The sequence below is a fragment of the Campylobacter concisus genome, assembly GCF_902460705.1.
GTDB classification, from domain to species: Bacteria; Campylobacterota; Campylobacteria; order Campylobacterales; family Campylobacteraceae; genus Campylobacter_A; species Campylobacter_A concisus_Z.
Window position 1 is genome coordinate 1 of the sequence record NZ_CABPUP010000003.1, and the last position, 56948, is coordinate 56948.

At 37.7% G+C, this 56948-nt stretch carries 62 protein-coding genes (1 of these 62 running past the window's edge); 39 read left to right on the forward strand and 23 right to left on the reverse strand.

What is annotated here, in order from left to right; genetic code table 11:
* Positions 1-560: 560 nt before the first annotated feature.
* From rpsR to F3G75_RS04990, 6 genes are all read right to left on the reverse strand, one after another.
* On the reverse strand, positions 561-821 hold the full coding sequence (rpsR, locus tag F3G75_RS04965) for a 30S ribosomal protein S18 (protein ID WP_021091467.1): 261 nt from the start codon (positions 819-821) through the stop codon (positions 561-563).
* Positions 822-836: 15 nt separating this feature from the next.
* Positions 837-1394, reverse strand: a complete 558-nt coding sequence (locus tag F3G75_RS04970) for a single-stranded DNA-binding protein (protein ID WP_149716783.1) — start codon at positions 1392-1394, stop codon at positions 837-839.
* A 13-nt stretch (positions 1395-1407) separates the two neighbouring features.
* Positions 1408-1827: a 30S ribosomal protein S6 gene (rpsF, locus tag F3G75_RS04975; protein WP_021091458.1), complete on the reverse strand. Its 420-nt coding sequence runs from the start codon at positions 1825-1827 to the stop codon at positions 1408-1410.
* A 77-nt stretch (positions 1828-1904) separates the two neighbouring features.
* Positions 1905-2903, reverse strand: coding sequence for a DNA polymerase III subunit delta (holA, locus tag F3G75_RS04980; protein WP_149716784.1), 999 nt, complete (start codon positions 2901-2903; stop codon positions 1905-1907).
* Positions 2896-4815, reverse strand: a complete 1920-nt coding sequence (locus tag F3G75_RS04985; RefSeq protein ID WP_149716785.1) for an RNB domain-containing ribonuclease — start codon at positions 4813-4815, stop codon at positions 2896-2898. The genes holA and F3G75_RS04985 overlap by 8 nt, the downstream gene beginning before the upstream one ends.
* On the reverse strand, positions 4812-5630 hold the full coding sequence (locus F3G75_RS04990) for an HDOD domain-containing protein (RefSeq protein WP_021091523.1): 819 nt from the start codon (positions 5628-5630) through the stop codon (positions 4812-4814). The genes F3G75_RS04985 and F3G75_RS04990 overlap by 4 nt, the downstream gene beginning before the upstream one ends.
* Before the next feature lie 142 nt (positions 5631-5772).
* Here F3G75_RS04990 and ilvC point away from each other — a divergent pair, with 142 nt between their 5' ends.
* Genes ilvC through ruvX form a run of 4 tightly spaced genes read left to right on the forward strand, consistent with a single transcriptional unit; the run spans position 5773 to position 9337 of the window.
* Positions 5773-6795 (forward strand): ketol-acid reductoisomerase, encoded by a 1023-nt coding sequence (gene ilvC, locus F3G75_RS04995; RefSeq protein WP_149716786.1) that lies wholly within the window; start codon positions 5773-5775, stop codon positions 6793-6795.
* Between the two features lie 3 nt (positions 6796-6798).
* The gene (locus F3G75_RS05000) at positions 6799-8190 is read left to right on the forward strand and encodes a divergent polysaccharide deacetylase family protein (RefSeq protein WP_149716787.1); all 1392 of its coding nucleotides are present in this window, start codon (positions 6799-6801) and stop codon (positions 8188-8190) included.
* Positions 8187-8957: a DNA-processing protein DprA gene (locus tag F3G75_RS05005; protein ID WP_149716788.1), complete on the forward strand. Its 771-nt coding sequence runs from the start codon at positions 8187-8189 to the stop codon at positions 8955-8957. The genes F3G75_RS05000 and F3G75_RS05005 overlap by 4 nt, the downstream gene beginning before the upstream one ends.
* Entirely contained in the window at positions 8954-9337 is a 384-nt protein-coding gene (gene ruvX / locus F3G75_RS05010; protein ID WP_149716789.1) for a Holliday junction resolvase RuvX, read from the forward strand. Before F3G75_RS05005 ends, ruvX begins: the two co-directional genes overlap by 4 nt.
* Before the next feature lie 21 nt (positions 9338-9358).
* On the opposite strand, the gene F3G75_RS05015 is transcribed toward ruvX, so the two are convergent.
* From F3G75_RS05015 to F3G75_RS05045, 6 genes are all read right to left on the reverse strand, one after another.
* Positions 9359-10159, reverse strand: a complete 801-nt coding sequence (locus F3G75_RS05015; protein WP_149716790.1) for a hypothetical protein — start codon at positions 10157-10159, stop codon at positions 9359-9361.
* Positions 10156-11178 carry a tRNA preQ1(34) S-adenosylmethionine ribosyltransferase-isomerase QueA gene (gene queA / locus F3G75_RS05020; protein ID WP_149716791.1) on the reverse strand — a complete coding sequence of 341 codons (1023 nt, stop codon included), beginning with the start codon at positions 11176-11178 and terminating at the stop codon, positions 10156-10158. Before queA ends, F3G75_RS05015 begins: the two co-directional genes overlap by 4 nt.
* Positions 11171-11929, reverse strand: a complete 759-nt coding sequence (tatC, locus tag F3G75_RS05025) for a twin-arginine translocase subunit TatC (RefSeq protein ID WP_149716792.1) — start codon at positions 11927-11929, stop codon at positions 11171-11173. Before tatC ends, queA begins: the two co-directional genes overlap by 8 nt.
* Complete coding sequence (tatB, locus tag F3G75_RS05030) at positions 11929-12327, reverse strand: Sec-independent protein translocase protein TatB (protein WP_149716793.1); 399 nt, start codon at positions 12325-12327, stop codon at positions 11929-11931. The genes tatC and tatB overlap by 1 nt, the downstream gene beginning before the upstream one ends.
* Before the next feature lie 67 nt (positions 12328-12394).
* Positions 12395-13441, reverse strand: a complete 1047-nt coding sequence (gene hemW / locus F3G75_RS05040) for a radical SAM family heme chaperone HemW (RefSeq protein ID WP_149716794.1) — start codon at positions 13439-13441, stop codon at positions 12395-12397.
* A gap of 53 nt (positions 13442-13494) precedes the next feature.
* Positions 13495-14379, reverse strand: coding sequence for a helix-turn-helix domain-containing protein (locus F3G75_RS05045; RefSeq protein WP_149716795.1), 885 nt, complete (start codon positions 14377-14379; stop codon positions 13495-13497).
* A 106-nt stretch (positions 14380-14485) separates the two neighbouring features.
* Here F3G75_RS05045 and F3G75_RS05050 point away from each other — a divergent pair, with 106 nt between their 5' ends.
* From F3G75_RS05050 to cmoA, 12 genes are all read left to right on the forward strand, one after another.
* Positions 14486-16432, forward strand: a complete 1947-nt coding sequence (locus tag F3G75_RS05050; RefSeq protein WP_149716796.1) for a TonB-dependent receptor domain-containing protein — start codon at positions 14486-14488, stop codon at positions 16430-16432.
* Position 16433: 1 nt separating this feature from the next.
* Complete coding sequence (locus F3G75_RS05055; RefSeq protein WP_149716797.1) at positions 16434-17531, forward strand: PepSY-associated TM helix domain-containing protein; 1098 nt, start codon at positions 16434-16436, stop codon at positions 17529-17531.
* A 63-nt stretch (positions 17532-17594) separates the two neighbouring features.
* The gene (locus tag F3G75_RS05060; protein ID WP_021091471.1) at positions 17595-18059 is read left to right on the forward strand and encodes an RNA pyrophosphohydrolase; all 465 of its coding nucleotides are present in this window, start codon (positions 17595-17597) and stop codon (positions 18057-18059) included.
* Positions 18059-19261, forward strand: coding sequence for an aspartate kinase (locus F3G75_RS05065; RefSeq protein ID WP_021091541.1), 1203 nt, complete (start codon positions 18059-18061; stop codon positions 19259-19261). The genes F3G75_RS05060 and F3G75_RS05065 overlap by 1 nt, the downstream gene beginning before the upstream one ends.
* Positions 19261-19803 (forward strand): HobA family DNA replication regulator, encoded by a 543-nt coding sequence (locus F3G75_RS05070; RefSeq protein WP_021091525.1) that lies wholly within the window; start codon positions 19261-19263, stop codon positions 19801-19803. Before F3G75_RS05065 ends, F3G75_RS05070 begins: the two co-directional genes overlap by 1 nt.
* Positions 19804-20424 carry a DNA polymerase III subunit delta' gene (locus tag F3G75_RS05075; protein ID WP_084109374.1) on the forward strand — a complete coding sequence of 207 codons (621 nt, stop codon included), beginning with the start codon at positions 19804-19806 and terminating at the stop codon, positions 20422-20424.
* Positions 20421-21560: a dihydropteroate synthase gene (gene folP, locus F3G75_RS05080; RefSeq protein ID WP_084109373.1), complete on the forward strand. Its 1140-nt coding sequence runs from the start codon at positions 20421-20423 to the stop codon at positions 21558-21560. Before F3G75_RS05075 ends, folP begins: the two co-directional genes overlap by 4 nt.
* 63 nt (positions 21561-21623) lie before the next feature.
* A complete protein-coding gene (gene ybiA / locus F3G75_RS05085) occupies positions 21624-21968 on the forward strand; it encodes a riboflavin biosynthesis intermediates N-glycosidase (protein WP_223154366.1) in 345 nt (114 codons plus the stop codon).
* Between the two features lie 41 nt (positions 21969-22009).
* Positions 22010-23953: an NAD-dependent DNA ligase LigA gene (gene ligA, locus F3G75_RS05090; RefSeq protein WP_149716798.1), complete on the forward strand. Its 1944-nt coding sequence runs from the start codon at positions 22010-22012 to the stop codon at positions 23951-23953.
* A complete protein-coding gene (gene tlyA, locus F3G75_RS05095) occupies positions 23943-24656 on the forward strand; it encodes a 23S rRNA (cytidine-2'-O)-methyltransferase TlyA (protein ID WP_084109371.1) in 714 nt (237 codons plus the stop codon). Before ligA ends, tlyA begins: the two co-directional genes overlap by 11 nt.
* A complete protein-coding gene (locus F3G75_RS05100; protein WP_002939474.1) occupies positions 24622-25515 on the forward strand; it encodes a bifunctional riboflavin kinase/FAD synthetase in 894 nt (297 codons plus the stop codon). The genes tlyA and F3G75_RS05100 overlap by 35 nt, the downstream gene beginning before the upstream one ends.
* The gene (gene cmoA, locus F3G75_RS05105; protein WP_149716799.1) at positions 25512-26216 is read left to right on the forward strand and encodes a carboxy-S-adenosyl-L-methionine synthase CmoA; all 705 of its coding nucleotides are present in this window, start codon (positions 25512-25514) and stop codon (positions 26214-26216) included. Before F3G75_RS05100 ends, cmoA begins: the two co-directional genes overlap by 4 nt.
* Positions 26217-26280: 64 nt before the next feature.
* Here cmoA and F3G75_RS05110 read toward each other — a convergent pair whose 3' ends face one another.
* Positions 26281-28560 carry a molybdopterin oxidoreductase family protein gene (locus tag F3G75_RS05110; protein ID WP_316350918.1) on the reverse strand — a complete coding sequence of 760 codons (2280 nt, stop codon included), beginning with the start codon at positions 28558-28560 and terminating at the stop codon, positions 26281-26283.
* 393 nt (positions 28561-28953) lie between these two features.
* Positions 28954-29226, reverse strand: coding sequence for a 30S ribosomal protein S15 (rpsO, locus tag F3G75_RS05115; protein ID WP_004317763.1), 273 nt, complete (start codon positions 29224-29226; stop codon positions 28954-28956).
* Between the two features lie 146 nt (positions 29227-29372).
* Between rpsO and F3G75_RS05120 the strand changes: the two genes are divergently transcribed.
* The 7 genes from F3G75_RS05120 to F3G75_RS05150 are packed head-to-tail and all read left to right on the forward strand — an operon-like array spanning position 29373 to position 35880.
* Positions 29373-29777: an RrF2 family transcriptional regulator gene (locus F3G75_RS05120; RefSeq protein WP_149716801.1), complete on the forward strand. Its 405-nt coding sequence runs from the start codon at positions 29373-29375 to the stop codon at positions 29775-29777.
* Between the two features lie 2 nt (positions 29778-29779).
* Positions 29780-31975, forward strand: coding sequence for a flagellar biosynthesis protein FlhA (gene flhA / locus F3G75_RS05125; RefSeq protein WP_149716802.1), 2196 nt, complete (start codon positions 29780-29782; stop codon positions 31973-31975).
* 9 nt (positions 31976-31984) lie between these two features.
* A complete protein-coding gene (locus tag F3G75_RS05130) occupies positions 31985-33010 on the forward strand; it encodes a DHH family phosphoesterase (protein WP_149716803.1) in 1026 nt (341 codons plus the stop codon).
* Entirely contained in the window at positions 33007-33234 is a 228-nt protein-coding gene (locus tag F3G75_RS05135) for a hypothetical protein (RefSeq protein WP_002942640.1), read from the forward strand. The genes F3G75_RS05130 and F3G75_RS05135 overlap by 4 nt, the downstream gene beginning before the upstream one ends.
* A gap of 9 nt (positions 33235-33243) precedes the next feature.
* Complete coding sequence (locus F3G75_RS05140) at positions 33244-33654, forward strand: tetratricopeptide repeat protein (protein ID WP_149716804.1); 411 nt, start codon at positions 33244-33246, stop codon at positions 33652-33654.
* A 16-nt stretch (positions 33655-33670) separates the two neighbouring features.
* Positions 33671-34600: an aspartate carbamoyltransferase catalytic subunit gene (locus tag F3G75_RS05145; RefSeq protein ID WP_149706800.1), complete on the forward strand. Its 930-nt coding sequence runs from the start codon at positions 33671-33673 to the stop codon at positions 34598-34600.
* Positions 34601-34602: 2 nt separating this feature from the next.
* Complete coding sequence (locus F3G75_RS05150) at positions 34603-35880, forward strand: dihydroorotase (RefSeq protein ID WP_149716805.1); 1278 nt, start codon at positions 34603-34605, stop codon at positions 35878-35880.
* 82 nt (positions 35881-35962) lie between these two features.
* Here F3G75_RS05150 and F3G75_RS05155 read toward each other — a convergent pair whose 3' ends face one another.
* Genes F3G75_RS05155 through F3G75_RS05170 form a run of 4 tightly spaced genes read right to left on the reverse strand, consistent with a single transcriptional unit; the run spans position 35963 to position 38919 of the window.
* Positions 35963-37252 (reverse strand): M28 family peptidase, encoded by a 1290-nt coding sequence (locus F3G75_RS05155; RefSeq protein WP_149716806.1) that lies wholly within the window; start codon positions 37250-37252, stop codon positions 35963-35965.
* A 17-nt stretch (positions 37253-37269) separates the two neighbouring features.
* The gene (locus F3G75_RS05160) at positions 37270-37527 is read right to left on the reverse strand and encodes a heavy-metal-associated domain-containing protein (RefSeq protein ID WP_149716807.1); all 258 of its coding nucleotides are present in this window, start codon (positions 37525-37527) and stop codon (positions 37270-37272) included.
* Entirely contained in the window at positions 37520-37843 is a 324-nt protein-coding gene (locus tag F3G75_RS05165; RefSeq protein WP_107770143.1) for an aryl sulfotransferase, read from the reverse strand. Before F3G75_RS05165 ends, F3G75_RS05160 begins: the two co-directional genes overlap by 8 nt.
* On the reverse strand, positions 37840-38919 hold the full coding sequence (locus tag F3G75_RS05170; protein WP_149716808.1) for a transglutaminase-like domain-containing protein: 1080 nt from the start codon (positions 38917-38919) through the stop codon (positions 37840-37842). The genes F3G75_RS05165 and F3G75_RS05170 overlap by 4 nt, the downstream gene beginning before the upstream one ends.
* A 91-nt stretch (positions 38920-39010) precedes the next feature.
* On the opposite strand from F3G75_RS05170, the gene F3G75_RS09300 reads away from it, so the two are divergent.
* The 4 genes from F3G75_RS09300 to F3G75_RS05185 all read left to right on the forward strand — a co-directional run bounded on the left by F3G75_RS09300 (position 39011) and on the right by F3G75_RS05185 (position 42029).
* Positions 39011-39178, forward strand: coding sequence for a hypothetical protein (locus F3G75_RS09300; protein ID WP_002942642.1), 168 nt, complete (start codon positions 39011-39013; stop codon positions 39176-39178).
* A gap of 1 nt (position 39179) precedes the next feature.
* Positions 39180-40049, forward strand: coding sequence for a tRNA 5-methoxyuridine(34)/uridine 5-oxyacetic acid(34) synthase CmoB (cmoB, locus tag F3G75_RS05175; RefSeq protein ID WP_262481483.1), 870 nt, complete (start codon positions 39180-39182; stop codon positions 40047-40049).
* A gap of 8 nt (positions 40050-40057) precedes the next feature.
* Positions 40058-40591 carry a PaaI family thioesterase gene (locus F3G75_RS05180; RefSeq protein ID WP_149716810.1) on the forward strand — a complete coding sequence of 178 codons (534 nt, stop codon included), beginning with the start codon at positions 40058-40060 and terminating at the stop codon, positions 40589-40591.
* A 187-nt stretch (positions 40592-40778) separates the two neighbouring features.
* Entirely contained in the window at positions 40779-42029 is a 1251-nt protein-coding gene (locus F3G75_RS05185) for a porin (RefSeq protein ID WP_149716811.1), read from the forward strand.
* 178 nt (positions 42030-42207) lie between these two features.
* Here F3G75_RS05185 and F3G75_RS05190 read toward each other — a convergent pair whose 3' ends face one another.
* Complete coding sequence (locus F3G75_RS05190; RefSeq protein ID WP_149716812.1) at positions 42208-42810, reverse strand: MBL fold metallo-hydrolase; 603 nt, start codon at positions 42808-42810, stop codon at positions 42208-42210.
* Positions 42811-42930: 120 nt separating this feature from the next.
* Between F3G75_RS05190 and F3G75_RS05195 the strand changes: the two genes are divergently transcribed.
* Genes F3G75_RS05195 through kdsB form a run of 6 tightly spaced genes read left to right on the forward strand, consistent with a single transcriptional unit; the run spans position 42931 to position 48256 of the window.
* Positions 42931-43668, forward strand: coding sequence for an NAD+ synthase (locus F3G75_RS05195; RefSeq protein ID WP_103580590.1), 738 nt, complete (start codon positions 42931-42933; stop codon positions 43666-43668).
* Positions 43669-43678: 10 nt separating this feature from the next.
* Entirely contained in the window at positions 43679-44809 is a 1131-nt protein-coding gene (locus F3G75_RS05200) for a DegT/DnrJ/EryC1/StrS family aminotransferase (RefSeq protein ID WP_103589556.1), read from the forward strand.
* Positions 44802-45722 (forward strand): tetraacyldisaccharide 4'-kinase, encoded by a 921-nt coding sequence (locus tag F3G75_RS05205; protein ID WP_149716813.1) that lies wholly within the window; start codon positions 44802-44804, stop codon positions 45720-45722. Before F3G75_RS05200 ends, F3G75_RS05205 begins: the two co-directional genes overlap by 8 nt.
* A 50-nt stretch (positions 45723-45772) precedes the next feature.
* Positions 45773-46117 carry a divalent-cation tolerance protein CutA gene (gene cutA / locus F3G75_RS09615; RefSeq protein WP_149716814.1) on the forward strand — a complete coding sequence of 115 codons (345 nt, stop codon included), beginning with the start codon at positions 45773-45775 and terminating at the stop codon, positions 46115-46117.
* Positions 46083-47546 (forward strand): threonine synthase, encoded by a 1464-nt coding sequence (thrC, locus tag F3G75_RS05215; protein ID WP_149716815.1) that lies wholly within the window; start codon positions 46083-46085, stop codon positions 47544-47546. The genes cutA and thrC overlap by 35 nt, the downstream gene beginning before the upstream one ends.
* Positions 47543-48256, forward strand: a complete 714-nt coding sequence (gene kdsB / locus F3G75_RS05220; protein WP_149716816.1) for a 3-deoxy-manno-octulosonate cytidylyltransferase — start codon at positions 47543-47545, stop codon at positions 48254-48256. The genes thrC and kdsB overlap by 4 nt, the downstream gene beginning before the upstream one ends.
* 104 nt (positions 48257-48360) lie before the next feature.
* Here kdsB and F3G75_RS09305 read toward each other — a convergent pair whose 3' ends face one another.
* Together F3G75_RS09305 and F3G75_RS05225 are read right to left on the reverse strand one after the other, a co-directional pair.
* Entirely contained in the window at positions 48361-48534 is a 174-nt protein-coding gene (locus F3G75_RS09305; RefSeq protein WP_180382092.1) for a hypothetical protein, read from the reverse strand.
* Positions 48535-48780 (reverse strand): helix-turn-helix domain-containing protein, encoded by a 246-nt coding sequence (locus F3G75_RS05225; RefSeq protein ID WP_149716817.1) that lies wholly within the window; start codon positions 48778-48780, stop codon positions 48535-48537.
* Positions 48781-49125: 345 nt separating this feature from the next.
* Between F3G75_RS05225 and F3G75_RS05230 the strand changes: the two genes are divergently transcribed.
* The 4 genes from F3G75_RS05230 (at position 49126) to F3G75_RS05245 (ending at position 52926) form a co-directional block, all read left to right on the forward strand.
* A complete protein-coding gene (locus F3G75_RS05230) occupies positions 49126-49920 on the forward strand; it encodes an HrcA family transcriptional regulator (protein ID WP_149716818.1) in 795 nt (264 codons plus the stop codon).
* Entirely contained in the window at positions 49917-50459 is a 543-nt protein-coding gene (gene grpE, locus F3G75_RS05235) for a nucleotide exchange factor GrpE (protein ID WP_107953211.1), read from the forward strand. Before F3G75_RS05230 ends, grpE begins: the two co-directional genes overlap by 4 nt.
* Before the next feature lie 35 nt (positions 50460-50494).
* Complete coding sequence (gene dnaK / locus F3G75_RS05240; protein ID WP_149716819.1) at positions 50495-52369, forward strand: molecular chaperone DnaK; 1875 nt, start codon at positions 50495-50497, stop codon at positions 52367-52369.
* A gap of 125 nt (positions 52370-52494) precedes the next feature.
* Positions 52495-52926, forward strand: a complete 432-nt coding sequence (locus tag F3G75_RS05245) for a trehalose-6-phosphate synthase (RefSeq protein WP_149716820.1) — start codon at positions 52495-52497, stop codon at positions 52924-52926.
* A 51-nt stretch (positions 52927-52977) separates the two neighbouring features.
* On the opposite strand, the gene ppk2 is transcribed toward F3G75_RS05245, so the two are convergent.
* Positions 52978-53787, reverse strand: coding sequence for a polyphosphate kinase 2 (ppk2, locus tag F3G75_RS05250; protein ID WP_021091543.1), 810 nt, complete (start codon positions 53785-53787; stop codon positions 52978-52980).
* A gap of 105 nt (positions 53788-53892) precedes the next feature.
* Between ppk2 and dsbD the strand changes: the two genes are divergently transcribed.
* Positions 53893-55623 carry a protein-disulfide reductase DsbD gene (gene dsbD / locus F3G75_RS05255; RefSeq protein WP_149716821.1) on the forward strand — a complete coding sequence of 577 codons (1731 nt, stop codon included), beginning with the start codon at positions 53893-53895 and terminating at the stop codon, positions 55621-55623.
* Here the strand turns inward: dsbD and nth are convergent.
* Positions 55616-56248 carry an endonuclease III gene (gene nth, locus F3G75_RS05260; RefSeq protein WP_149716822.1) on the reverse strand — a complete coding sequence of 211 codons (633 nt, stop codon included), beginning with the start codon at positions 56246-56248 and terminating at the stop codon, positions 55616-55618. The genes dsbD and nth overlap by 8 nt on opposite strands.
* 95 nt (positions 56249-56343) lie before the next feature.
* Here nth and F3G75_RS05265 point away from each other — a divergent pair, with 95 nt between their 5' ends.
* Positions 56344-56948, forward strand: partial view of a peptidylprolyl isomerase gene (locus F3G75_RS05265; protein ID WP_149716823.1) — the 5' portion only. The gene runs 214 nt beyond the window's last position; the window shows 605 of its 819 coding nt (coding positions 1-605); the start codon lies at positions 56344-56346; its stop codon lies off the right edge, out of view.

The following is a 56948-nucleotide window of genomic DNA, read 5'->3' on the forward strand; positions in this document are numbered from 1 at the left end:
TTAAAAAAGAATTGAGATTATACAAAAAACATTATTACATGTCAAGAAAAGGATGCTTAAAATTTGTTTTTAGTTAACATTGTTGCATGGTTAGGTTGGTTTGGTATCAGTTGATTTGAAAAATACATGATAAATACCACTCGCAAGATATATGAACACCAAATGGATGAATATTGGATTTATTGAATAAAGTTTATTTACATTTAAGTACCTTGTCTTTTAGTATTATGTGGACAGCTATTGCTATATGATAGATGATGTATAGTTCGTACTAGAAATTGTGAATAATATGGATCAACGATATTGATTGTATATATGACTAAATAAATTATTTTGAACTAATAAATTGATGCTATAGAGTTATTTAAAGACAGCATATATTTTTGAGATATCCACCTGAATAAATCTAATTGCCTCGTGTAAGTTAAACCAAAATTATAGATAGTACTTGAAAAATATTTTAAACTGTAGTCAATAAATAAAAATATATAAGAACATAAATCTAGGATATTTAAGATTAGGATTAAACCCCATTAATAGGGGTTTAATAAGTTAAATAATTATAGTCCATCAAAAGGATTTGAAACTACATCTTTGCGATCTACTATGTAAGGTATAATAGCTGCATGACGAGCTCTTTTGATCGCTTTTTCTACCATTTCTTGATGTCTTTTTGATGTGCCAGTTAAACGTCTTGGCATGATTTTAAATCTCTCTGATAAACAATACTTTAAAAGAGAAGTATCTTTATAATCTATAAAATCAATTTTTGCTTCTGTAAATTTGCAATATTTACGTGAATATTTTCTTTTTTCTGCCATTTTCTATCCTTTAAATTAAAACGGTATTTCGTTGTCGCCATCAAAATTATCGGCGTCAATGTTTATATCAGGGATTTTCTCCTCATAGTGCTCTTCTTGTATTTTTTTATTTTGTGGTTGCATTTGCTGTTTTTGCGGTGCTGAATTTTGATATCCACCATTACCATAGCTATTATTTGAACCATTATTTCGTTGTTGCGAGTATGAACTATTTTGATTAAATCCACCTTGACTTTGTCCATTAGCTCCGCTATTTCCGCCAAGCATCTCCATATTTTCAACTACGATTGAGTGCTTTGAACGGTTTTGTCCATTGTTGTCAGTCCATTGATCAAATTTTAATCTTCCTTCAACTAGAAGTTTGGAGCCTTTGCTTAAATATTGATTTGCTATCTCAGCTGATTTGCCAAAGAACGATATGTCAATAAAGCATGTCTCTTCACGTTTTTCGCCGTTAGTATTAAATTTTCTAGTAACAGCAATACCGGAATTTCCTATAGCAGATCCACTAGTAGTGTATCTTAGCTCGATATCTCTTGTTAAATTTCCAACCAGTACTACTTTATTGAACATTTTTGATCCTTGATTATTCTTCTGTAAAAGTTTGCTCGTCTACTTTTTCAACTCTTGGCTCACGCGGTGCTCTTGGCTCGCGAGGCTCTTTTTTTATGGTTTGTTTGATACCTTTGCAAAGTCTTTCCCAAGCTGCGATTTCGCGTTTATTTTCATATTTAACGCTTAAAAATCTTATGATATCTTCAGTGATCCTTACATTTCTCGTAAGCTCTGCAAGAAGTGCTGGTGGAGCTTTGTAATAGATAACAAAATATGTTCCACGCTCATATTTTTTGATGGTATAAGCTAGTTTTCTAGTGCCCATCTCAACGACAGTAGCGATTTCGCCGCCATTTTTTGTTATAACTTCTTTTACGAAGTCAACTTTAGCTTTAACTTCCTCTTCCGTTAATGTCGGCTTAAGAATAAATAAAAGCTCGTAATGTTTCATTTCTTCTCCTTATGGATATTTAGCTCACTTTGTGAGCAAGGATTTTGCTTTAAGCAAGGGTGGATTTTAGCTTAAAGTTACTTAATATTTGCTGTTGATATGAGATGTTGTAAATTTAAAATGGTTGATAATACAAAAATTTCTTTATCCATTTTTGTGTTTGTTTTTAGCTCTAGCTCGGCTAAATTTAGCGTTTTAAATATCTCTAAATAGGCATTTAAATTTAGTTTTAAGCTATTTGCTTTTAATAAATTTGCGACATTTACAGGCGGTTGATAACCAATTGCCTCATCTAAATTTAATCGGCCATTTATCTTGATGTAAGAGTAAATTTTAAATAGCCTAAAAAATGCTTTGTAAAGTGAGTTTAGAAGTAAAATTTCATTAAAATTTGGATCTTCTAGATAGGTAAAAAAGTCGTTTTTTATATCTTTTAGGGCCATAAATTTGTTAAAAAAATCATCAAAATTTATCCCGCCAAGTCCAAAAACTAGCCTTTTTACATCATCTTGTTCGATGTGTGTGTTTAGGCTCTTTAGCTTTGTTAGCTCGCTTGCTGCAAGGTATAAATTTTCATTATGCGTAAAGTAAAGCTCATAAAGTGCGTTTTTGGTTATGTTTAGGCCTATTTTAGCTGAGCTTTTAGCTAGTAAATTTATTACTTCATCTGGAGTTGAGGGCTTGAAAAATCTAGCAAAATTTGTCCCAAAAGCCTTTTGCATATCAAAAACTAGTTTCATATCGGACTCATAAAGCTCAAATAAAAAGTAATTATCTTGGCTTTTTGAACAAAGCGAGATGAGCTCCTTTAGCTCTTTTGCCGGGATCTTTTTGTCGCTTTTTATATAAAGAATATTTTTACCACCAAAAAGCGACTGCTCGTTTAGGTGAGAGCTTGCCTGAGCGTAGTTGTACTCGTCAAAATAAAGGCTTAATAAATTCGCATCTTCGCTTGTATAAAAGCTCAAAATTTCCTTGCCAAAAAGCTCGATCTGAAACTCATCCGCTCCAAAAAGCAAGAAGTAGTTGCTTAAATTTGTATTTGCTAAATTTAGCTCCAAATCTTTTCTATACATCGATCTTTCTTACCACTTTTGCAAAAATTTTAGCGCTCGCGATATCAGCCTCTGTGATCTTTACAACGAGCTTTTGAAGTAAATTTGCGCTGTATCCAGTTATAAAAATTCTAGCTCCAACAAAATAATCATCAAGCTTAGCAACCAAGACATTTTGGTTTTCGCTCACGTAGCAGAGCACCTCTTTGCCAATGTTTGCTGCTGCCCAGCGTGCAAATTTCCTATCCATAAAGTCGTAGGCTACCTTGTCGGCTTCTCTTTCAAGCTCGCTTAAATTTGCGCAGGTGCTTTGGATGTTTAAAAGCAAGAAGTTGTAAAGCTTCTCATCTTTTAAAATTTTAGCCTTTAAAAGCCTGTGTAAAATAAGGTCAGAGTAGCGTCTAATAGGGCTTGTAAAGTGTGTGTATCTATCAAATCCAAGCCCAAAGTGGCCTAAATTTTCACTTGAGTACTCAGCTTTTTTTTGAGACTTGATGATGAGTTTATCTATCTCCTCGCGGTTGCCTAGTTCATCGGCCTTTGCTTGGATTTTTCTTATCAAATTTGCAAGGTCGTTTTCATAAGTAAAGTCAAGCCCCAAAAGCTGCAGGTCTTCAAGTAAGGTGTCTATCTTTTTAAAATCAGGCGATGCGTGGTTTCTAAAAACGCCCTTTGTGATGAGCTTTGCGGCAGCTTTGTTTGCCAAAAGCATGCAGTCCTCAACAAGTCTATGTGAGTCGGAGTCGCTTTCAAACCTAGTTTGCGAAATTTGACCCTCGTCATCAAGGCTCATTCTAAGCTCTTTTGTCCTAAAGTCAAATGCGTGCAAAAGTCTTTTTTTGCGAAGCTTTGTGGTGAGTTTAAAAAGTGGCTTGACCCATGAAATTTCGCACTCTCTTTTTCCTTCTAAAATTTCATCGATCTCATCGTAGTTAAAGCGCCTTTTTGAAAAGATAATCGCTTCAAAAAGCTCCTCTTTTTTTACCTCGTTGTTTGTATCAAGTGAAATTTTAAAACAAAATGCAAGGCGAGGAACATTTGGCTTTAGCGAGCAGATATTTTCACTAAGCGCGCGCGGCAACATCGGTACTGAGATGTGCGGAAAGTAGATAGAAAAGCCTCTTTTTTTAGCCTCGCTGTCAATAGCGCTATATGCGGTCACATACTCGCTTACATCAGCGATTGCGACGTAAATTTCTCGCTTTTTTTCATCAAAATATATGGCATCATCAAAGTCTTTGGCATCGACTGGATCGATCGTGCAAAACTCTAAATTTCTTAGATCAACTCTGTTTGGATACATGCTAGCATCGACTTCATCACCAAAAGCCTTTGCTTCAAGCTCGCAAGCCTCGCTAAATTTATCATTTTTATTATAAATAGCAAGCGAAATTTTCTCATCACTTAGCGGATCTTCTAAATTTCCTAAAACCTCGACTATTTCGTTGTTTAGATTGTTTATCTTTAGTAGCGTCCCAAGCGGGAGCATCTTTAGGCTTTTTTGTGTCGCTTTTAAGGTAGTGCTTAGTCCAGTTTTTAAATTTACACCTAAAATGGCCGCTCCAAAGCGTTTTGTATAGACCACGCTTGTCTCATTGGCAAGCTTTAGGCTCATTACTATTTTAGCGCTTTGGCGTTTTTTCTTAAGCGGCAAAAGCTTTGCTAACACGATATCGCCAAGGTGAGAGTTGTTTAAATTTTTATTTTCTACGATTATGTCTTGCTTGAAGCGTTTATCAAATGGCATGATAAAGCCAGTTGCGTTTTGGCTGATGTCTAGCTTGCCACAGACGTAGCCGTTGTTTAGGTAAAATTTATCTTTATATGAGCTTACAGCACCAAGATTTAAGAGATTTCGTAAAATCTCTTTATCTTCGTTTGAAACTTCTTTCTCCTTGATGCCAACTAGAAGTGATGTTAGAAATTCTTTCACAAATTATCTTTGACTTTAGCGACAGCCATTAAAAACGTATCATGTCCAAAGCCGTATTCGTCAAGAAGAGGTAGAGTATTTTGTATGCTTATATCATCAAGTTGATTAAAGATATTTACAGCTGTTTTTATCACTTTTAGGGCTTTTGCATAGTCTTTTATATGATCTGGTGCCTCTTCTGGATTATTTGAATAGAGTATCGAGCTGCTAAGCTCTGTCTCAAGGTTCCATTGTTCAAAAATTTTAGCCGTAACTTCTTCATTTGACATATCTAAAATTTCTGTTTCAAATAGGGCAAGATCAATTGGGCTAGATATATTTTTAAGTTTTTCTCTAAATTCGACATCTTGCTTATTTTCGGCTAATTCGTGAGCAAGAACTATCTTGCCAATCTCAAGCATAAATGAAGCCGGAGAGAGAATTTCTAGACTTTTAGGATTAACTTTAGAATGCCAATTGTACATCAGTGCATTTTGTATTATCGAGATATTTAAAAAATCTTGTGTAGTAATGCCATAAGGCTCTAAATTTATAGAAAAGCTCTTTTTAATCGTACTTGAAAGCGCAAAACCTCGAATAGTAGCCATACCAAAAAGAGAAATAGCTCTTGCGATGGTTGTGATCTCTTGAGAAAACCCATAAAGTGGAGAGTTTGCTGAACGCAAGATATTTGCTGTTAGCATCGGATCCTTTTCGACCACTTTTGTAAGATCACTTATTGAGCTATTTTCGTCCGCATGTAAGCGTTGAATTTGTATAACTGTGTCATCTAATGGTGGAAGTGCTTTGATTTTTTTAAAAACTGATTCATTCATTGAGTTATCTCTTTTTTTGAAATTTCAGCGTATTTTATCAAAATAAATTATCATAAAACTTAAAAAGAGTTTCTGTATATTTCAGCCGAATTTTTGCTGGCTAAAGTTATAATTTTGCCAAATTTTAATAATAGGAGTAACAATGGCTATAAATGTTTATTATGATAAAGACTGTGATTTAAGCCTTATTCAAAGTAAAAAAGTAGCAATCATCGGCTTTGGCTCACAAGGTCACGCACATGCTGAAAATTTAAGAGATAACGGTGTAAGCGTTGTGATTGGCCTTTCAAAAGGTGGCAAAAGCTGGGCAAAAGCTGAGGCAAAAGGCTTTGAGGTAAGAACCGTAAGCGAAGCTACAAAGGGTGCCGATGTGGTTATGATTTTAACTCCAGATGAGCTTCAAGCTGAAATTTATAAAAATGAGATCGAGCCAAATTTAAAAGATCACGCTGCCATCGCGTTTGGACATGGATTTAATGTGCATTTTGGTCAGATAAAAGCTCCAGCAAATATAGATGTCATTATGATCGCTCCAAAAGCCCCAGGCCACACAGTTAGAAGTGAATTTGTAAGAGGTGGTGGCATACCTGATCTTATCGCTGTTGAGCAAAATGCAAGCGGAAAGGCAAAAGAGATCGCTCTAAGCTATGCTTGCGGTATAGGTGGCGGTAGAACTGGCATCATTGAGACAACATTTAAAGATGAAACTGAAACAGATTTATTTGGTGAGCAAGCTGTGCTTTGCGGTGGTCTTTGCGCTCTAGTAAATGCTGGCTTTGATACGCTTGTAGAGGCTGGATATGAGCCTGAGATGGCCTATTTTGAATGCTTACATGAGCTAAAATTAATCGTTGATTTGATGTATCAAGGTGGCATGGCCGATATGCGCTACTCTATCTCAAATACCGCTGAATACGGTGATTACGTAAGTGGTGTAAGAGTGGTTGGCGAAGAGAGCAGAAAAGCCATGAAAGAAGTTTTGAAAGAAATTCAAAATGGTAAATTTGCAAAAGACTTTATCCTAGAGAGAAAAGCAGGATATGTTAGAATGAACGCTGAACGCGGTATAGCTGAGAGAAGTTTGCTAAATCAAACTGGCAAAAAACTTCGCGCGATGATGCCTTGGATAACTAACGGCAAACTTATAGATCAAAATAAAAACTAAGCCTTGAGCGAAAAAAAGACTACAAAGAAGCGACCTACAAAAAAGAGTGCAGGTCGCTCTCACAATAAAACCTATCTTGGTATCGGCATTATCGCGGCTATTTTGATAATAGCACTTAGCGTAGCTCTTAGTATAAAAAATAATGGTGCAGAACAGATAAGCAAAACAAATGAGCCAAAGATAGAGAAACAAATTTCTAAAAAAGCTGAGCCAAAGGTTGCTAGTAAAGAGAAAAAACAAGAATACGAGAAGAGAAAATACCCTTTAAAATTTGATGAAGATGAAAATTTAAGTAAAATTTTTACCGATACTAAGTATAAAAGTGAGCTTGCTTTAAATTCAAAAGTTGAGCCAAAAGAGCAAAAGAAGATAGCTGGAGTAAAGAGTGAAGCCAAAAAAGAAGAGATAAAAAAAGAGCAAAACGATACTAAAAATTTACTCGCAAGTTATAAAAATACAGAACCTAGCGTAATAGAAAATGAACAAAAGATAGAGCTATTTTATAGCTCAAAAATCGAACAAAAAACCGAGTTAAAATCTCAAAATTTTGAAGTAAAAGTCGATCAAAATAAAAGCGCTGAAATAGAAAAAAAAGAAAAATTCAAAAGCGAGAACACAAAAGTCGAGCCAGCTAAAAAAGCTGAAAATTTAACTACCAAAAAGATAGAAAAAACAAAATACGAAGAAAAGAATATAAAAAAAGATAGCTTTGAAGCGGTACCTTTTACGCCAAACGCCAGCATAAAAGGGCGCGCAAAGCTCGTTATCGTAATAGATGATGTGGCAACATTTGAACATGCAAGCATGATAAAGTCGCTTGGCCTAAAAATCACGCCGTCTATTTTTCCGGCGACAAAGACTCATCCAGATACGCCAAATATCGCAAGAACATTTGAGTTTTATATGATACATCTTCCGATGCAAGCAAGACACTTTGATAGCCCAGAAATAGGTACTTTGACTACAAATGAAAGCTATGAAAGCATACTTGCTAAGATAAAAAAGATACGCAAAGACTTCCCGCGTGCAAAATATACAAACAACCACACAGGATCGCGCTTTACAAGCGATTTTGATGCTATGGATAAGGCTTATAGGGCGCTGATAGAGCAGGGTTTTGTCTTTGTTGATAGCAAAACTATCGCCCAAACCGCAGTCGCAAGAGCTGCAAAAAAACATAATCAGCCATACATTTCAAGAGATATATTTTTAGACGACGATCCATCGGCTAGTGCTGTTAGGCGTGAGCTTGTGGCTGCTGTAAATTTGGCCAAAAAAAGAGGCTACGCGATCGCCATTGGACATCCAAAGAAAAATACGATCGCAGTGATAAAAGAGAGCAAAAATAATCTTTTAAAAGATGTTGATGTGGTTTATTTAAAAGATATTTTATGAGACTTGACTTTATCCCAGAGTCATTAAAAAGACTAAAAAATCCACCAAAACAGCTAAATTTTATCGGAGATACTTCGCTTTTATCCTTACCAAAGATCGCAGTTGTTGGCTCAAGAAAGGCAAGTGTTTATACAAAAGAGTGTGTTACGGCACTTTGTACAGCACTAAAAAGTGCAAACGTCTGTGTGGTAAGTGGCGGAGCAATCGGCGTTGATATCGCAGCTCATAAAGCTGCTATACCACGAACGATTGGCATTTTTGCGAGCGGACTTGACACCATCTATCCAAGCCAAAATAAAGCGGCGATAAATGAAATTTACACCAAAGCCTTGGCTCTTAGTGAGTATGACGAAGGCGATCCACCACTTGCTTATAGATTTTTAGAGCGAAACCGTATAGTTGTTGGGCTTTGCGAAGCTTTAGTCGTCGCTCAAGCTGATCTTAAAAGTGGCTCTATGCAAAGTGCAAGGCTTGCAAATGAGCTTAAAATTCCAGTTTATGTACTGCCACAACGCATGGGCGAAAGCGATGGGACAAATTTTTTGCTTGCAAATAAAAAAGCTGAGATTATTGATGACTATCATAAATTTGCTTCACTTTTTGGCGAGATAAAAGAGCAAGAAAAGACTAGTGACGAGATTTTAAAATTTTGTAAAAATGGTATAAGCCTTGATGAAGTTTTGGCAAAATTTGGCGATATCATCTATGAGTATGAGCTTGAGGGGCTAGTTGAAATTTCAAATCTAAGAGTAAAGAGCGTGCTATGAGAGAGAAATTTATAGCCATTGATGTTGGACTAAAGCGAATAGGGCTTGCCTTTGGTTTTGGCGAGGTCGTGACGCCGCTTGAGCCAGTGCTTAGAAAAAATAGAAACCAAGCCGCAAGAGATGTGAGCCAAAAGGTAAATGAATATGCCCCAGATACGCTCGTAGTGGGTGTGCCAATCGGTGGTAGTAGCGAAGATGAGATGAGAAGACGCATCGAGCATTTTGTCTCACTTCTTGATGTAAAGGCAAATATTGTCTATCAAGATGAGGCCTTTAGCAGCAGTGAAGCTAGTGAAATTTACACAAATACAAGACGAGATGGTAGGCTAGATAGCATTTCGGCCACTATTATTTTAAAAAGATATCTTGGGATAAATTAAAATTAAAAAGTAAAAATCGGTCTATTTTTCGATCGAATTTTTAAAAGCTAGTTGAAAGCTATCTGTGCTAAAGGGCTGCTTTAATACTGTGACATGATTTGGCAGATCGTTAGCTGACTCATCGCTTTTACAAATGGCTACAATACGAAAATTTTTAATATTTTTAAACTCAAGTATATCTTCTAGCATCGCTTCATTTTTTAAAATTTTACTATCAATAAAAATAACAAATGGGGTAAAAATAGAATCTTTTATATGTCTCATTAGGTTGCTAATGTCGTTTTTGCCGATAACCTTTAGACCTAAAAAATTTATCTGAGCACTAATGGTGTCAAACAAAGCATCGTCATCGCAAGCAACTAAGATATTTGTATTTGTTTGATTTTTGATATTTATTTGTCTTTGGATGGCTCTATCGCCTGTTAGTGCTGCACTAAAAGATATTAAAAATTCTCCATCATTATGAGAGATTATAGATTCGTTTGCTTTTTTTAGATAGTCATTTATCTTGCTGAGATAGTAGTGGCTTGGCCTCATTACGCTATGGCTAGATTTTATCTTAATGTCAAAATGTACAGATTTGGGACTATAATTTTTAAGTTGAAAGAGAATGTAAATGTCTGCATATTCGGTAGAGTAAAGGAAAAATTTGCAAATATTTTCAAGTGTTTTTATGAGATTTGTAGCATCAAATTTTAAAAACCTTGGATAACTTGGATCGTAGCTAAAAATGATGGAATTTTTAGTGTCTTGTGCGTCTTGGTATATGGCACTAAGAAAAATTTCCATTCTGTTTATGATATCGATAGGTTTATCTTTCATATTATCAACATCCCGTCGCCGTATGAGTAAAATCTATACTTTTCATCAACTGCCGTTTTATAAATTCTCATCGTATCTTCAAGCCCTATGAAGCTAGTAACTAGCATTATTAGAGTTGATTTTGGTAGATGAAAATTTGTAAGAAGGTAGTTTTGCCTGATAGGCTTATTGTTTAGGTTTAAAAATAGCTTGCAAAAGCCGCTTGCTTGCTTGCTTCTTGCAAATTCTTCAATACATCTAGTAACCGTCGTGCCAACGCCAAGGATTGGCTTATTAGAATTTATAATCTCTTGAGCTTGCTCGCTTAGCTCGTAAAATTCTGAGTGCATTTTATGGTCATTTATATTTTGGCACTCCACGCCTTTAAACGTCCCAGCGCCAACATGAAGCGTAATATAGGCGACTTCATGCTTTGCTTTTATCTGCTCTAGCATTTGTTCATTTATGTGAAGGCTAGCTGTTGGAGCTGCCACTGCGCCGCTATTTTTAGCAAATATGCTTTGATACCAGCTCTCATCATCCTTGGTATCAGCCCTTTTAATGTATGGCGGAAGTGGAACATGACCAATCTTTTCAAGCTCACTAAAAAGGCGAACGTTATCAAGCAAAACGCCATTTTGCGTAAAATTTACCACTCTTGTGCCATCATCATTTAGCTCAAGCACATTTACTTTTAGGTTATCAGGAAAATTTAAAATGCTACCAGAGCTTACTTTGCCTCTTATATAGACACTAAATTTATTCTCGCCTATGGGCTGGTTTAGCATCACTTCGCAAGCCCCGCCGCTTTCTTTTTGTCCTAAAATGCGAGCTTTGATAACTTTTGTGTTATTAAAAATGACCGCTGCGTCCTCTGGAATAAGGCTGGAGAGATCTTTAAATTTGTAGTGTTTTATCTCTTTTGTATTTTTAAAATAGACAAGCAATCTTGCCTCTTCTTTTGGCAAAACTGGCTCTTTTGCGATGAGCTCTTCAGGCAAAAAATAATCATAACTTGAGACGTCGTTTATATTACTCATCGCTTGCTACGTCGCTGTCTTGTTCTTCTTTTTCGTCTTCATCGTCGCTCTTGTTAGCTCTTTTAGCGACGATTATTGAAATTCCATAAAGTCCGATTAGTGGTAGTGCCATTAAGACTTGACTTATCACATCAGGTGGTGTAACGATAGCTGCAAAGATAAAGATGATAACAACAGCATATCTGAAGTAATCTTTTAGCATCTTGTCATCAACAAGTCCGATCTTTGCTAAGAAAAATGTAATTACTGGTAGCTCAAATGAAATTCCAAAGCCAATTAGTAGTTTTGCAAAAAAGCCAACATATTCGCCAATGCTTGGTAAAGCCGTAAAGAGTTGGCCACCAAAATTTACCAAAAATGTAAAGCCAAGTGGAATCACCACGTAGTAACAAAATGCTGCCCCGCACGCAAACATAAATGAAGCTGAGATGACAAATGGGATCACATATTTTTTTTCATTGTCATAAAGCCCAGGAGCGACAAATAGCCAAAACTGCCAAAAAATGATAGGTAGCGCGATCACGACACCAGCAAAAAATGCAACTTTCATTGCTGTAAAAAATGGCTCTTGAATTTGAGTAAATATGATATTTGAGCCAGCTGGCAATACCTGTTTTAGCGGTTCGCTCATCCATGCAAGCAGTGGGTTCCAAAACGTAAAGCAGATGCCAAAACAGACAAAAACGCTTACTATGCTTATAAAAAGTCTCTTTCTAAGTTCGATTAAATGGGGTCTTAGCTCTTCAAACATTACGCCTCTTTTTTATCGTTTAAGATCGCATCTTTAACTAAATTTGTTGGATTTTGTATATTTTCTACCGTTTTTTTCGTGTCGCTTACGACGTTTTGTATGCTTTCAGTAACGTCGCTTGCGCTTTTCTTGATCTCGTCAAGCTCTTCAAAAGTAAGCTTTTTACGCACACTTTGCGCACTTTGAGTTATGCTCTCTTTGTATTTTTGAGCATCTTCTTTTAGCTCAGCTATCTTCATTTCTTGATCAAATGTTGATTTTGCGTCGTTTATGCCTTTTTTAAACATTTTTAGAAATTTTGCAATCTGAACCATCGCGCTTGGCAGCTTGTCAGGACCTAAAACTAACACTGCAATAATGGCGATAACTAAGATTTCAGAAAAACTCATTCCAAACATTTTTGCCTCTATTAAATTTTATTTAAGCTTTGTATTTTATCTTGACTTTGCTCAAAATTTTATAAATTTAGCCCTCGATAAAGAGTGCGATTTCGTCGCTTAGTAAGAAATTTGGATTGTAAAATTTGCCATTTTTAAAGAGCAGTTTTTCATTTTTTACAAGCAGATTTGCTCTTTTTTTCTGAGCCTCACTTAAGCGTCCAGCCTCCACGCCAACTATGCTTCTAAGCCCTAAAAATATATGCTCTCTTACTAACTCGCTCTCGTTTAAAATTTCTTTTTCTCTGTAAGTTGGTTGTGAGATGTAGGCATCTATGCTATTTTTAGCGTAGTATCTCGTGCCATCCACGAAGCCCACGCTAAAAGCACCTACGCCAAGGTAGTTTTTGCCTTGCCAGTAGCCAAGATTGTGCTTACAAATTTGCCCGAAATTTGAAATTTCATACTGCTTAAAGCCAGCTCGCTTGATCTGCTCTATCATAAATTTAGCCAAAGTGTCGCTATCTTTTTTATAACTTTTTTTACCAGCAAATGGAGTATTTTCTTCAAGAGTGAGCGAGTAGGCGCTTAGATGCGTGATAGCAAGACTTTTTAAATTTTCAACCTCAGCCAAAAGGCGCTTTTTAGTATCAAATTTAGTGTCGTAGATAAGGTCTAAATTTATATTGCTAAAGCCAGCTTTTCCAGCATTTTCTACAGCTTTAAAAATTTGCTCTCTACTATGAATACGACCAAGAAATTTAAGCTTATCTTCAAAAAAACTTTGAGCACCAAAGCTTATGCGATTTGCACCTAAATTTTTTACATGCTTTAGCCAAGCAAGGCTTGCTGAGTTTGGATTTGCCTCGAGAGTGATCTCGGTTTCTCGCGCGCAAAGAGGCACTAAAATGCTAAAAATTTCATCATAAAATTTAGCATTTACCGCGCTTGGTGTGCCGCCACCAAAAAATACGCTTGAAATTTCTTTTACATTTTGGCTTTTTAGCTGAAAATTTAGATCAAGAACTAGCGCTTGAAAATAAGCTTTAGTCTTATTAAATTCGTCATCACTTGACCCAAAAGCACAATAAGGACACTTGCTTTCGCAAAATGGCACATGGATATAAACTTGCAAATTTCTCTCTTTTAAATTTTGAGGATTATAAGAAATTTGGCATTTATAGTAGTTTAAAAGTAGCTTTTGGTCTTTAAGAGTTTGCTTGGTAAAAAGCCAAAATTTATCTTAAAAATTTTTGCAAAATGTGCAGTATTTGTATAGCCTACGATATTTGCAGCTTCTTTTATGCTGATATCGTTTTGCTCTAAAAGAGTAAAAGCTAGCTTTAAACGCTCTTTTGCTAAGAGCTGGTAGATCGTATCTTTGAAAAATAGCTTAAAATTTTTCTTTAGCCAAAAGTCATTTGTGCCACAAAGATGGGCTAGCTCTTTGATACTTGGAGGATTTTGCATACGACTTAGCAAGATCATTTTAGCCTTTAAAAGAGTCTTTTCTTCATCTCTACTAAGTGAAATTTCGCGCTCTTTTTGTATTTTGCTTTTATAAATAAGCTCTAAAATTTTTGACTCGGTAAAAATTTCCCTCAGCGTGCCTTCATATAAATTTGTCGTCTCAAGTTCATTTAAAACGCAAATTTGAGCTAAATCTTTTTTATATTTCAAAAGCTCAAATTTATCATCAAATCTAAGTCCAGCAAATATCTCAAGCTTATTTGCATAACTTTCATCAAAAAGTAGTGTTTTTGTCTTATAAAATTTATTTTGATACTCAAAGATGCCTTTAAAATCGTCATTAACAAGCCCAATGCAAAATTCATCTTTGTTTAAAATATACTCTTTTCTATCAAGCTTAAAGCAAAGATCGTTTTTAGCCTCATTAAACATTAAAAATAGGTATTTTTTAGACTTTTGACGATCTATTTTTATCCTGCCATTACATAAAATTTCACTTTTTAGATAGCTAATACCGCTGCTTTGCTTGAAAAACTCTACGCTTATTTGTTTTTCCTTTTGAGATATCTTCTTCGTTCCATATTTTTTGTCTAAATTTATCATTTTATCCCTCAAGCGTTAAATTTAATCCCTTTAGCGTTACGTATGATATTGATAACGATTATTTAATTTTAGTAAAATGTGCATTAAATTTTTATAAGGAGTTTTTGTGAAAAGGGCATTAAAAATTTCTATTTGTGCGGCAATTTTTATAAATTTACCGCTTTTTGCAAATGAAGATAAGGTTCTACCAGAAGTTAAAGTAGTGAGTGCAACAGGGTTTGAGCAAAATATCAAAGACGCACCAGCAACGCTTAGTGTTATAACCAAAGAGGCATTAGAAAAGAAAAATCACAAAGATATCGAGAGCATGACCAAAGATATCCCAAGTCTTTTTGGGACAAGTCCCGCAGCGGCAAATAGACGAGGAATTTCTATACGTGGATTCTCTCCAAGATTTACTAAAATTCTAGTAAATGGCATGCCAGTACCAGGCGATAACGCCTATAAAGGACTTAGAAGTGTTGGAGGCTCATATAGTTTCGTCCCACCAGCAAGTGCGATAAGCCGTATTGAAGTGATACGTGGACCTATGAGCTCGCTTTATGGAAGCGATGCACTTGGTGGAGTTATAAATATCATTACAGATGAGTTTAGTAATGAATTTGGTGCAAATCTTGGCTCAAGCTATAAATTTGCAAGAAATAAAAATATAAGTGGCGAGCTTTACAATAGCCTTTATTTGCACTCTGGACTAATTGATGATGTTTTAAGTGTTTCTGTTTATGGTAAAAATTTAAATAAATCAGAAGATAAAATTTCTTATGGAATCAGAGAGCAAAAGGATAGAAATTTTGGTACAAAACTATTTTTTAAGCCAAATGAAAATAATGATCTTATACTTGAGCTTGCAAGAAGCGATGTGAAATATAAAAGAACTAAAGGCAAAACACTATCAACTGGTACTAACTCGGTTGCTAGCGAGAGAATAGAGGGAGATATGATAAATTTAAGCCACGAAGCAAGGCTTGATAATATCTTGCTTCAAAGCTATTTATCTTATGGCAAGATAAAAGAGACAGCTCAACAAAATTTGACGTTAAAGACTCTAAACTTTGATACAAAAGGCTCATATTTTACTGATAATAATGCCTTTACATTAGGACTAAACGCTAAAAAAGAAAAGCTTGACGAAAAGGCTACCACAGCAGATGCGGCAAATGTAAAAAGGTATGATGTTTCACTTTACGGCGAAGATGATTATCATCTTACAAAAGATTTTATCTTAAGTACTGGTATTCGTTATAACTACGATGAACACTATGGCTCGCACGTTTCACCAAGAATTTATGGCATCTATAGCTTAAACGACTTTTTCGCCTTAAAGGGTGGAGTTAGCACAGGTTATGCGACACCTGATATCAAGCAACGCACACAAGATCTTGCGTTGCCATTTGCTGGAGGACGCGGAGCACAGCTTGGTAGAAGCAGCCTTAAGCCAGAGACAAGCGTAAGTTATGAATTTGGTGGCGTTTATAATAATAATGAAGGTTTTGAAACGTCTTTAACTGGCTTTTACACAAGTTTTAAAGATATGTTAAGCTATAACCCTATCTGCTCAAGAGGCAGTGTTTGCAGACACAAAGGCAAAATTTATCCAAATGGTATTTGGGAGAGTATAAATATCGGCAAGGCTGAAATTTACGGAGTTGAGCTAACAAATGAGTGGCAGGTGACAAATACTCTTAGACTAAATCAAAGCTATGTTTATACAAAATCAAAACAAAAAGATGGACCAGAAGCTGGTAAAACCTTAAACAACTATCCGCTTCATACATTTAAATTTGGAGCGAACTACGAGCTAAATAGATGGCTAAATTTCTGGTCACAGATAAATTACTATGGTAGAACTAAAAACTCTTTTAACTATGCTAATGATATGAGAGCTTACGTTATCGCAGATCTTGGCATAAACTACAATGTAACTAAAAATTTCAGCCTAAACCTAAGCGTTTATAATCTCTTTAACGAGTTTTTTACGACAAGATCAAACAGATATGATATCTTAATAGCCGATGGGCAAAAGATCGAGCTTGGCTTTAATTTGAAGTTTTAAAATGTTTAAAATTTGGCGGAAATTTCACTTAATTTTAGCTCTTATATTTGCTTTGCCACTTTTGATAATCTCAATTAGTGGAGCAATTATTTCGTATCACGATGAGATAATTGAGGCTTTTAGCAAAGATGAGATAGACATAGCAACTAATAAAAGTGCTTTAAAAATAGATGAAATTTTAAAGGTCTTTAGTAAGACTAGGCCAAATTTTAACCTTAGTTATATAAAGATAAAAGGCGAGGCAAATAGAGCTTATGTAGTAAGCGGCACAAGCGAGAATAGCGAGTTTAAGTCATTCTTTGTAGATCCCTATACGGGCGAGATAGTCTCTGAAAATAGTGTGGAAAAATTTATAGGGCTAGCTTTAAATTTACATAAAAATCTAGGACTAGCTCTATTTAAAAATGAAAATTTATCTAAATTTGCAAGTGAGCTAGTGGCGATTTCGACGCTTGCACTACTTGTGATTTTAATAACTGGAGTGCTGATACATTTTTGGAGATTTAGAAGCAAATTTATTAGCGCCTTTAAGCTAAATCTAAAGGCAAAGAAATTTGCATTTTTATATTCACTGCATGGATTTTTAGGGCTTTATTTGGGGGTCATTTTGCTTATTATCTGTGTTAGCGGCCTATGCTTTTCTTATGAGAGCTTTGCTAAGGTTATAAATCAAATTTGTGGCGAAGAGAAGGTATTTAAAAAGCCAAATTTTACTAGCAAAAATGGCTTTAGCCTAAATGATGAGCAAAAGGTAGAAAATCTTAAAAAAGCTTATGAAATTTTTACTTTAAAATTTGGAAATGAGTTTGATGCTTTAAATTTTATCCTCAATAAAGACGGCGTAAAATTTATGATCTTTTACTTGCCAAAAGGCGCTAGTGAGAATGATGGCGTTAGGCTTGTAGTCGATACGGCAAGTGGAGAAATTTTAAAAAATACCATGCCAAAATCTTTTGAAATTTATAAATTTATGCTTGATCTGCACGCTGGATATACATTCGGAGAGGCTGGAAAATTTATCTTTTTTATGGCTTCTTGTGGAGTTGGCGTGCTACTTTTTAGCGGCTGTGTGATTTACTACAAACGTCGTAAAAAGTAGTCTTATTTATCTATCTCTTAACTCTTTTTAGTTATTATCCCAAATAAAATTTTTGGAAAAATCATGCAAAAAAAATACAGACCAAATGTGGCAGCTGTTATTTTGTCTAGCTTGTATCCATTTAAATGTGAAATTTTAGTCGCAAAAAGGGTGGATATGGATGATATTTGGCAGTTTCCTCAAGGCGGAATAGATGAAGGTGAGAGTCCAAAGCAGGCCTTAAAAAGGGAGCTTAAAGAAGAGATCGGAACTGATAAAATCGATATCTTAGATGAGTATCCGCAGTGGCTAAGCTACGACTTTCCAGCAAACGCGGCAAAGAAATTTTATCCATTTGACGGACAGACGCAAAAATATTTTTTGGTTAGACTTAAAAATGGTGCCAGCATAAATTTAAAGACAGAGCATCCAGAGTTTAGCGAGTATAAATTTGTAGATTTTGGTAGAAGTTTAGAGGGAATAAATCACTTTAAAAAGCCTATTTATGAAAAGGTTTTGAGTTATTTTAAAGAGAAAGGATATTTTTGATGTTGATCGTTCAAAAATTTGGCGGAACTAGCGTAGGAACACTTGAACGCATCGAAGCTGTGGCAAATAGGGTCATTGAGACAAAAAATAGCGGTGCAGACGTAGTTGTGGTAGTTTCTGCGATGAGCGGAGTTACAAATCAATTGGTTGAATATAGTGAGTATTTTTCAAAACATCCAGATGGTGTCGCCACTGATATGCTTTTAAGCTCTGGAGAGCAAGTAACGACCGCGCTTTTAACGATCGCACTTAATGCAAAAGGCTATGCGTGTGTGGGTATGACAGGTGCGATGGCAGGCATAATTACTGATGATATTCATACAAAAGCAAGGATCGAAAGGATAGAGACTGCTAGGCTAAAAGCCGAGCTAAAAGCCGGCAAAATCGTAGTTGTGGCTGGCTTTCAAGGTATAGATGAAAAAGGTAATATCACAACCCTTGGTAGAGGTGGTAGCGACCTTAGTGCAGTTGCATTAGCGGGAGCACTTGATGCTGATCTATGCGAAATTTTTACCGATGTTGATGGCGTTTATACGACTGATCCAAGGATAGAAAAAAAGGCAAAAAAACTTGAGAAGATAAGCTATGATGAGATGCTAGAGCTCGCTTCTGCTGGCGCAAAGGTACTACAAAATCGCTCAGTCGAGCTGGCAAAAAAACTAAATGTAAAACTCATTACAAGAAGTAGCTTTAATCACAACGAAGGTACATTAATAGCAAAGGAAGATGACAATATGGAAGCAGTTTTAGTAAGCGGAATAGCACTAGATAAAAATCAAGCAAGAGTAACACTAAGGGGCGTAGTTGATAAACCTGGCATCGCAGCAGAAATTTTTACAGCTTTAGCTCATGAAAACATAAACGTAGATATGATAATCCAAAACGTAGGACATGACGGCACTACAAATTTAGGCTTTACAGTGCCACAAAATGAGCTTGAACTAGCAAAAGAAACTATGCAAAAGCTCTCAGCTGCAAAACATATAGAATTTGATGATGCGATCGTGAAAGTTTCAGTTATTGGCGTCGGCATGAAGAGCCATAGTGGCGTAGCATGTTTAGCATTTGAAACGCTTGCAAAAGAGGGTATAAATATCCAAATGATCTCAACAAGTGAGATAAAAATTTCAATGATCGTTGATCAAAAATATGGCGAGCTAGCGGTTCGCGTACTTCATGATGCTTATAAGCTAGATAAATAATGCAAGATTTTATTCAGTGGACGTTAAAGGCTATTAGGGACGAAGGCCCTTTGATGAGCTGGATGGAGGAAAGGCGTGTCGAATGGACGCCTTTGCTCGCATCTAGGCTTAAATTTTTACTTGAAGGAAGGGCTTTTATAACTATAAGCGATGAAGAGCGAAGATGGTTTGAAATTTATCTTTTAAAAAAGATGAACCATTCAAAAAGCATAAGGCCATTTTTGCCATTTTTTAGCCTAAGATCGCTTTATCCATCGCTTGATGAGATAGAGACAAATGAACAAAAGCAGCTTCTAAAAGATATGCTAAGTCTTGCTTTTCCAAATGGTTACTTGTTTTTTTATATCGGAAAGAGCCTTGATAGATATGCGAATTTAGCCAAAAGTGATGAGGATAGTTATATGTGGCTATTTGACGAGCAGGCGCAAAACAGTTTTACTCTTAGCTCAAGCGATGAAAATTTAGACATTAAACTAATAAGTCTTTGCAAAATTTTTGATAAAAGCATCGATGCGGCGCTCTTTGCAAAGGTGATACTCTAAATGCTTAATAAAATCGTCGTTACAAGCGATTTTGAAAGTTTAAAAGCCAAGCTTGAAAGCGAGTTTGGCATTAATAATTTAAGATTTTTTATAAGTGATGATTTTTTGCTAGAAAATGCAAAGGAGGTCATCGCAGAAGCTTACATTGCTGAAAAAGATGAAAAAATTTTAGTAATACAAGCTAATTCTTTTAGGACAGAGGCTCAAAATGCACTTTTAAAGATCATCGAAGAGCCTCCAAGAAATATCAAATTTATAATAGTAACACAGAGTAAAAATTTACTTCTACCAACGATTAGATCAAGAATGCTCATAGAAAATAATCTCACAAAAAAACCAAAAATAACCCTTGATCTAAATTTAAAATCGCTTAGCTTAAAAGAGCTAACAAGCTTTATCGATCAAAAGATCGCAGACGAACAAGCACAGAAATTTGGCAAAAACGAGTTAAAAGAGCTTGTTGGTGTTATCGTGACAAAGGCGGTTGATAGTGGGTATAAATTTAGTGGCGATGAGATGGATTATTTTTTCTCTCTTATCAAGCTTGCGGATCTAAATGCCAAGTCTCACGCCGTGCTAACGCCACTACTGCTTACTATATTTCAAAAAGGACGACGTTGAAATTTTACAAGATAAATAACAAAAGTGACTTTGATGAAATTTGCAAAGCCATCTCGCCAAGCCCTGCTGGTGCGAAGCTCATGCATGAAAAGAGCGAGATAAATTTTATATTTATAGATGAGATAAAAACCCCAGCAGCAAATATCCTAAAGCAAGATGCACTTAGTGTTGGAGCCGAGCTTGTGACGCATAAAGATACGATTTTGGGTCGTGATAGTCTAAATAAAGCCTTGCTAATGGCGACAGATGCACAACTTGGGCAGCTAGCTAAAAAAGAGAAGTTGCAAGACTTTGGGCTTAAAAATTTAGCAGCCTTTTTAGAGACAAAATTTATAAAGCCCACAAAGCCTCTTATAATGGGCGTTGCAAATATAAACACAGATAGCTTCAACGAACAAAGCCGCATAAATACGCAAAATGGCATAGCGAAAATCGAAGCCATGATCGAAGCAGGTGCTGACTACATCGACCTTGGCGGCGTTAGTTCAAGGCCAGGGAGCGAGTATTGCGGACGCGAGGAGGAGTTTAGGCGCATAAAAGATATTGTGGATGAAATTTACAAGCTAAATTTACATGAAAAGGCGAAATTTAGCCTTGATAGCTTTGATGAGTATTGCTTAGAATTTGCGCTAAATCACGGCTTTAAGATGATAAATGACATCACGGCAAACGCAAATTTAGCCCCGCTTGCTGCAAGATACGATGCCCAGTTTTGCATGATGCACATGCAAGGCGATCCAGCTACCATGCAGATTGCGCCAAAGTATAACGACCTAATTGGCGAAATTTCAGACTTTTTTGAGCAAAAGATTGTCTCAGCAATGGAGCTTGGCGCTAAAAAGATAGTGCTTGATGTGGGTATCGGTTTTGGTAAGACGGCTGAGCAAAATTTATTGCTTATTAAGCATTTGGAGCATTTTTTGAAATTTGGCTGCCCGCTGCTAGTTGGTGCTAGCCGCAAATCAGTCATAAACCACTACTATAAAAGCGAAGTCAAAGACCGCTTGCCAGGCTCGCTTTATCTGCACTTAAAAGCCTTTGAAAACGGCGCGCAGATCATAAGGACGCACGATGTGGCCGAGCACAAGCAGCTTTTTAATATGCACGAGGCGATGAGCCAAGCCACGCTTTGGTAGAGTTTATGCCTAAAAGCTGAGTGTATGGTGATAGAGAAATTTTGCAGCAAATGAGCCGCTTATATAAAGGCGCTTGGCAGGCAGGTGCGAGGCTTTGACGCTAAGGTCTGGGACGAGGTCAAATTTGGCGTCGTGCTAAATGCGAGCTATCTAAAATTTAGCCAAAATGCACCTTTGCGAGACTTTTTGCTATCAACTGGGAGTAAAGTTTTGGTTGAGGCAAGCCCTGTTGATAAAATTTGTGGCATAGGTTTGGCCGCAAGCGATGAAAATATGCAAAATCCTATGAAGTGGCGAGGGCAAAATTTACTTGGCTTTGCGCTGATGAGAGCGAGAGATGAGATAGCAAAGGTCTATAAAAATGTCCATTTACTTGACGCTAAAGAGCTAAATTTAGATCATTTATAAAGTATGTTTAAGATAAAATGCGGTGTAAATTTGGAGCAAAAATGACAAAACAAGAGTACGAAAAAGCGGTAGATACGCTAAATGCATGGGCAAAGGCCTACTACGACGAGGATGAGCCACTTGCAAGTGACGAGGAGTATGACGCGCTATATCACGCGGTGCTTGATTATGAGCAGGCAAATCCAAGCGAAATTTCTATCTTTTCACCTACAAAACGCGTGGGCGGCACCGTAAAAGAGGGCTTTAGCAAGGCTAATCACATCAAACGCATGTGGAGCATGGAAGATATTTTTGATCTAGCCGAGCTTGATGCGTGGCTAAAGCGTGGCGAGAAAGAAAATCTAACCTTTGTCGCTGAGCCAAAATTTGATGGAGTGAGCTTAAATTTGCTTTACGAAAATGGCGTTTTGGCTAGGGCGATAACTAGGGGTGACGGCGTTACTGGTGAGGATGTGACGCAAAATGCAAAGACGATAAATTCTGTTTTAAAGAGTATTGATTACAAAGGGCTAATTGAAATCAGGGGCGAGGTTGTTATAAAAAAAGAAGATTTTGAGCTACTAAACGCAGAGCGCGCAAAAGAGGGTGAGGCGCCACTTTCAAACCCTAGAAATGCAGCAGCTGGAAGCCTTAGACAGCTTGATAGTGCAGTCACTGCAAAAAGAAAGCTACTTTTCATACCTTGGGGCGTGGGCGAGCAGAGCCTTGGGCTAAAAGATCACAGCGAGGTGATGAAATTTGTGCGAGATCTTGGCTTTGAGAGAGATGAATTTTTCAAAATTTTAAAAAAAGATGAGCTTGAGGCTGCCTATAACGAGCTACTAGCCAGCCGCGACGCAAAAAGCGTGATGATGGATGGCATGGTGATACGAGTAAATGATCTTGCGCGCTGTGAAGAGCTGGGCTACACGGTCAAATTTCCAAAATTTATGGTGGCGTTTAAATTTCCAGCCATTGAAAAGGTGACTAGGCTAAGAGATGTCGCACTTCAAGTTGGCAGAAGCGGCGTAGTAACGCCTGTTGGCGTGCTTGATGAGGTAAATATAGACGGAGCCAATGTAAAATCCGCCACCCTTCATAACTTTGACGAGATAGAGCGCCTTGGCGTCATGAAAAACGACTATATCGGCATCATCCGCTCAGGCGATGTTATACCAAAGATCACAAAGGTCTTTAAAGATAGGCGAGATGGCAGCGAAGAGGCGATTGATAGGCCTAAATTTTGCCCAGTTTGTGGCTCGCACCTACTTGATGAAGGGGTCTTTGTAAAGTGTCAAAATTTAAGCTGCAGGGCAAGAGTGGTTGGCTCAATAATTCACTACGCATCGAAAAAATGCCTAAATATAGACGGCCTTGGCGATGCGATCGTAAATTTGTTATTTGATAAGGGACTGATTGCTTGCATAAAAGACATCTACAGCCTTAAATTTGATGATCTCATGGTGCTTGAGGGATTTAAGGAGAAAAAGGTAAATAACCTTTTAAACGCTATCGAAGCCAGTAAAGGTGCGGAGCTAGCGCGCTTCATCACGGGGCTTGGCTGCGAGCACATTGGCGAAGTGGCAGCTAAAAAGCTAGCAAGTAGTTTTGGGCTGGGCTGGTTTGATGCTAGTTTTGAAGAGCTTGTCTCGCTTGAGGGCTTTGGCGTGGAGATGGCAAATAGCCTAATTGACTTTGCAGAGGTAAATAGAGCAGAAATTTTAGCCCTTAGCCAGATCGTGCAGCCAAGCGTGACGCAGGCGCAGAGTATCTCAAATGCGCTAAGTGGCAAAACGGTCGTTATAACTGGCACGCTAAGCCGCTCAAGAGATGAGATAAAGGCGGAGCTTGAGAGTTTTGGCGCAAAGGTTTCAAGCTCAGTTTCTAAAAAAACAGACTTCGTCTTAGCTGGCGAGGAGGCTGGCAGTAAGCTAGAAAAAGCAAATGAGCTAGGCGTGCGAGTGATCGATGAGAGCGAATATGAAAGGCTAAAACTTGAGGTTTGATAACTACGTCGCAAGCGTTTTAAGCATAAGTAGAAATAAGGCGAGCGAGCTAATAAAATCTGGCAAGGTGCTAACAAATGGCGAAATTTGTACCAAGGTTTCAAGCGAGGTTAGCGAGGCTAAAATTTCACTGCTTGATGAAATTTACGTTGGACGAGGCGCTTTGAAGCTAAAGAGCTTTTTGGAGGCGATGAAATTTGACCTAGCTGACAAAAACGCACTTGATATCGGCAGCTCAACTGGCGGTTTTATACAAATTTTGCTTGAGCGTGGCGTAAAGAGCGTGACTGGCGTCGATGTGGGCACTGATCAGCTAGATGCTAGCCTAAGAAGCGATGAGCGAGTAAAAATTTATGAGAAAACTGACGTCAGGGAGTTTGCCAAAACGCATCAAAATAAATTTGATCTAATAACCTGTGACGTGAGCTTTATCTCTTTGGCTGAAATTTTGCCTGCTATTTGTGAGCTTGCAAGCGAAAATTCGCTCATCATCACTCTTTTTAAACCGCAGTTTGAAGTGGGCGTTGGCGTAAAACGCAACAAAAAAGGCGTTGTAACCGACGCTAAGGCTGTAAATTTAGCGATGAAGAGGTTTGAAGTGATGGCTAATGGCTTAGGATTTAAAATGATAGCTTGCAAAGAGTGTGAAGTAAAAGGGAAAGAGGGAAATGCCGAATTTTTCTACGCTTTTAACAAAAGATAATATCACTGCCGTTGCGATCGGGCATTTTGACGGCGTGCATAGAGGACACAAGCAGCTTTTAAAGCAGCTTGGCGAGTTTGGCGGACTTGTCGTGATCGACAAAAACAAGGCAAACATCACGCCAAAGCTAAAGCGAGCCGAGTACTCAAACTACCCTTGCTTCTTGTATGATTTTGAGAGTATAAAAGGGCTTAGCGGCGAGGAATTTATCGCACTTTTAAAGCGGGATTTTAAAAATTTAAAAAAGATCGTTGTTGGATTTGATTTTAGATTTGGCAGAAACAGAGCGTGGGACAAGCACGATCTGAAAAGAATTTTTGATGGCGAGGTGGTCGTCGTTGATGAGGTTTGCTACGATGGCATGGGTGTGCATAGCTCCTCCATCAGAGAGCTGATACGCCAAGGCAACATCGATGAGGCAAACAGGCTGATAGGCAGGGAGTACTCGATCGAGGGCAACGTGATAAAAGGGCAGGGCATCGGCGCAAAAGAGCTGGTTGCTACGCTAAATTTAGATATAAAAAGCTATCTTTTGCCGCGCGAGGGCGTCTATGCGACAAGAACGAGGATGGGCTCATACACCTATGGCTCGGTCACTTTTATAGGCAACAGGCTTAGCACGGATGGAAATTTTAGCGTCGAGACGCACATCTTAGACGAGGTCGCACCAAAAGTGACAAAGCACGTCGCCGTTTGCTTCATAAAACGTTTGCGTGATAATAAAAAATTTAATAATCTAAGCGAGCTAAAAGAGCAGATAAAACGCGATATAAACGAGGCTAGACAGTGCGTTGGCGTGTGCGATCTCTTTTTTGGAGAGACGATGAGATACTTTGACGGATATGGAGCTGGTATATGAGAGATGAAATTTTTAAAGAGCCTATAAGCAAGCAGTTTGAATTTGATGACTTTGTGGCGAGCGTTTTTGACGATATGATCTCGCGCTCGGTGCCATTTTACGACGTTAGTTCAAATCTAAACGCAAAGCTGCTAGCTAAAATTTTGCCAAAAGATGCAAGTGTATGCGACCTTGGCTGCGCAACGGCAAATAGCCTGCTTTTGCTAAATAACCTTAGAAACGACCTCGTGCTAAGTGGCGTGGATAACTCTGAAGCTATGCTAGCAAATGCCAAAAATAAGGCAAAGGCTTATGGTGCTAGTATAAATTTCATCTTAGCTGACATCATAGAGTGTGAGATAGTAGGCTTTGACGCTGTTTTGGCAAACTATACTTTGCAGTTTATCAGGCCGCCAAAAAGAGCAAATTTGGTGCAGAAAATTTACGATGGGCTAAATGAAAATGGAGTTTTTTTATTTAGTGAAAAGATCATTTTTGATGATAAAAAGCTCACCAAAAGCGTTATAGAAATTTACGAAGACTACAAGCAGGCACAAGGCTACTCACGCTACGAGATCGCCCAAAAAAGAGAGGCACTTGAAAATGTGCTGGTGCCATACACTGAAGAAGAAAATAGAAGCTTAGCCCTAAATGCTGGCTTTAAACGAGTCGAGAGCACATTTAAATGGGGAAATTTCATGAGCTTTTTAGCGTTTAAATAAAACGCTCTTTTAAATTTATATCTACTATTTTTTATAAAAAGTGAGGCACGAGGCCCCACTAAATTTACTCATTTATCGCTGCGTTTCCGTGGTGGTGGAAGTCATCGTAGATGATCTTTGAAGTTTGGAATTTCTCGCGTTTTAGCTCGCGAACTCTTAAAAATTCCTCTTCATCGATCTTCTTGATCTGGATCGCTGCCTTAAATGTCGGAGTCTTACTGATGAAGTCCCAGCCGCTGCTTGTTAGCTCGTTGCATGAGCTCTCCCAGTAGTGAAAAGTCATCTGTATGATGCCCTCAGGCACGATATCGGTAACCTCGGCTTTTACGACGATGTAGCCGTGCCTACTCCATGCTTTGATAAAGTCGCCTTGCTTGATACCGTATCTTGCAGCAAGTGACGGGCTCATCTCAGCGATAGGTCCGATACTGTCGCCACCTTCTTCGATCGCTTTAGAGCGCCTTGTCATGGTACCAACTGTGTATTGATAAACTTTTCTTGTTGTTAAAAGCTGTATCGGATACTCAGTATCAGTCTTCTCATCGACTGAACCAGCCATGATAGGATACCCTGGTGACATATTCATTTTCTTGGCAAACTCAAGTTTTGCTGGCTCGATCTCGTCGGCACTGTCCACAAATAGGCATGGTACAAAGCGACCTTTGCCATCAGGTGTGAAAAATTTCTTATCAAGATAGAGGCTCTGACCGCCCATACTATCTTCTGTTGGACATGGCCAGTGAAGTCCGTGATACTTTTTGATGCGATAGTAACTCATGCCACCATAGCGTCTAGGGTCGCATTTTCTGACTTCTTCCCAAATTTCTTCTGGTGAGTTGTAGTTAAAGCCCTCAGTTGCGCCCAAACGACGTGCGATCTCGCAAACGATCCACCAGTCTTGTCTAGCATCGCCTGGAGGAGTGATAACCGCTTCGTTGTGCTGTACGCGGCGCTCTGCGTTGGTATAAAGGCCTTCTTTTTCGCTGCTTGCTACGCCAGGTAGTACGACGTCAGCTTTTAGAGCAGTTTCGGTCAAAAATAGGTCTTGAACCACGTAGAAATCAACATTTGCAATGCCTTTTAAGAAGTGGTTTGTATTTGGCTCAGAGATGACTGGGTTTTCTCCGATAGTCCAGAAGAAATGAACCTTGCCATCAAGGATCGCATCAGGTACTTCGGTTTTATGAACGCCTATTTTTGAGCTCAAAAATCCAGGTTCTAGGTGCCACATTTTTTCAAACCAAGCTCTTTGCTCTGGATCAGTGACTGAGCCAAGATTTGGGAAGATATTTGGCAAAACTCCCATATCACAGCAGCCTTGAACATTCTCTTGGCCTCTTAGTGGTAAGTCGCCTGTGCCAAGCTCACAGATGTTGCCAGTAATCAAGAATAAATTTGATACATCGCAAACTCCGCCAACGCCGTGGTTAAAGTGAGTTACGCCCATGCCGTGAGTGATGACGGCTGGTTTTGTCGTAGCGTACATTCTAGCAGCTGCTCTTATATCCTCTGGATTTAGCCTTGTGTATTTAGCTACAACCTCTGGGGCATAGTCTTTTACAGCCTCTTTAACGTACTCGATACCTATTGTGTGATCTCTTACAAATTCCTCATTTACAAGGCCTTCTTCGATGATAGTGTATAAAAGTGCGTTGATAACTGGGATGTTGTGCTCGGGCTCTAGCTGCAAGTGGATGTCGGCTCTACTTGCAAACTCGGTCTTGATAGGATCAATAACGATAAGTTTTGCACCGCGGTTTAGCGCTCTTTGGATGTGCATAGCTGCGATTGGGTGGCCATTTTCTGGGTTTGAACCTATCATTAATATACAGTTACTATAAGTGCCAATCTCTGTAAAGCTATTTGTGGCAGCTCCGTTTCCGATTGTTTTAGCAAGTCCTGCTACTGTCGGAGCGTGTCAAATTCTAGCGCAGTGATCGACGTTATTTGTACCAATTACAGCGCGCATTAGCTTTTGTGCGACGTAGTTATCCTCAAGCGTACAGCGCGCTGAGAAATTTCCAGCTAATGCATCTGGGCCATATTTTGCTTTGGTTTCTTTCATTTTCTCTACGACAAGATCAAGTGCCTCGTCCCAGCTGGCTTCCTCAAAATCACCATCCTTTGAAAATACGCCATTTTTCTTTCTAATAAGTGGTTTTGTGAGTCTATCTGGACTTGCAACGTAATCCCAGCCATAAAAGCCTTTTAAACATAAATTTCCTTGATTGACTGGATTGTCTTCGACACCAGTGGCGGCACGAACGACATTGTTTTCCACATGCAAGGTTACTTGACAGCCTGTCCCGCAATAAGGACAGATGACTTTGCCTTCTTTCATCATTTTCTCCTTTACTATGCAATATTTGCATATTTCTATATGAGTAATATTACTAGCCGAAATCTTAATCTTTAATAAAAATTCTTTATCTATAAAAATAAATTTTTAATCTAAGTTAAAATTAATTTAATTCTATTAAAGTCAATTATTTAGGGGTTTTAAAATTTATTTAAAATTGATAAATTTATTATAAAAGAAATAAAGATATAGAGATTTAGCTTTTTATATAAAATGAAAAAATTAATTCTAATTTTACTTTATTTAAAAAGATTAGTCATATTGTAAGTAGATAAATTAATACTAAAGATGGAAAATTTTAAAATAGACTGTAAAATTTTGAATAAAAAATATGGATGAAGGAAATTTAATAAGGAGAGCAGATCGCTCTCCGATGGATTATTTATCTCTTAAGCCAAGCTCAGAGATTAGTTTTGAATATGTAGTGTAGTCTTTGTTTTTAAGATACTTTAAAAGTCTTTTTCTTTGACCAACTAGTTTTAAAAGACCTAAGCGTGATGAAAAGTCTTTTTTGAAAATTTTAAGGTGTTCTGTAAGTTCAGTTATTCTAGCTGTTAAAAGAGCTATTTGAACTTCTGGAGAGCCTGTATCTCCCTCTTTTCTAGCGAATTTCGCAACTATTTGAGCTTTTTTAGCCGAATCCAAAGCCATAATGACCTCCTGATTGGTGAATTTTGGAAGAGCGATTATAGCATTTAAAACATAAAGTTAGATAAAATTACGCTTTTTAAAAATTAATGAAAAATGCAGTAAAAATTTAATAAAATTAGGGCTATTTAAAGACCTAAGGAAGATAAATGCTTTTTACAAAGGCAAGCGAATACGCTCTACTTTCACTTATTTTAATATCTCAAAAATCATCTCCAGTTGATGTTGATACGATCTCAAATGAACTTAAAATTTCAAAAAGCTTTTTAGCCAAAATTTTACAAAATCTTGCAAAAGATGGAATTTTAAAGTCGTTTAAAGGGGCAAATGGCGGCTTTGCGCTAAATAACGAAACTGAAAATCTAAGTATAAAAAAGATAATAGAGTGCGCTGAAAAACGTGAACTTAACGTCTTTGAGTGCTCATCTTCTGCAGATGGCTGCCCGTCAAATAAAGCCTCAAGCTGTCAAATTTGGTCGATGTTTAGCGGTCTTCAAGGCAAGATCGACGAGATGCTTGACGCTATAAAACTAAGTGACATCGTTAAGAAGTAAAGTTGGCAAAGCAAAAAAATAACATATTAACTCTTGTAGCGCCGTTTCTTGCGCCAATTGTTAAGTTTAAAAGTCTTAGCATCGTTGGTATCATTGTTGCCATCCTTGCTATCATCATCGTACCGCTTCCAAGCGCGGTGCTTGACTTTTTCTTGGCACTTTCGATCTCGATTTCAGTGCTTATAATCTTAATTTCGATTTATGTGCCAAAACCAACCGATCTTAGTACTTTTCCGACACTGATCCTTATCGTTACGCTTTTTCGCCTCTCGCTAAACATTGCAACCACGCGTATGATCTTAAGCGAAGGTCACAACGGCCCAGAAGCGGTCAGCGAGATCATCTCAAGTTTTGGAAATTTCGTCGTTGGCGGCAACTTTGTCATCGGCACCATCGTCTTTTGTATCTTGGTTCTCATAAATTTTATGGTCGTAACAAAGGGCTCAACCCGTGTGAGCGAGGTGCAAGCACGTTTTACACTCGATGCGATGCCAGGTAAGCAAATGGCGATAGATGCGGACTTAAACGCAGGTTTGATTGACGAAAAAACAGCGCGTGAAAGACGCCAAGCCATCATCGGCGAGGCAAATTTTTACGGCGCGATGGATGGTTCGTCTAAATTTATAAAAGGTGACGCCGTAGCCGGTATCATCATAACTATCATCAACATCATTGGCGGTTTTGCCATCGGCTCGTTTCAACATGACCTTGATATGGCTACATCGGCCCAGTATTATACGATCCTAACTATCGGTGACGGTCTTGTGAGTCAGATCCCAGGACTTATCACATCAACAGCAACTGCTATCATCATCACAAGGGCTAGCAAAGACGATGAGGACTTTGCAGAAGGCACTCTAAATCAGCTCTTGGGAGACTATAAAACCTTACTAATAGTGGGCTTCATACTCTTTATGTTTGCTCTTGTTCCTGGACTTCCGACACTATCTCTTGGCTTCATTGCATTACTGTTTTTGGGGCTTGGCTACATCATCAAGCAGACCAAAGATGGTGGATTAAATTTAAACCTTGCGCCAAAAGACAAAGTTGCTTCTAAAAAGACTGGAACAGGTGTGTCTGGTGCCGCAGGAGCTGGTGCGACAAGTGGCACCGCTGCTAAGGTTCCAAAGAAAAGCGACGAAGAGATAGCAAGAGAAGAAGAGACAAAGATAAATGACATATTAAAGCTTGAAATTTTAGAGCTCGACCTAGGATACGGCTTGCTAAAGCTAGCTGACGTGGATCTCATTGAGAGAATTCGTGCCATGAGGCGAAATATCGCTTCAAGCCTTGGCTTTTTGATGCCGAAGATAAGAATCCGCGACAACCTTCAACTCCCACCAAATGAGTATCGCTTTAAGCTAAAAGGTATCATCATCGGACAAGGCGAAATTTATGCAGATAAATTTTTAGCGATGGATAGCGGTCTTGTGAGTGAGGATATTGAGGGAATTCCAACAAAAGAGCCAGCTTTTGGACTAGATGCACTTTGGATCGATGCTAGTGTGAAAGAGGATGCCATACTTAGTGGCTACACGATAGTTGACCCTGCAAGCGTCATATCAACGCATATGAGCGAGCTTATCAAACAAAACGCAGCCGAGCTTCTCACTCGCCAAGAGACGCAAAATTTATTAGACAAACTAAAGATCGACTACCCAGTTGTGGTCGAGGATACGCTAAGGATCGCACCTATAAATTTGATCCAAAAGGTTTTAAAAGCGCTACTTAAAGACAATATACCGATCAAAGATCTGCTTAGCATACTTGAATCAATTAGCGACATCGCCGAGGTTAGTAAAAACCTAGATATGATCATTGAGCACGTACGCGCAGCGCTCTCGCGTGTTGTCACTTCGCTTTATGTCGATGAGAAAGGTCAGCTAAATTTTTACATTTTAGATAGTGCGGTCCAGCAAAAGCTCATGGATGCGGTGCAATACAAAGACGGTGCATACCACCTGATGATAAATGTAGCCCAGACATCGTCTATCGTGCAGGCGCTAAGGCGTGAAAAAGAGAAGCGACCGATGAGCCAGCACGGTGAAATGGTGCTTTGCGTGGAGCCAAGCTTGCGCAAATTTATAGCAAATATCTGTGCAAATTTTGCCATCGACATCGTGGTGCTAAGTTTTGCTGAGATCTCGGCAAATACGCCATTTAAAACGGTTGGCGTCATAGAAATAGAAAATTTATAAAGGAAAACGATGAAAATTTATCACCTCTCGCACACCGATCTTGACGGATACGGTGCGCAATACATAACAAATTTTTACTTCAAAGATGTGAAATTTCTAAACTCAAACTACGGCAGAGAGATAGATGATAAATTTGCTCAAATTTTAGCTGAGATAGATGCCTCAAACGATGATAAAAACATCATTTTGATTACTGATCTAAATTTAACTCTAGCCCAGTGCGAGAGCTTTACTGAGATGATAGAGGGTAAAAATATAAAGCTCTTTTTGCTAGATCATCACCAAAGCGGTGCTGAGTGCGCGAGTAGCTATCCTTGGTACTTTTTAGATAGTTCAAGGTGCGCTACGAAGATCACTTATGACTTTTTTGTGGGCATTTTTGGCAAAAACAAAGAGCTTGAAATTTTTAGTGACGTCGTAAATGCCGTGGATATCTGGCTAAAAGATGATAAAAATTTCGAAATGGGCAAGGTCTGCTTGGGGCTTGTGGCAAACGCCAAAGAGATAAATAAGGTGATGTTTGAGGCTGAAAACAACCTTTATATGGATCACATCTTAAAAGAAGCTAGCAAATTTTTTAACGAGAAAAACGACTATATCGGTCTTGACATGCAGGTGCATGCTATTAAGAAGTCATTTTTCAAAGAGGACAAGGACGACACGCTAAGCAATCTAATCTCAAACTATGTCGTAAAAAAACTTAGTGAAAATAAAGATAAATTTAGCATAAACTATAAAGATCATAAAGGAATTTTAACCTACAATATCGGTAACGTTTCGGTTATCGGCAACGACTTTTTAGTGGCAAATCCTGAATTTGACTTCTTTATCGATGTGACAAATAAAAAAACGCTAAGTTTTCGTGCAAATGGCAAGCTTGACGTTAGCGCCATGGCAAAGCACCTAGTTGGCGGTGGCGGACACGTGAACGCAAGTGGCGGGCTATTTGCAAATTTCAAAGATGGCTTTAGCTATGAGCCGATTAAAGCTCAGATAGTCGATCTAATAACTAAAAAAACACAGGAGGAGATATGAAAGAAGAAGAGGTAAGCGTAGAGGAGCTTAGCTACGAGCTTAGCATGGTACTTGAAGCGATGTTTTACTATGCTGGCGTGAAAAAAGACAAGCTTGAAGAGGCGGCAAATCTCTATGTAGAGTGCATAGATGATGCGCTAGAAAACTCTGATGCTAGCGGTAGCGACGAGGTTATAGAGATAGTTGAATATATGAAAAAACACCATCCAAAGTTATTTAAATAAGGAGAAAATATGAAGAAAATTTTAGTTTTAGCGGCGGTACTTTTTGCGTTAAATGCTACGGCAAATGAAAATTTAGACAAGGCAAATGAGCTTTATGCAAAGAAAAATTTTAACGAGGCCTATCTTGCTTTTAATAAAGCTTGCGGCGAGGGCGAGAAAAAGGCTTGCACGATGAATGCGATCATGCTATTTAACGGCGATGGCGTGGCAAAAGATAGAGCTCAGGCTGAGAAAATTTTTACAAAAATGTGCGACGAAAATGAGGGCATGGCGTGCGAAAAACTAGGCGAAATGATCGCTTATGGCCTAATAAAAGATAAAGACGCAAACGAAGCAAAGAACGAAGAAAAAGCAAAGGCTTTATTTAAAAAAGCTTGTGATAACGGCTACCAACCAGCTTGCGATTTCGTAGCAAAATAAATTTAAGAGGCTTAAAATGGGCTACAAACATAAAGATTTGATAGGAACTAGAGAGCTTAGCAAGGAAGAAATTTTATATTTTTTAGAGGCGGCGAAAGAGTTTAAGGAGCTAAATTTAAGCCAAGTGAAAAAAAATGACTATCTTCGCGGAAAGACCACGATAAACGCATTTTATGAAAACTCGACTAGAACGAGAACATCCTTTGAGATTGCCGCAAAGAGACTTGGAGCTGATACGATAAATTTCAGCTCATCAAGCTCGAGTGTGACAAAGGGCGAAAGCCTAAATGATACGATGAATAACATGGCTGCGATGAAAAGTGACATCATCGTGCTTCGTCACCCAAGCTCTGGAGCGGCAAAATTTGCAGCTGATAGAACAGAGGCTAGCGTCGTAAATGCAGGGGACGGCACAAATGAGCACCCAAGCCAAGCCTTGCTTGATCTTTTCACACTAAGAGAGCATGGCAAAATTTTGGATAAAAATCTAAATGTGGCGATCATCGGCGACATCGCAAGAAGCCGCGTGGCAAGGTCTGACATCTGGGCGATGAAGAAATTTGGCATAAATTTAAAGCTCTTTGCGCCAAGGATGATGATGCCAAAAGATGCTGAGGTCTTTGAGTCTCAAATTTGCAAAAATATGGAAGAAGCCTGCGAGGGCAGTGACGTCATCATCATGCTTCGCATCCAGCTAGAGCGTGGTGGTGCGGACGTGGCTTTTCCAAGCTCGAGAGAGTACTCGAAATTTTTTGGACTAAATAAAAATAGGATAAAGCTAGCCAAACCTGATGCGATCGTGCTACACCCAGGGCCGATAAATAGGGGCGTAGAGCTAAACTCAGACGTGGCTGATGGCACACACTCAGTCATACTAAATCAAGTTGAAAACGGCGTTGCTATAAGAATGGCGATACTAAATACGCTTGCAAAAAATAGGGGCTAACGATGAAAATATCAATAATTAACGGCACTATCGTAAATAGCGACGAGAAATTTAAGGCAAATATCCTAATAGAAAACGGCAAAATAGCCAAAATCGGAAGTGAGAAATTTGAGGCTGATAAGGTCATAGACGCTACAAATAAGCTCGTCATGCCAGGACTTATCGACATGCACGTGCATTTTCGCGATCCTGGTCAAGAGTATAAAGATGACATCATCTCGGGCTCGCAGGCGGCCGTAGCTGGAGGAGTGACCACCTGCCTTTGCATGGCAAATACCAATCCAGTAAATGACAACGCTTCAATCACAAGAGCGATGATAGAAAAGGCCAGAAACTGCGGTCTCATCGATCTTTTACCGATCGCAGCCATCAGCAAAGGGCTTGGTGGCAATGAGATCGTTGAAATGGGCGATCTTATAGAGGCTGGCGCAGTTGCATTTAGCGACGATGGCTTGCCAGTGACTAGCTCAAGCGTGATGAGAGCGGCACTTGAGTACTCAAGTATGTTTGGTAGCTTTTGCATAAGCCACTCAGAGGACTGCTCGCTTTGCAGGCAGGGCGTCATGCACGAGGGCAAGGTCTCGGCGATACTTGGACTTCGCGGCATGGCGAGAGAGAAAGAGGAGATCGCAGTGAGCCGTGATATGCTACTTGCAAAGCTCACTAAAGCGCACATTCATATCGCTCACGTAAGCTCGGAGTACTCGCTAAAGATCATCGAAATGGGTAAAAAAGAGGGCATAAACATCACTTGTGAGGCCACACCACATCACTTTAGCTTTAGCGATGATGAAATTTTGAAAAATGCTTACGATACAAATTTCAAAATGTCACCGCCACTTCGTGAGATAAACGACGTAAAAGCGGTAAGAGAGGCGCTAAAAAGCGGACTTATAGATGTTATCGCTACCGATCATGCGCCGCACCATACAGATGAAAAGATAGTGGAATTTGACAAGGCGCCATTTGGTATCATCGGACTTCAAACCCTTGTGCCACTCACTCTTAAGCTCGTAAATGAGGGCGTTATAAGCTTAGAGCGCATGGTGGAGCTAATATCTACAAACGCAGCTAAGATGCTAAATTTAAAAGATAAAGGCAGACTTGCTGAGGGCATGCTAGCTGATATCGCGGTGATAGATCCTGAGATCGAGTATGTTTATGACGAGAAGATAAACCGCTCAAAATCAATAAACTCCCCACTCTTTGGTAAAAAACTAAAAGGCGCAGCGACTACTACGATAAAAAGTGGCAAGATCGTTTATGAGTTTGGAAAATAATATAAATTTTCTCATGCTTGCGGGAAAATCCTAAATCTTCAAAATCCAAAATTTGCTAGAAATTTCTAGCAAATTTTATTTTTTATGAGTTATATTTTTTAACGATACTGCAAACGACTTTTTCTATAAAAAGTGCAGATTCAACTTCGCAGCATTCTCTTGTTGAGTGAGGTGAGTGGATATTTGGTCCAATAGAACATGCACTAAGACCCACTTTTTTCTCCAAAAGCACGCCGCATTCAAGTCCAGCATGCACAGCTGTTATCCTTGCGTTTGACTTATAAATTTTTAGCTCTTCTAGGATGTCGTTTGCAAATTTATCATTTATAGGCTTCCAAGCCGGATTTCTATCTTTTGCAATGACGCTAAAGCCAAGTGCTTTTGCAAGCTCTGAAATTTCAAATTCCATCCTATTTAGCCCATCTTTACTCATTGATCTTGCAAAAAACTCCACTTCAAGTGTGTCATCATCTTTTATCTTTGCAAGAGAGAGGTTGACGCTATCTTGTGGTATTCCTAGCTCGCAGTTATAGGCTCTTACACCTTGTGAAAATGAGTTAATAAGAGCTAAAATTTTCTCGCCATTTTCTAAAACTTCTTCACCGGTGCCAAGCTTTTTCACGCTTAAATTTTCACACTCGCTCTTTAGCTCTTTATCGCTTAAAACCAGTGCAGTTGCGCCGCTTGGGATAGAGTTGCTTCGCTCACCACCTTCAAATTTGACAAGCTTACAGCCATTTTTAGTCACAAATGCCGCCAAAACCTTGATCGCATTTGGGATATTTTTATGTATCTCGTTGCCAGAGTGTCCGCCAGGAAGCCCACTCACTTTTACTTCATAAAGCGTGCTCTCTTTTGTTTTTTTGCTATTAAGCGAGATAGTGGCAAATAAATTTACACCGCCAGCGCAGCCGATGGTGACGCGGTCATCCTCTTCGCTGTCTAAATTTAAAAGTTTATCTGCTTTTAACTCGCCACTAAAACCAGTGGCTCCGATCATGCCGACTTCTTCGTTGTTTGTAAAAAGGCACTCTATGTCGTCAAATTCGCTTATCATCTGCATCATGATAGCTACGCCTATGCCGTTATCTGCGCCAAGAGATGAGTTTTTAGCCCTCATGTAGCCATCATCGCCGTAAACTATTTCGATCTTTGGAGCATCGCCCATGCAGACCATATCATAGTGGCTTTGCAAGCAAATTTTTGGTTTGCCTTTAAACGCATGAATGTTGCCAAAGCTATCGACTGTAACCTCACAGCCCTTATCTTTTGCATAGCTAGCTAGAAAATCACGCATCTTATCAGTCTCATAACTACAGTGCGGTATCGTCGCAAGTGTCTCAAATTTCGTTAGAACTTCGCTCTTTGACATATTTGCCTCCCTTAAATTTATTTTATCTCACCCTTATAGCCAGTCGCATCGACCGCCTTTAAAAGCTCTTTTTCATCGATATTATCATCTGCTATGATGGTAGCTTTTCTCTCTTTTAGCGATACGTCTGCCTTTTTCACGCCCTCAACGCTAAGAGCAGCCTTTCTAACAATCGCCGTGCAAAGCGGACAGTGCATGCTAGGTACAGAAATTTCTATCTTTTTATCAGCATAGCTTGCTACTACTAAAAGGGCTAAAACTAAAATTTTATGCATAAATTTCTCCTAAAAGCTCCGGATATGTAAGGAGTAAAAGCAAAATCACTCCAAAAAGAATATATATAAGTATCCATTTTTTCTTTTTATAGCTTAGGTTGCAGCTTTTTGGTTTGTAAAATAGACTAATACCTGAAATCACAAAACAAATGACGGCTATAACGCTTAAAATAGTGCGGTACTCGTATAAATTTTGTGTCCAAGAAAGAAATGAAAAAGAAGTGCCAAAAAGCAAAAAAAGAAGTGCTGGCAAGCAGCACAAGGTAGCACCGATGGCACTACCTATGGATGTGAGTATCAGCCAAAAGGCTCTCATTTTAGCTCTGTTGAAACGTAGTCGTAGCTAAATTCTTTTGGCGAATAGTAGTTTTGTGTGTTGCCATCAACTTCAGCGTATGGGTAACCGAAGTTATTTAGCGGAGTTTGCTCAGGCTCTGGTTTTAAGATAAAGTCGCGTCCGTAGTTAAAGCCTATCCAGCACATCTCCCAGTTACCAAAACAAAAGTCTCTAACGGCTGCGATCTTAGCGTCGTCGTTTGTAAGTTTCTCGCCTAGTCTTACCTTTGTGACGTCCGCTGGATCAACCGGTATCCAACCATAGCCTTTTAAGTAAAACTCAGCCCTGCAGTGTTGTCCGCCTGAAATTTTAGCCACGCCATCTTTTGCGCTACCCATTTGATCTGAAAATCTAGACTGACCAACCCTGATACCAAAGATCTCCCTAGCTGGGATACCAACTGATCTGCAAAGCCCTACAAAAACAGAGTTTATATCGGTGCATTTGCCCACTAGTTTTCCACTTTCTAGTATTGCTCTAACATCGCCTGTGCCACATCCTAGGATGCTGTTATCGCGCTCCATAGTGTTTGCAACCCACGTGTAGATCGCTTTTGCACGCTCCAAATCGCCCTTTAAATTTCCAACGATCTCTAGCGCTTTTGCTCTTACGACTCCGTCAGTTGGGATGTGTGAAGTTGGTTTTAAAAACTCAAGAATAGCAGGATCTATCTTCTCGTTTGGATCGTAATTCACTTTGCTAAAGTCAGTATTTCTCTCTGTTGTTTGTATTTTAAACTGCACGTTTAGAATGGGTCTTGGCTCATTTTCTTCAAAATCAGCATACATCGTTGGTATAAGAGTATCTGAAATATAAACATTTTTAGCAGTTGTATTTATGACATAGTCTTGTGTTAGGTGTTGGTAGGTTGTGTTTATCGGAAGTGGTAACCAAATTTTTGAGCTTTTGCCCTTCTCAAGCAGCTGGTGTTTAAAATTTACATCAAAATTTCTGATTACTGGGCTTGTTAGCTCATCACTAGCTAAACTAACATTTGGAAGCAGACTAGCTGCACCTAAAAGACCGCCGAATTTAAAAAAATCTCTTCTTTGCATGAGATACCTTTTGTTTAATATTAGCCAAACTTGGCTCTAAAACTGCCTGCTATTCTAGCATAAAAATTTTATTTATGATAAAATCCGCCACATGAAAAAGATTATATTTTTAGGCTTTATAGCGTTATTTTGCAACGGTTGTCTTTACATGAATGAGCGCGGAGTTTCGACGCAATATTATAATGATTGTAAAGAGTATTATGACGCGACTGGCACCTACCAAAAAGAGTGTCCGCACAACATCGTCGACTGGAAATAGCGTGGATCTTAGTAAATTTAATGAGCAACAAAAGCAAATTTTTAATAGGATAGAAAATTTAGCAAATTTTGACTGCGAGCTTGAGCTAAAAGATAGTGTAAATGTGAAATTTAAAAATTTAGACCAAGCCAAAAAAGATAAAATTTATGACCTCGCCCTTAGCCTAAAGCCTTGGCGAAAAGGGCCATTTTTACTTGATGATATATATATAGATAGCGAATGGCAAAGTTTTATCAAATTTAATATCCTAGCACCACATCTAAATTTAGCTGGCAAAAGCGTGGCTGACGTGGGTTGCAACAATGGATATTATATGTTTAAGATGCTTGAATACGCCCCAAAAAGTATAACTGGCTTTGATCCTAGTGTGCATACATATTTGCAGTTTGCTTTTTTAAATAAATTTATCCGCTCAAATATCGCTTACGAGCTTCTTGGAGTAGAGAACTTGCCTGAGTTTGGAGTGAAATTTGACACCATTTTTTGCCTTGGTGTCATCTATCACAGAAGCGATCCTATCAAGATGCTAAAAGAGCTAAAAACCGCGCTAAATCCTGGAGGAGAGCTATTTTTAGATACTATGTATATTGATATGGAGGGCGATTTTGCGCTGAGCCCAAAAGATAGATACTCAAAAATTCCAAATATCTACTTTGTACCAACACTCTCAGCACTTCAAAACTGGTGCGAGAGAGCTAAATTTAGGGATTTTACCTTACTTGATACGAAGGCTACTGATCTAAATGAGCAGCGAAAAACGAAGTGGATAGATGGTGAGAGTCTTGGAAATTTCTTAGATCCAGACAATAATACAAAGACCATCGAGGGCTACCCAGCGCCAAAAAGAGCATATGTTAGAGTTAAAATTTAAGGATAAAAATGGCAGAAGAAAATATCTATGATATAAAAGATGAATCACAAATAATCTTACCAGAAGATGAAAATCCATTAAGAAATGAGATCAAAACCGCTCCACTTACAAAGCTAAATTTTAGCGGAACGGCATTTTTACTTGAAAAAAATCACGCAAAGACTAGATTTTTTACTACGGATGATATGGTGTGCGATACTGAGGGGCTTATTCATAGTGGATTTATTTTTATGGGCGCAAATCATGCCGCGCTTTTAGCCATTAATGAAGAATTTTGCGTTAGTATCGGGGCTAGGATAAATTTCTTTGGGCCACTAAAGCTTGGTGATGTAGTGGAATTTGACGCTCAAGCAAGATTTGAAGAGAGCAGAAAAAGAGAAGTAAAAGTACTTGGATACGTTAAAGATATAAAAATTTTTGAAGGAATATTTCAACTTGTCACACTTGAAGAGCATATCTTCTTGACTCAACAAAAAAATATCCAAAAAGAAGCTGCTATAAGGCAAAAAAAAGAGCGAGAAGAAGCTAAGGCTAATAGCTAAAAGTAAGTAAAAATTTTTGATTTTTAATCCCAAATAAAACGAAATTTTAAAAAGACAATCTTTATCTCATTATCCTATTTTGGTAAATAATTGGTAATATTTTTTAAAATTTTAAGGAAAATTAAGCAATAAAATTAATTTTCTATGATAATATCCTTTCAAAACTTTTTATCAAAAGGAGATTTAGATGAAAATTACAAAAGTTAGCTTAGCTGCTTTGGTTGCTTTAGGTGCATTTTCAAGCGTTGCAAGTGCAACTCCACTTGAAGAAGCTATAAAAAATGTAGATCTTTCAGGATTTGCAAGATATCGTTATACAAATGATAGCACTAAGAAAACTACAGCTGGTACTGTAAAGGGTAATAATGCAGGCCATGCTTTTAGAATGCAAACATCATTTAAAGCCGCTATTGATGATAATTTCTTTGGTGTATTGACACTAAGATATGCTGCTACTGATGATTCAGGCGATAAAGTAGCAACTGGTACAGATAAAACAAATACAACAAATTCTTTTGGTGTATATGAGATGTATCTAGGATACAAAGTATCTAACACTACTATTACAGCTGGCAAACAACTTATCAAAACTTTCTATGATGATGGTGATATAGCAGCTACTGGTCTAAAAGCTGTAAGTACAGATGTGTCTGGTCTTACTTTAACAGCTGCTGCTTATGATGCCATAGAAAACAATAGTGATGAAGTAGATGGACCTTTCCTAAAAGAAGTAACAGATGGTACAAAATTCCATGACGCTCCTGCTAACCTCTATTATTTAGGTGCAGTTGGTAGCTATGATCCAGTATCATTTAAGGTAGCTATTGCAAATCTACAAGAAATTGCTACACTTTATGGTGCTGAGGCAGCATTTAGTTTTAATGTAACCGACGATATAAACCTAAACCTAAAAGGTCAATATGTTTATAGCGATTCAGATCACAAAAAAGTAGCTGATGCTGATTTTTGGGCTGTTCAAGCTGGAACAAAACTATTTGGTGCTAAATTTAATGCTGGCTACTTAGAATTTGATGCTAAAAATAAAGATAATGATGCTAGAAATAGTGGTAAAATCGCATTTACTTCAATCGATGCAAATGGTCAGCTAATCAACCCAGCTAAAATACTAAATAGTGTAATGAGTGGTGGTGGTAAACAATACTACAATAATATCAAAGGCGACAACGATTACTGGTTTGTTAATGCTGGATATGATATAGATAAATTTGGTTTTGGTGCTGGCTATACTCAAGGTAAAGGAACAAGTTATGCTCTTGATAAAGAGAGAGCAAAAAGAAATGAGTGGTATGCACAAGCTAGCTACAAATATAGTAAAAAACTTAATTTCCTAACTTGGTATGCAGCTGCTAAAGATAAAAAAGATAGCGAAAGCTTTAAACAAAATCGTATAAGATTTGAAGCAAAATATAGCTTCTAAAACCTTTGTCCGAGCGAGCTTTCGCTCGGACCTTTTCAAAATTTAAAATAGACCCCCCCATACAAAATTTCTCTATCTTTTTTGATTGACTTTTAGTTTTATAAAAAATATAAATTTTTAATAGTGATTAAGTGTACTTTAGAAGCTTGAAACTTGAAATTAATATCACCAAAAATTTTTAGCTATTTTTTACTATATCTATCCAATAATTAATATTATTTTGCTCGACCTCTAGTGTACTGCTTTCCCCGTGCCCTGGATAAAGTGCGAAGTTGCCCTTTAGATTTTTACACTTTTCTAAACTAGCTAACATTTCGTTTTTATCTGAAAAAGGAAAATCCCAGCGTCCTATGCTTCCTTTAAATAAAAAATCTCCACTAAACATTATGTCATCTATCTCTATCATCGAGCAACCTGGTGTATGCCCTGGAAAATGATGAAATTTGATGCAAAAATCATCAATGTTAAAATTTTCATCATTTTCAACCAAAACATCTGGAGTAAAAGTATCTTTCATATAGCCAAAAATATCACTCTCGCACATGAAAGCATCAAATTTATTGATATAAACTGGAATTTTTAGCTCATTTTTTAGCTCGCTCACATCAAAGATATGGTCAAAATGCCCGTGAGTGCAAAGGATGGCTTTTAAATTTTTAGCATTTTGCAAAACCCATTCTTTTGCCCCATCTCCAGGATCTATCACTAAAGATGAGTTATCTTTTATAACTATGTAACAATTAGTGCTAAAATCTCCAAAGCTTTTATGTATTACTCTCATTTTTTACCTTAAATTTATTATTTCTTAAAATTTTACATCTTTTTACTTAAACTTAAAGAAAAATTTTAAATTTACTTAGTATAATTTTTGCAAAAGGAAGCAAATCTAGGCAAAGGAAGAATGAAGGAGTATCAAAAAATCGAAGAAACTTTAGTTTTTAGCTTAAAAGATAAAACTAAAGATAAAAATTTGTTGTTGGGTGTTAGTGGAGGTATTGATTCTGCTGTAGTAGCGACTTTGTGTGCAAGAGCAAAACCAAATGAAACTCATGCACTCATCATGCCAACAGCATCATCAAACAGACAAAATATGGACGATGCCTTAAATTTATGCGAAAAATTAAACATAAAATATAAGGTTTTATCCATAGAGGGCATTTTAAATGCCTTTTACGAAACGATAGATGTAAATTTAAGCAATTTAAGAAAAGGGAATTTAGCAGCTAGAGTTAGAATGAGCTTGCTTTATGATTATTCATCTAGTATAAACGCTCTAGTTATCGGAACAAGCAACAAAAGTGAGCTTATGCTTGGATACGGTACGATATTTGGGGATTTAGCATGTGCGATAAATCCTATCGGAGAGCTTTACAAAAGTGAAATTTTTGAATTTGCAAAACATCTTGGGGTTGATAAAAATTTTATCAACAAAGCACCTTCGGCTGATTTGTGGGATGGACAAAGTGACGAAGGCGACATAGGTTACAGTTATGCTGTTATTGATGAGATTTTAGAAAATTTAGAAAATAACAAGGAGCAAGTCATCAAAAAGTTTGGATTAAAAGCAGTATCGGATATAGAAAATAGAGTTGTTTCAAACAGGTTTAAACGACAAATGCCGTTGATAGTGAAAATTTAAAGGATTAAAGATGAGAGAGATTCCGTTTTATAGACCAACTATCACTGAGCGTGAAAGTGAGCTTATTGAGGAGGCTTTGCACTCTGAAAATACTACTAATATCGTTGCTAGATTTGAAGAGAAGTTAAAAGAGTATTTTGGTGCAAAATTTGTAGTTACCACAAATAATATCGCAGCTGCACATCACTTGGCACTAAGTGCACTTGACACTAAACGCGGAGACAAGGTCATTTGCTCCATAAATGCTTTTCCTAGCATTGCACAAGCTGTTAGACATTTTGATGCTGAACCTATTTTTGTGGATGTTGATGAAGAAGATTTTAACATCTGCCCAGACGCCCTTGAGAAAGTGCTAAAAGAGCAAAATCATAAAAAATTAAAATGTGCTTTTATCTCTCATATCGCAGGTCAAAGTGCTAGGATGGATGAGATAACAGCGGTTTGTGAGAAATACGGTGTAAAAATTTTAGATGATGCAAACCGCGGTATGGGACTAACATACAATGGCAAAAAAGTTGGCTCAGACTCCTTTTTGTCATGCTTCCAGACACATTCGCGTGTGCAAAATCCTATATCAACGGTTGGATTTTTTACGACAAATGATGAGGAAATTTATAAAAGAGCAAAACTACTTCGCAACTATGCTCTTGTAAATGGCATTGATAAATTCGGTAGTTTGAGTTATATTTATGATGTCGTAGATATTGGCTTAAAGTATGATATAAACTCGATAAATGCAGCATTTTCTATTGCGCAGCTAGAAAGAACAGATAAGCTCATACAAAGAAGACAAGAGATCGCAAAAATTTATGATAAAGAGATTGGCGAGTGCCATAATATAACAATCCCTGTCAAAAAACGTGAACACATTTATACTCAGTATATTATTAAGATAAATAAAAATCGAGATGGCTTTGCTAGAGAGCTTTTGGAGCACGGAATTCACACATCATTGCACTACATACCGATACATTTACTAAGCTATTACAAAAATAAATACTCACTTAAAGTAAATGATTTTCCAAATGCTTTAAAAAATTATCAGCAAGTGTTGTCATTGCCTATTTATCATAGTCTGAGTGACGAAGAGGTGCAATACATCTGCAACAAAGTAAAAGAAATTTCTAAAACTCGTGTTTAAGAAATTAAATATTTTCTTGCATGCTTGGGCGAATGACTACTTCTTTCGCCCAAATTTCTTTCAAATTCTACTAGCATTTTTACTTTTGCCACTAAGTTTTATCTATTTTCTTATTGTTGTGCTTAAGAAATTTACTGCTAGAAAAATAGACTTTGGCATAAAGATAATAAGCGTTGGAAATTTGACCCTTGGAGGAAGCGGGAAGACTCCACTTTGCGTGGCAATTGCTAAAAATTACGAGGGCGCTTTTATCATTCTTAGAGGCTATAAAAGAAAGAGCAAGGGCATGCAAGTTGTCGCTCGTGACGGCGAAATCTTGCTAAACGTAGCAGAAAGTGGCGATGAGGCGATGATATACGCTACAAGCCTTAAAAATGCAAATGTAATAGTAAGCGAAGATAGAAAAATAGCTATAAAATATGCCAAAGCTCACGGCGCGAAGTATATTTTGCTCGATGATGGTTTTTCTAAATTTGACATAGCTAAATTTGACATTTTGGTACGCCCAAACCCAGAGCCAAGACTAAAATTTTTCCTGCCAAGCGGGGCTTATAGATATCCGTTTAGTTTTTATAAATTTGCTGATTTTATCGCTAGTGAAGGGCAAACTCACTTTAGAAAGAGTGAAATTTTAAATAAAAGTGAAAAAATGGTGTTAGTCACGGCTATAGCAAATCCAGCGCGCCTTGAGGTATTTTTTAGCGAGTGCGTGGGACAGGTCTTTTTCCCTGATCACTACGATTTTTCAAAAGATGAGCTGAGTAAAATTTTGCAAAGTTACGGCGCTACCTCGCTTTTGATGACGCAAAAGGACTATGTAAAGGCAAAGGACTTTGGGCTGAGAGTATCACTTATAACACTTGAAGTTACGCTAAGTGAAGAGTTTAAAAAGGTTTTGGCGCAGCAAATTTAAGCCTATTTTGTTATAATGAGCCACTTTTTAAAAGGAAAATTTAGATCAAAATGAGAATTTTAATCACCTCGGTCGCAAAGAAAAAAGAGGCAAAAAAACTAAGCAAAAAGCTCGTGAAAAAGAGCCTTGCAGCTTGCGTGAGTAGCTTTAGCGCAAAAAGCATTTATCTTTGGCAAGAAGAGTTTTGCGATGAAAAAGAGCAAATTTTACTCATAAAAACAGACGAGAAATTTAAAAAAGTAGCTAAATTTATAAGAAAGCACCACAGCTACGAAACCCCAGAAATTTTGGCACTTAAGCCAAAAGAAGTATTTGAAAAATACGAAAACTGGATAAAAAAATCAACCAAAAAGGCAAAAAATGAGACTAACACCAACAAGAAGCGCCAAAGATGAAAAGGTAAAAAATGTAAATTTAAGCACAGCCATGCTTAGCCCAAGCTCCGCTCGAGGCGGACTTTACGCGCCAAAAAAGCTACCAAAGATCACAAGATCAAAGTGGCAAGAGCTCTCAAGCCTAAGCTATGAAAAGCTCGCACTTCACATCATCTCGCTATTTAAATTTGACGTGCCAGAGGCGTTTTTTAAAAAGGCGGTCAAGAGATATGCAAACTTTGATGATCCAAAGCACCCAGTTATTTTTAAAAAAATAGATAAAAATTTATACGTAAATGAGCTATATCACGGCCCAACAAGGGCCTTTAAAGATATGGCGCTTCAGCCTTTTGGCTCGCTGCTTAGCCAGCTAGCAAAGGAAAGAGGCGAAAAATACCTTATCATGTGCGCAACGAGCGGTGACACAGGTCCTGCGACACTTCAAACCTTTGCAAACGACGAAAATATCAAAGTTGTCTGCCTCTATCCAGACGGCGGCACGAGTGAGGTGCAAAAGCTACAAATGCAGACTATGCAGGGTGAAAATTTAAAGGTTTTTGGTATAAGAGGCGACTTTGATGACGCTCAAAGAGCGCTAAAAACGTTACTTGCAAATGATAAATTTAAGGCTGAACTGAAAAAAAAGCGCCTTAAACTAAGCGCAGCAAACTCAGTAAATTTTGGCAGGATACTCTTTCAGATCATCTACCACGCCTACGCATACGCAAATTTACTAAAACAAAAGGCGCTTAAGGCAAACGAGAGCTTTGACATCATCGTGCCAAGTGGAAATTTTGGCAACGCACTTGGGGCATACTACGCTAAAAAAATGGGCGCAAAGATCGGTAAGATCAAGATCGCTTCAAACGCAAACAATATCTTGACACAGTTTTTTACTACTGGCGTTTACGACCTCAGGGACAAAAAGCTGGTTAAGACGATAAGTCCTGCCATGGACATTTTGATCAGCTCAAACGTCGAGCGTTTGCTGTTTGATAAATTTGGCAGCGTTAGAACCAACGAGCTCATGCAAAGCCTCGCAAAAAATAAATTTTATAAGCTTAACAAGCAGGAGCTTGAAGCGCTAAAAGAGGACTTTGCGGCTAGCTGGTGCGACGATAAGGAGTGCGAGGCATACATCGCAAAGCTCGCAAAGGGCGGCTATGCGATCGATCCGCATACGGCTACTTGCTTTAAGATGGTAGAGGCTAGCCGCATAAATGTCATTACATCGACCGCACATTGGGTGAAATTTACACCAAGCATGATCAAAGCGTGCCAGATCAAAGATACAAAAGATGAAAAAGATGCGCTGGCAAAGACCGCTAAAATCTTAAATGATAGCGTGCTAAGCTCGATAAACTCGCTATTTAGCGCGAAAATTTTGCATAAAAGCATCATAAAAGAGGACGAGATTGAAAAGTGCGTCCTAGAATGGATCGAGAGATGATAATCATCCCAGCTCGCCTTGCCTCAACAAGGTTTAGTAACAAAATTTTAAAAGAGATAAACGGCGTGCCGATGTTTGTGGCGACGGCTCTTAGAGTAAGTGGCGTGGACGATGTGGCGGTTGCTGTGGACGAGCCAAGCGTGCTGGAGATCGCCAAGGTTCACGGCATAAAAGCTGTGCTAACTAGCAAAGATCATCAAAGTGGCGCTGATAGGATAAATGAAGCGGCGCAAATTTTGGGGCTAAGCGAGAGTGAGATCATCATAAATGTTCAGGCCGATGAGCCATTTATCGAGCCTGAAAATATCGCTAAATTTAGGGCATTTTGCGAGCAAAACAAAGGGAAAGCCTTTATGTTTTCTTGCTATAAAAGGATGGACGATGAGTTTGCAGATGATAAAAATTTAGTCAAAGTAGTGACTGATTTTGAGGGCTATGCGCTTTACTTTTCAAGATCAAGGATACCATTTAACAGAAGCGAGTGTAAAAGCTATAAAGCGCATCTAGGCATCTATGGATACAGCGTAAAAAGCTTAAAAGAGTTTTGTGCTCTTGCTGCTTCAAGCCTTGAAAATACCGAAAAGCTCGAGCAGCTACGCGCCCTAGAAAATGGTAAAAAGATAGCAATGCTAGAGGTTGAGAGTCAAAGTATCGGCATCGATAGCGAAGAGGACTACCAAAGAGCGCTAGCTAAATTTGGTAAGAAATAAGTCGGTAAATTCTCTTTAAATAAAGTCAATATTTAAGGAGAATTTATCTAAAATATTAATCTTTAAATGCAGCAAAAATATTTTTCTACTCAAATAATATAAAACTAATTTTTCTTGATTTTTATTTTTTTAATTTTGTCTTTAACTACGTAAAATTTTAAAATCGCACTCGAGTAAAAGTCTTTATAGAAACCTAAAAATTTAGGCTCTTTCTTAGTGCAGATAGCTGCAAACACGCTCTCAAGGTCTATCCTCTCTTTTTGTGTCAAATTTTCCATCTATTTTCCTAATAACTTTCTCATCTTATTGATAACAAATAATATTTCATCGTCGTCAAGCTCACAAAGCAGTTTGCAAACTGCTGCAGCAGCTTGTGGCTTTGAGTTGCCAAGCCTCCAATCTTGATATGTTCTCATTGGTATACCAAGCTCTTCTGCCATTTTTGCTTGTGAAATTTTCTTACCGATATTTTTTGCCTCAACTGCATTGTGAAGCAAATTAAATATATCACTTGTTTCAATCATTAAAGTATTATACGGATTATTTTATTAAATATACATAAAACAATATACAAATAATAGTAATACGTATAAATAAATTAAAATATATTATATATTATACTATAAAACATTTTATTAATACGTAAAAACGTATAAAAATATTAGAATGTAGAGGTAATATAAAAATTTTTAAGTTTATTTAATTGTTTTTATAATTTAATTTTTGAAAAAGCTTATACAATTAATATTAAATAAGCTTAGTTATGCAGACTAAAGATACATAAATAAATTATTTTAACTTAAATACTTGACATTGATAAACTAAAGTTGTATAATCCGCTTAGCAATTAAAAAGAAAGAGTGCTAAAAGTGAGTAAAACAAATAAACGTGATTTGATACTAAATTCTATCATTGAGGCTTATTTGCAGGACAATATGCCTATTGGTTCAAATGAGCTTGGTTCTCGTATGAGCGCGGCTATTCCGGCTTCTACGATACGCGTTTATTTTAAAAAACTTTCAGATGAAGGTGAGATCACAAAGCTTCACATTAGTAGCGGTAGAATTCCGACAATTGCTGCGATGAGAAGATATTGGAGTGAAATTTTTGCTATAAGTGATATAAATTTAGAGATAAATGATGCCGAAGGATTGAAAAAGTTATGTGATGAATTTGAGCTTTATTGCATGATTTTTGGCACAATCGATAATGAATTGCTAGAAATTTTAAACTTAAATGATAGATATATGATCTTAAATTTTGGTGAAGATGAGATCGTTATTAAATTTGATGCTAGGATGTATAAATTTTTAAGTAATCTTGCTGGAGTTAGTTTAAACAAGCTTGAGCTTATCTGCTCTCAAGTTGGCTTAAGCGAACTAAAAAGTAAAATAAGAGAGCTTAAAAGGACTAAAATTTACTTCCAAGAAAATGAAATTTTAGCCTTTGATATGTTTAAGGATAGACGTTTTAAGATGGTTTTTGACCCAAGTTTTAGCTTACAAATGGATGAGAAACTTACATTTTCTCCTATGTTTGATGAAAATTTTATGGGGCTCAAATTTAGTACAAACTATCTTGGCAACGAAGCAGAGATGATCTGTGCTGGCAGTATTTATACTGACTATGTGAAATTTATAAATCTAATAAAGGAGGCTGCGTGAGCGAAGAGATAAAAGAGCAAAACCTACCTGAGGTTGAGCCTGTGCAAGAACTAGCTAATGATAGTGTAAATTTAGACGCACTTGGCGATATTTCAAAGGTTGAGAAACTTGAAAAAGAGCTCGGGGAGATAACTGATAAATATTATAGAGCAAATGCTGAGTTTGAAAATATCAAAAAGCGTTATGAAAAAGAGAAGACGGACGTTGCAAACTATGCAAATGAGAAATTTGCTAGGGACTTGCTACCAGTCATAGATGCTCTTGAGATCGCTGCAAATTTTGATCCAGAGGATGATGAATTTGCCAAAAAGATCAAAGAGGGTATTTTGATAACTATAAATCAGTTTAAAAAATGCTTTGAAAAGCATGGCGTAAGCGAGATACCAACTGACACTGAGTTTGATCCGAGCGTGCATAATGCTGTTTTAAGGGTCGATAGCGAAGAGAAGCAGAGTGGTCAAATCGTGCAAGCTTTGCAAAAAGGCTATATGATAAATGGTAGGGTTTTGCGCCCAGCTATGGTCAGTGTAGCAAACTAAATTTATAAAAATAAAATCTAATAAAAAGGAAAGAGATGTCAAAAGTTATAGGTATAGACTTAGGTACAACAAACTCTTGTGTGAGCGTTTTTGAGCGTGGCGAGAGCAAGGTTATCCCAAACAAAGAGGGCAAAAACACAACTCCATCAGTTGTTGCTTTCACAGACAAGGGTGAAATTCTAGTAGGTGACGTTGCAAAACGTCAAGCAGTTACAAACCCTGAAAAAACGATATATTCTATCAAACGTATCATGGGTTTGATGAGCAATGAAAAAAATGCTGAAGAGGCAAAAAGCCGCTTGCCATATCACGTCGTAGATAGAAATGGCGCTTGCGCAGTTGAGATCGCTGGTAAGGTCTATACTCCACAAGAAATTTCAGCAAAAATTCTTATCAAACTAAAAGAAGACGCTGAAGCATACCTTGGTGAAAAGGTAACAGATGCGGTTATCACAGTACCAGCTTACTTTAATGATAGCCAAAGAAAAGCTACAAAAGAGGCTGGAACGATCGCAGGACTAAACGTGCTTCGTATCATCAACGAGCCAACAGCAGCTGCACTTGCTTATGGTCTTGATAAAAAAGAGGCTGAGAAAATTTTAGTTTACGACCTAGGTGGTGGTACATTTGACGTTACAGTGCTAGAGACTGGTGATAATATCGTTGAAGTTTTGGCAACTGGCGGTAACGCATTCTTGGGCGGCGATGACTTTGATAACAAGATAATCGACTGGCTAGTAAGTGAGTTTAAAAATGAAAATGGTATTGATCTAAAAGGCGATATCATGGCGCTTCAACGCTTAAAAGAAGCAGCCGAAAATGCTAAAAAAGAGCTAAGCTCAGCTCAAGAGACTGAGATAAATTTACCATTTATCACAGCTGATGCGACTGGTCCAAAACACCTTGTCAAAAAGCTAACTCGTGCTAAATTTGAGGGCATGATCGACTCACTTGTGGGCGAGACTATCACTAAGATAAACGAGGTAACAAAAGACGCTGGTTTAAATAAAAGTGACATCAAAGAGGTCGTAATGGTCGGTGGTTCAACTCGTGTGCCACTAGTTCAAGAAGAGGTTAAAAAGGCATTTGGTAAAGAGCTAAATAAGAGTGTAAACCCTGACGAAGTCGTGGCTATCGGTGCTGCGATCCAAGGTGCGGTTATAAAAGGCGACGTTAAGGATGTGCTACTTCTCGACGTAACTCCACTTAGCCTTGGTATCGAAACACTTGGCGGCGTGATGACAAAGATCATCGAAAAAGGCACAACCATACCAACTAAAAAAAGCCAAGTCTTCTCAACTGCTGAAGATAATCAAAGTGCAGTTACTATCATGGTTTTACAAGGTGAGCGTGAGTTTGCAAGAGATAATAAATCACTTGGAAATTTTAATCTTGAAGGCATCCCAGCAGCTCCAAGAGGTGTTCCTCAAATCGAAGTTGAGTTTGACATTGACGCAAACGGAATTTTAACCGTTTCAGCAAAAGATAAAGCAACTGGCAAAGCTCAAAACATCACTATCTCTGGATCAAGCGGCTTAAGCGAAGAAGAGATAAATAGCATGGTAAAAGACGCCGAGCTTCACAAAGAAGAGGACAAAAAGCGTAAAGACGCAGTCGAAGCTAGAAACCAGGCTGACGCACTAGTTCATCAAACTGAAAAGAGCATGAGCGAGCTTGGCGAGAAAGTCCCAGCTGAAGATAGAAGTAACATCGAAGCTGCGTTAAATGATCTAAAAGAGGTCTTAAAAGATGAAAATTCTTCAAAAGAGCAAATCGATGCTAAAGTAGAAGCTCTAAGCAAAGCTAGCCACAAACTTGCAGAAGCTATGTATAAAAAAGATGAAAATGCTGGAGCAAACGGCGGAAATAATAAAAAAGACGATGACGTTATAGACGCTGAAGTCGAGTAAAATTCCTAGAGCAGGGCGCTTGCCTTGCTCTTTTATAAATTTATCTTCATGAATCCTTAAGATTGATTCAAAATAAGCAGTTTAAATAGTTAAAATTTATATAATGCCAAACAAAAAGGCAAAAAATGTACTTATTTTTTCTGATTACTCATTTAATTTGTGCCATTGTATTTATAGGATACGTATTTTTCGATGTTTGCATATATCCGTTTGCTAAAAAAACGGTTGATGCTAAAACCCTTGAAATAGTTAAAAAGGCCTACACAAAAGGCAGCGCAAAGGTTTTTGGCACAGCATTTTTATTGCTTTTAATAAGTGGCGCTTATATGGCAAAAGACTATTTTGGAGGTGAGCTTGGCTGGTGGCAAAGCAACTTTCAAAAGCTACTGCTTATAAAAATTTTTGTTTTACTCATAATGTGCCTTGTAACTTTTATCTCTGTTTTTAATGTCGTTATTTTAAAAAAGCCTGATCCATTTGGTAAATTTTCACATTTAATAGCTCTAGTGCTTTGCCTGATAATGGTCATTTTAGCAAAAGTAATGTGGTGGGCTTAAAAATTTAGCTAACAAATCTAAGTAAATTGCCAGCTAGAAGTTAAAAATTCTTTAATCGATACTCTTTAACTTATCTTTATTTAGCCCTTCTTCTATGCGTTTTATCTCTTCACTTCCGTCTCTTACGACGTTTTTGTCAAATTCCAAGTAGTCATTTATCTTTTTTGGATATTCAACGTGACTTAGGATAAATTTAAAGACATTTAGCCTAGCTTCTTTTTTGTTATCGCTTGAGACGATAACCCATGGCGAAATGCTATTGTGAGAGGCAAGAAGCATAGAATATTTAGCGATAGAGTATTGATCCCAAAGTTCTTGTGCTTTTTGATCAACGGGTGAAATTTTAAACTGCTTTAACGGATCATTTTGTCTCTCTTTGAAGCGTTTTTTCTGCTCATCTTTTGTGATTGAAAGATAAATTTTAAAGAAAATTATGCCGGAGTTTATGATCATCTCTTCAAATTTTGGCACTTCACGTAAAAATTCCTTATGCTCTTCTTGCGTGCAAAAGCCCATCACTGGCTCAACACCAGCTCTATTGTACCAGCTTCTATCAAAGATCACGATCTCTCCAGCACTTGGCAGATGAGTCACATATCTTTGAAAATACCACTGCGTTTTTTCGACATCACTTGGCTTAGCAAGCGCTACTATACGGCAACCCCTTGGATTTAGATGCTCGGTTAAGCGTTTTATCGTTCCTCCTTTACCGGCTGCGTCGCGCCCTTCCATTAACATAAGTACTCTAAGGCCTTTTTCTTTTACGTAATTTTGAAATTTTAAAAGTTCAATTTGAAGCAGTCTAAGCTCTTCCTCATAGCCAAGTTTCTCACTTTTTTGGTGTTTTTTGTCTTTTGACATCTTTGCTCCTTTAAAATTTCACATATTTTCACGATTTTACAATAAAATAGAATAAATTTAGGAATTTAGACTAAAATCATCTTTTTTAATTTAGCAAGGATTAGTATGTTTTTAAAATTTCTTTTTTCGATTATTTTATTTGCAGGCTCGCTTTTTGCCGAGGTTTTAGATGTTAGCAAAGCCTTTGTTTTAACTCCAAGCGTTGATAGTCAAAATGTTGAAGTGAAGTTTAACTTTGGTGAAAATATCTATCTTTATAAAGATAGTTTTGAGATTAAACTAGCTGGCAAAAAGATAAATGAGCTATTAAATTTGCCAAGTAGTGAAAATACGGGAGAATACGAAATTTATCCAAAAGATTTTTCGATTTTTATCCCATTAAATTTAGTAAAAGAAAATCTTTCAAATGGCAAAGCAATACTTGACATTAACTATCAAGGCTGTGCTAAAAACGGTATTTGTTACCGTCCACAAAGCAAAATTTATGAGATAACTGACCAAGCTGGAAAATTTAGTATCGCCACTTTTAAAAAAGAGCAAAAAAGCGATACCGACAGCTTTGATGAAGAATTTTCTAGCGAGCAAGATATTGCAAATGGGCTTGGAGATAAAAATTTCTTTATCTCGCTTCTTACTTTTTTTGGTTATGGTCTCTTGCTTTCACTAACACCTTGTGTCTTTCCGATGATACCGATACTTTCAAGCATAATTGTTTCAAAAGGTGCTAATTTAAATGCAAAAAAAGGCTTTTTATTATCATTTATCTATGTTGTCGCGATGAGCCTGGCTTACGCACTAGCTGGAGTTGCAGCTAGCCTACTTGGCTTTGGTATCGCAGGCGCTTTGCAAAATATCTATGTACTTGGCGCTTTTGCAGCCATTTTTGTCATTTTAAGCTTTAGTATGTTTGGATTTTATGATATAAAATTGCCAGCAAAATTCGAAAATTTGATAAGTAAAAAATCGCAAAATAGTTCAGGCTATGTTGGAATTTTTATTATGGGCTTTGCCTCAGCTCTCATCGTATCGCCTTGTGTAGCAGCACCATTAGCTGGTGCGCTTCTTTATATTGCCCAAAGTGGAAATGTCTTTTATGGTGGCATTATGCTTTTTGTCATGGGGCTTGGCATGGGCGTGCCGCTACTTATTATTGGGCTAAGCTCTGGAAAGCTCTTACCAAAACCTGGTAGTTGGATGGATGAAGTGAAAAAATTATTTGGTTTTTTGATGCTCATCATGGCGGTTTGGATCCTTGCACGTGTGCTCGGAGAATTTTTTGAGCTATTAGGATATGGCATTATAGGCGTTTTTATGGCAGTTTATTTTGGGGCATTTGAAGTAGCAGAGCAAAGCTGGACTAAGTTTAAAAAAGCGTTTTTTATCCTAGTTTTTATATATTCAGTTATGCTAATAGTTGGTTCATTTTTGGGTTCAAAGGAAGCTTTTTCTCCGCTTTCTGGACTAAATTTGGCAAAAAGTGATAGTGTGTTAAAATTTAATTCCGTTAAAAATTTAGATGAACTAAATGAGATAATAAAAAACTCAACCAAACCTGTTTTAGTAGATTTTTATGCTGATTGGTGTGCAAGCTGCAAAGAGATAGAAAAGATCACTTTTAAAGATATTGACGTTATGAATGCTTTGGCAAATTTTGTACTTATTCGTATCGATGTAACAAATGGCGGATCACAAAATGATGAGATGCTAAGAAATTTTGGGCTTATTGATCCGCCTGCGCTCTTGTTATTTAGTGGTGGAGATGAGCTAAAATTTCTTAGAACTATCGGTTTTATAGATGCTAAAAATTTTCTAGCAAAGCTTGAGAAGATTAAATAATCTTGTCCTTGCTGTTACAAAGATCATTTAAGATACACTCATGGCAAAGCGGTTTTTTGGCTTTACAGGTGTAACGTCCAAAGAGCACCATGGCTTGATGAAGTTTGCCAAGATCTGTTTTAAAGGCATGGCTAAGATCAGCTTCAGTGGCTTCTGGCGTTTTTGCATGGCTAAGATCAAGTCTGTGCGCCACTCTAAAAACATGCGTATCAACAGCCATAACATTTGCATTTGTAGCTTCTAAAAGTACGACATGAGCGGTCTTTTGTCCAACTCCAGCAAGGCCTTTTAGCTTCTCTTCATCAAGTGGAATTTCTCCATTATAAAGCTCAACCACGCTGTTTGCCATTTTGATTAAATTTACCGCCTTGTTATTAAAAAAGCTACACGAGTTTATCATTAGTTTTAGGCTCGCTAAATTTGCGCTAGCTAGCTCATAGACATCTTTATATGCTTCAAATAAAGCTGGAGTTATTAAATTTACTCTTTTATCAGTGCACTGGGCTGAGAGCATGACACAGACAAGTAGCTCATATAAATTTCTAAATTTAAGCTCGCTTTTAGCGTCTTTAAACTCTTCTAGAAGTCTTCTTTTTATCTCTAAAATATCTTTTTTTGTTCTCATTTTCGTATTTTACCTTATTTTCTTAAGTTAAATGAAAAGTTATCGCTTTATTTGATATAATCTTGCCCATAAAATCAATTTTTTAAAGGATTTATATGAAAAAATTTTTGTTTCCAGTAGTTTTAAGTTTAGCTGCAGCTGTCACTCTAAATGCAGCAGTAGTTGCAACAGTTGATGGTGATGCTATAAGCGATAGCGATATTTCAAGCCTTTTATCAGCAGCCATGCCAGGATTTGACGCTAGCAAGCTTCAACCAAATGAGAAAAAACGTATAATTGACGATCTAATAAATAGAAAACTTCTTTTAAAAGATGCTAAGTCAAGCGGTATCGAAAAAGATGTAGAGTACATCAAAGCTGTAAAAGCAGCGCAAGAAGGCATCGCGGTTGAGCTTTATATGAGAAAGCTTTTTGACGGCATAAAAGTAAGTGATAACGAACTAAAAGATTTTTACAATAAAAACAAAGCAAGTATGAACGAGCCAGCTCAAGCAAAAGCAAGGCATATCCTAGTTGAAGATGAAAAAACAGCAAACGACATCATCGCTCAACTTAAAAATTTAAAAGGTGAGGCGCTAACTAAGAAATTTGCAGAGCTAGCAAGTCAAAAATCAATCGACAAAGGCTCAGCAGCACATGGTGGTGCACTTGGCTGGTTTGGTCAAAGCCAAATGGTAAAACCTTTTGCAGACGCAGCATT

Bases quoted from the DNA above. Each gene is read 5' to 3' on its own strand.
- rpsR (WP_021091467.1), bottom strand. From the start codon at position 821: ATGGCAGAAAAAAGAAAATATTCACGTAAATATTGCAAATTTACAGAA.
- F3G75_RS04970 (WP_149716783.1), bottom strand. From the start codon at position 1,394: ATGTTCAATAAAGTAGTACTGGTTGGAAATTTAACAAGAGATATCGAG.
- rpsF (WP_021091458.1), bottom strand. From the start codon at position 1,827: ATGAAACATTACGAGCTTTTATTTATTCTTAAGCCGACATTAACGGAA.
- holA (WP_149716784.1), bottom strand. From the start codon at position 2,903: ATGTATAGAAAAGATTTGGAGCTAAATTTAGCAAATACAAATTTAAGC.
- F3G75_RS04990 (WP_021091523.1), bottom strand. From the start codon at position 5,630: ATGAATGAATCAGTTTTTAAAAAAATCAAAGCACTTCCACCATTAGAT.
- ilvC (WP_149716786.1), top strand. From the start codon at position 5,773: ATGGCTATAAATGTTTATTATGATAAAGACTGTGATTTAAGCCTTATT.
- F3G75_RS05005 (WP_149716788.1), top strand. From the start codon at position 8,187: ATGAGACTTGACTTTATCCCAGAGTCATTAAAAAGACTAAAAAATCCA.
- ruvX (WP_149716789.1), top strand. From the start codon at position 8,954: ATGAGAGAGAAATTTATAGCCATTGATGTTGGACTAAAGCGAATAGGG.
- F3G75_RS05015 (WP_149716790.1), bottom strand. From the start codon at position 10,159: ATGAAAGATAAACCTATCGATATCATAAACAGAATGGAAATTTTTCTT.
- queA (WP_149716791.1), bottom strand. From the start codon at position 11,178: ATGAGTAATATAAACGACGTCTCAAGTTATGATTATTTTTTGCCTGAA.
- tatC (WP_149716792.1), bottom strand. From the start codon at position 11,929: ATGTTTGAAGAGCTAAGACCCCATTTAATCGAACTTAGAAAGAGACTT.
- tatB (WP_149716793.1), bottom strand. From the start codon at position 12,327: ATGTTTGGAATGAGTTTTTCTGAAATCTTAGTTATCGCCATTATTGCA.
- F3G75_RS05045 (WP_149716795.1), bottom strand. From the start codon at position 14,379: ATGATAAATTTAGACAAAAAATATGGAACGAAGAAGATATCTCAAAAG.
- F3G75_RS05055 (WP_149716797.1), top strand. From the start codon at position 16,434: ATGTTTAAAATTTGGCGGAAATTTCACTTAATTTTAGCTCTTATATTT.
- F3G75_RS05060 (WP_021091471.1), top strand. From the start codon at position 17,595: ATGCAAAAAAAATACAGACCAAATGTGGCAGCTGTTATTTTGTCTAGC.
- F3G75_RS05065 (WP_021091541.1), top strand. From the start codon at position 18,059: ATGTTGATCGTTCAAAAATTTGGCGGAACTAGCGTAGGAACACTTGAA.
- F3G75_RS05070 (WP_021091525.1), top strand. From the start codon at position 19,261: ATGCAAGATTTTATTCAGTGGACGTTAAAGGCTATTAGGGACGAAGGC.
- F3G75_RS05075 (WP_084109374.1), top strand. From the start codon at position 19,804: ATGCTTAATAAAATCGTCGTTACAAGCGATTTTGAAAGTTTAAAAGCC.
- ligA (WP_149716798.1), top strand. From the start codon at position 22,010: ATGACAAAACAAGAGTACGAAAAAGCGGTAGATACGCTAAATGCATGG.
- F3G75_RS05100 (WP_002939474.1), top strand. From the start codon at position 24,622: ATGCCGAATTTTTCTACGCTTTTAACAAAAGATAATATCACTGCCGTT.
- cmoA (WP_149716799.1), top strand. From the start codon at position 25,512: ATGAGAGATGAAATTTTTAAAGAGCCTATAAGCAAGCAGTTTGAATTT.
- rpsO (WP_004317763.1), bottom strand. From the start codon at position 29,226: ATGGCTTTGGATTCGGCTAAAAAAGCTCAAATAGTTGCGAAATTCGCT.
- F3G75_RS05120 (WP_149716801.1), top strand. From the start codon at position 29,373: ATGCTTTTTACAAAGGCAAGCGAATACGCTCTACTTTCACTTATTTTA.
- F3G75_RS05130 (WP_149716803.1), top strand. From the start codon at position 31,985: ATGAAAATTTATCACCTCTCGCACACCGATCTTGACGGATACGGTGCG.
- F3G75_RS05135 (WP_002942640.1), top strand. From the start codon at position 33,007: ATGAAAGAAGAAGAGGTAAGCGTAGAGGAGCTTAGCTACGAGCTTAGC.
- F3G75_RS05140 (WP_149716804.1), top strand. From the start codon at position 33,244: ATGAAGAAAATTTTAGTTTTAGCGGCGGTACTTTTTGCGTTAAATGCT.
- F3G75_RS05145 (WP_149706800.1), top strand. From the start codon at position 33,671: ATGGGCTACAAACATAAAGATTTGATAGGAACTAGAGAGCTTAGCAAG.
- F3G75_RS05150 (WP_149716805.1), top strand. From the start codon at position 34,603: ATGAAAATATCAATAATTAACGGCACTATCGTAAATAGCGACGAGAAA.
- F3G75_RS05155 (WP_149716806.1), bottom strand. From the start codon at position 37,252: ATGTCAAAGAGCGAAGTTCTAACGAAATTTGAGACACTTGCGACGATA.
- F3G75_RS05160 (WP_149716807.1), bottom strand. From the start codon at position 37,527: ATGCATAAAATTTTAGTTTTAGCCCTTTTAGTAGTAGCAAGCTATGCT.
- F3G75_RS05165 (WP_107770143.1), bottom strand. From the start codon at position 37,843: ATGAGAGCCTTTTGGCTGATACTCACATCCATAGGTAGTGCCATCGGT.
- F3G75_RS05170 (WP_149716808.1), bottom strand. From the start codon at position 38,919: ATGCAAAGAAGAGATTTTTTTAAATTCGGCGGTCTTTTAGGTGCAGCT.
- F3G75_RS09300 (WP_002942642.1), top strand. From the start codon at position 39,011: ATGAAAAAGATTATATTTTTAGGCTTTATAGCGTTATTTTGCAACGGT.
- F3G75_RS05180 (WP_149716810.1), top strand. From the start codon at position 40,058: ATGGCAGAAGAAAATATCTATGATATAAAAGATGAATCACAAATAATC.
- F3G75_RS05185 (WP_149716811.1), top strand. From the start codon at position 40,779: ATGAAAATTACAAAAGTTAGCTTAGCTGCTTTGGTTGCTTTAGGTGCA.
- F3G75_RS05190 (WP_149716812.1), bottom strand. From the start codon at position 42,810: ATGAGAGTAATACATAAAAGCTTTGGAGATTTTAGCACTAATTGTTAC.
- F3G75_RS05195 (WP_103580590.1), top strand. From the start codon at position 42,931: ATGAAGGAGTATCAAAAAATCGAAGAAACTTTAGTTTTTAGCTTAAAA.
- F3G75_RS05200 (WP_103589556.1), top strand. From the start codon at position 43,679: ATGAGAGAGATTCCGTTTTATAGACCAACTATCACTGAGCGTGAAAGT.
- cutA (WP_149716814.1), top strand. From the start codon at position 45,773: ATGAGAATTTTAATCACCTCGGTCGCAAAGAAAAAAGAGGCAAAAAAA.
- thrC (WP_149716815.1), top strand. From the start codon at position 46,083: ATGAGACTAACACCAACAAGAAGCGCCAAAGATGAAAAGGTAAAAAAT.
- kdsB (WP_149716816.1), top strand. From the start codon at position 47,543: ATGATAATCATCCCAGCTCGCCTTGCCTCAACAAGGTTTAGTAACAAA.
- F3G75_RS09305 (WP_180382092.1), bottom strand. From the start codon at position 48,534: ATGGAAAATTTGACACAAAAAGAGAGGATAGACCTTGAGAGCGTGTTT.
- F3G75_RS05225 (WP_149716817.1), bottom strand. From the start codon at position 48,780: ATGATTGAAACAAGTGATATATTTAATTTGCTTCACAATGCAGTTGAG.
- dnaK (WP_149716819.1), top strand. From the start codon at position 50,495: ATGTCAAAAGTTATAGGTATAGACTTAGGTACAACAAACTCTTGTGTG.
- F3G75_RS05245 (WP_149716820.1), top strand. From the start codon at position 52,495: ATGTACTTATTTTTTCTGATTACTCATTTAATTTGTGCCATTGTATTT.
- ppk2 (WP_021091543.1), bottom strand. From the start codon at position 53,787: ATGTCAAAAGACAAAAAACACCAAAAAAGTGAGAAACTTGGCTATGAG.
- dsbD (WP_149716821.1), top strand. From the start codon at position 53,893: ATGTTTTTAAAATTTCTTTTTTCGATTATTTTATTTGCAGGCTCGCTT.
- nth (WP_149716822.1), bottom strand. From the start codon at position 56,248: ATGAGAACAAAAAAAGATATTTTAGAGATAAAAAGAAGACTTCTAGAA.